49 protein-coding genes and 4 pseudogenes (1 of these 53 running past the window's edge) are annotated in these 57,671 nt (G+C 37.2%); 6 read left to right on the forward strand and 47 right to left on the reverse strand.

The features are described 5' to 3' along the window. Positions 1 to 118: 118 nt before the first annotated feature. From ACFXN8_RS05530 to ccpN, 10 genes and pseudogenes are all read right to left on the reverse strand, one after another. Positions 119 to 347 (reverse strand): annotated as a pseudogene (locus ACFXN8_RS05530) (zinc ribbon domain-containing protein); the annotation flags it as partial. 1 nt (position 348) lies between these two features. After that, positions 349 to 414: pseudogene (locus tag ACFXN8_RS05535) on the reverse strand (IS607 family transposase); the annotation flags it as partial. A 687-nt stretch (positions 415 to 1,101) separates the two neighbouring features. Continuing rightward, the gene (locus ACFXN8_RS05540) at positions 1,102 to 2,223 is read right to left on the reverse strand and encodes a Nif3-like dinuclear metal center hexameric protein (RefSeq protein WP_386843469.1); all 1,122 of its coding nucleotides are present in this window, start codon (positions 2,221 to 2,223) and stop codon (positions 1,102 to 1,104) included. 1 nt (position 2,224) lies between these two features. Next, positions 2,225 to 2,917 (reverse strand): tRNA (adenine(22)-N(1))-methyltransferase, encoded by a 693-nt coding sequence (locus ACFXN8_RS05545; protein ID WP_376077708.1) that lies wholly within the window; start codon positions 2,915 to 2,917, stop codon positions 2,225 to 2,227. 182 nt (positions 2,918 to 3,099) lie between these two features. After that, positions 3,100 to 3,450, reverse strand: coding sequence for a c-type cytochrome (locus tag ACFXN8_RS05550; protein WP_376077710.1), 351 nt, complete (start codon positions 3,448 to 3,450; stop codon positions 3,100 to 3,102). Between the two features lie 1,025 nt (positions 3,451 to 4,475). Next, positions 4,476 to 5,039, reverse strand: coding sequence for a hypothetical protein (locus ACFXN8_RS05555; protein WP_376077717.1), 564 nt, complete (start codon positions 5,037 to 5,039; stop codon positions 4,476 to 4,478). 251 nt (positions 5,040 to 5,290) lie between these two features. Further along, positions 5,291 to 6,418, reverse strand: a complete 1,128-nt coding sequence (gene rpoD, locus ACFXN8_RS05560) for an RNA polymerase sigma factor RpoD (protein ID WP_370042139.1) — start codon at positions 6,416 to 6,418, stop codon at positions 5,291 to 5,293. 32 nt (positions 6,419 to 6,450) lie between these two features. After that, complete coding sequence (gene dnaG, locus ACFXN8_RS05565) at positions 6,451 to 8,283, reverse strand: DNA primase (RefSeq protein WP_386843473.1); 1,833 nt, start codon at positions 8,281 to 8,283, stop codon at positions 6,451 to 6,453. Positions 8,284 to 8,490: 207 nt separating this feature from the next. After that, positions 8,491 to 9,303, reverse strand: coding sequence for a pyruvate, water dikinase regulatory protein (locus ACFXN8_RS05570; protein WP_376077723.1), 813 nt, complete (start codon positions 9,301 to 9,303; stop codon positions 8,491 to 8,493). Between the two features lie 19 nt (positions 9,304 to 9,322). Then, on the reverse strand, positions 9,323 to 9,955 hold the full coding sequence (ccpN, locus tag ACFXN8_RS05575; protein ID WP_323647243.1) for a transcriptional regulator CcpN: 633 nt from the start codon (positions 9,953 to 9,955) through the stop codon (positions 9,323 to 9,325). Positions 9,956 to 10,411: 456 nt separating this feature from the next. On the opposite strand from ccpN, the gene ACFXN8_RS05580 reads away from it, so the two are divergent. Beyond that, positions 10,412 to 11,797, forward strand: a complete 1,386-nt coding sequence (locus ACFXN8_RS05580) for a glycine--tRNA ligase (RefSeq protein ID WP_386843475.1) — start codon at positions 10,412 to 10,414, stop codon at positions 11,795 to 11,797. Between the two features lie 93 nt (positions 11,798 to 11,890). Here ACFXN8_RS05580 and ACFXN8_RS05585 read toward each other — a convergent pair whose 3' ends face one another. Both ACFXN8_RS05585 and recO read right to left on the reverse strand, forming a co-directional pair. After that, positions 11,891 to 13,636: an HD-GYP domain-containing protein gene (locus tag ACFXN8_RS05585; protein ID WP_386843477.1), complete on the reverse strand. Its 1,746-nt coding sequence runs from the start codon at positions 13,634 to 13,636 to the stop codon at positions 11,891 to 11,893. A gap of 832 nt (positions 13,637 to 14,468) precedes the next feature. Next, positions 14,469 to 15,263 (reverse strand): DNA repair protein RecO, encoded by a 795-nt coding sequence (recO, locus tag ACFXN8_RS05590; protein WP_386843479.1) that lies wholly within the window; start codon positions 15,261 to 15,263, stop codon positions 14,469 to 14,471. 39 nt (positions 15,264 to 15,302) lie between these two features. Here recO and ACFXN8_RS05595 point away from each other — a divergent pair, with 39 nt between their 5' ends. Further along, the gene (locus ACFXN8_RS05595) at positions 15,303 to 15,434 is read left to right on the forward strand and encodes a hypothetical protein (protein WP_386843481.1); all 132 of its coding nucleotides are present in this window, start codon (positions 15,303 to 15,305) and stop codon (positions 15,432 to 15,434) included. Positions 15,435 to 15,843: 409 nt separating this feature from the next. On the opposite strand, the gene era is transcribed toward ACFXN8_RS05595, so the two are convergent. The 12 genes from era to rpsU all read right to left on the reverse strand — a co-directional run bounded on the left by era (position 15,844) and on the right by rpsU (position 26,215). Then, positions 15,844 to 16,761 (reverse strand): GTPase Era, encoded by a 918-nt coding sequence (era, locus tag ACFXN8_RS05600; protein WP_376077735.1) that lies wholly within the window; start codon positions 16,759 to 16,761, stop codon positions 15,844 to 15,846. Next, entirely contained in the window at positions 16,748 to 17,161 is a 414-nt protein-coding gene (locus tag ACFXN8_RS05605) for a cytidine deaminase (RefSeq protein ID WP_249073509.1), read from the reverse strand. Before ACFXN8_RS05605 ends, era begins: the two co-directional genes overlap by 14 nt. A 108-nt stretch (positions 17,162 to 17,269) precedes the next feature. Beyond that, the gene (locus ACFXN8_RS05610) at positions 17,270 to 17,620 is read right to left on the reverse strand and encodes a diacylglycerol kinase family protein (protein ID WP_376077737.1); all 351 of its coding nucleotides are present in this window, start codon (positions 17,618 to 17,620) and stop codon (positions 17,270 to 17,272) included. Continuing rightward, positions 17,621 to 18,094 (reverse strand): rRNA maturation RNase YbeY, encoded by a 474-nt coding sequence (gene ybeY / locus ACFXN8_RS05615; RefSeq protein WP_376077740.1) that lies wholly within the window; start codon positions 18,092 to 18,094, stop codon positions 17,621 to 17,623. It abuts the gene before it with no gap. 8 nt (positions 18,095 to 18,102) lie between these two features. Then, a complete protein-coding gene (locus tag ACFXN8_RS05620; protein WP_386843485.1) occupies positions 18,103 to 20,223 on the reverse strand; it encodes an HD family phosphohydrolase in 2,121 nt (706 codons plus the stop codon). Between the two features lie 252 nt (positions 20,224 to 20,475). Next, positions 20,476 to 21,432, reverse strand: coding sequence for a PhoH family protein (locus tag ACFXN8_RS05625; RefSeq protein WP_323647261.1), 957 nt, complete (start codon positions 21,430 to 21,432; stop codon positions 20,476 to 20,478). 2 nt (positions 21,433 to 21,434) lie between these two features. Beyond that, positions 21,435 to 22,553, reverse strand: a complete 1,119-nt coding sequence (locus ACFXN8_RS05630; RefSeq protein WP_386843487.1) for a sporulation protein YqfD — start codon at positions 22,551 to 22,553, stop codon at positions 21,435 to 21,437. Beyond that, on the reverse strand, positions 22,543 to 22,803 hold the full coding sequence (locus ACFXN8_RS05635) for a hypothetical protein (protein WP_376077749.1): 261 nt from the start codon (positions 22,801 to 22,803) through the stop codon (positions 22,543 to 22,545). Before ACFXN8_RS05635 ends, ACFXN8_RS05630 begins: the two co-directional genes overlap by 11 nt. Before the next feature lie 55 nt (positions 22,804 to 22,858). After that, positions 22,859 to 23,347, reverse strand: coding sequence for a hypothetical protein (locus ACFXN8_RS05640; RefSeq protein WP_376077750.1), 489 nt, complete (start codon positions 23,345 to 23,347; stop codon positions 22,859 to 22,861). A gap of 29 nt (positions 23,348 to 23,376) precedes the next feature. After that, positions 23,377 to 24,378, reverse strand: a complete 1,002-nt coding sequence (floA, locus tag ACFXN8_RS05645) for a flotillin-like protein FloA (protein WP_386843490.1) — start codon at positions 24,376 to 24,378, stop codon at positions 23,377 to 23,379. A gap of 3 nt (positions 24,379 to 24,381) precedes the next feature. Then, positions 24,382 to 25,710, reverse strand: a complete 1,329-nt coding sequence (locus ACFXN8_RS05650) for an NfeD family protein (RefSeq protein ID WP_376077754.1) — start codon at positions 25,708 to 25,710, stop codon at positions 24,382 to 24,384. A 331-nt stretch (positions 25,711 to 26,041) separates the two neighbouring features. After that, positions 26,042 to 26,215, reverse strand: a complete 174-nt coding sequence (gene rpsU, locus ACFXN8_RS05655; protein WP_004227078.1) for a 30S ribosomal protein S21 — start codon at positions 26,213 to 26,215, stop codon at positions 26,042 to 26,044. Between the two features lie 221 nt (positions 26,216 to 26,436). Here rpsU and ACFXN8_RS05660 point away from each other — a divergent pair. Beyond that, positions 26,437 to 27,757 (forward strand): annotated as a pseudogene (locus tag ACFXN8_RS05660) (TrkH family potassium uptake protein). A 25-nt stretch (positions 27,758 to 27,782) separates the two neighbouring features. After that, a pseudogene (locus ACFXN8_RS05665) lies at positions 27,783 to 28,465 on the forward strand (potassium channel family protein). 47 nt (positions 28,466 to 28,512) lie between these two features. Here ACFXN8_RS05665 and ACFXN8_RS05670 read toward each other — a convergent pair. From ACFXN8_RS05670 to mtaB, 8 genes are all read right to left on the reverse strand, one after another. Continuing rightward, positions 28,513 to 29,082, reverse strand: coding sequence for a manganese catalase family protein (locus ACFXN8_RS05670; RefSeq protein ID WP_376077757.1), 570 nt, complete (start codon positions 29,080 to 29,082; stop codon positions 28,513 to 28,515). A gap of 142 nt (positions 29,083 to 29,224) precedes the next feature. Beyond that, on the reverse strand, positions 29,225 to 29,488 hold the full coding sequence (locus tag ACFXN8_RS05675) for a spore coat protein CotJB (RefSeq protein WP_376077759.1): 264 nt from the start codon (positions 29,486 to 29,488) through the stop codon (positions 29,225 to 29,227). After that, positions 29,481 to 29,708 carry a spore coat associated protein CotJA gene (locus tag ACFXN8_RS05680; protein WP_376077762.1) on the reverse strand — a complete coding sequence of 76 codons (228 nt, stop codon included), beginning with the start codon at positions 29,706 to 29,708 and terminating at the stop codon, positions 29,481 to 29,483. Before ACFXN8_RS05680 ends, ACFXN8_RS05675 begins: the two co-directional genes overlap by 8 nt. Positions 29,709 to 29,927: 219 nt before the next feature. Beyond that, positions 29,928 to 30,413 carry a DedA family protein gene (locus ACFXN8_RS05685; RefSeq protein ID WP_376077765.1) on the reverse strand — a complete coding sequence of 162 codons (486 nt, stop codon included), beginning with the start codon at positions 30,411 to 30,413 and terminating at the stop codon, positions 29,928 to 29,930. 647 nt (positions 30,414 to 31,060) lie between these two features. Further along, positions 31,061 to 31,732 carry a deoxyribose-phosphate aldolase gene (gene deoC, locus ACFXN8_RS05690; protein WP_386843493.1) on the reverse strand — a complete coding sequence of 224 codons (672 nt, stop codon included), beginning with the start codon at positions 31,730 to 31,732 and terminating at the stop codon, positions 31,061 to 31,063. Between the two features lie 397 nt (positions 31,733 to 32,129). Next, positions 32,130 to 32,327, reverse strand: coding sequence for a helix-turn-helix transcriptional regulator (locus tag ACFXN8_RS05695; RefSeq protein WP_386843495.1), 198 nt, complete (start codon positions 32,325 to 32,327; stop codon positions 32,130 to 32,132). After that, positions 32,327 to 32,626 carry a hypothetical protein gene (locus tag ACFXN8_RS05700; RefSeq protein ID WP_483869452.1) on the reverse strand — a complete coding sequence of 100 codons (300 nt, stop codon included), beginning with the start codon at positions 32,624 to 32,626 and terminating at the stop codon, positions 32,327 to 32,329. The genes ACFXN8_RS05695 and ACFXN8_RS05700 overlap by 1 nt, the downstream gene beginning before the upstream one ends. Before the next feature lie 553 nt (positions 32,627 to 33,179). Next, on the reverse strand, positions 33,180 to 34,529 hold the full coding sequence (mtaB, locus tag ACFXN8_RS05705; RefSeq protein ID WP_386843499.1) for a tRNA (N(6)-L-threonylcarbamoyladenosine(37)-C(2))-methylthiotransferase MtaB: 1,350 nt from the start codon (positions 34,527 to 34,529) through the stop codon (positions 33,180 to 33,182). 528 nt (positions 34,530 to 35,057) lie between these two features. On the opposite strand from mtaB, the gene ACFXN8_RS05710 reads away from it, so the two are divergent. Beyond that, positions 35,058 to 35,789, forward strand: a complete 732-nt coding sequence (locus tag ACFXN8_RS05710; protein WP_386843501.1) for a hypothetical protein — start codon at positions 35,058 to 35,060, stop codon at positions 35,787 to 35,789. Positions 35,790 to 36,992: 1,203 nt separating this feature from the next. Here ACFXN8_RS05710 and ACFXN8_RS05715 read toward each other — a convergent pair. The 10 genes from ACFXN8_RS05715 to hemW all read right to left on the reverse strand — a co-directional run bounded on the left by ACFXN8_RS05715 (position 36,993) and on the right by hemW (position 50,049). Further along, positions 36,993 to 37,781 (reverse strand): CsxC family protein, encoded by a 789-nt coding sequence (locus tag ACFXN8_RS05715; RefSeq protein WP_376076516.1) that lies wholly within the window; start codon positions 37,779 to 37,781, stop codon positions 36,993 to 36,995. A 136-nt stretch (positions 37,782 to 37,917) separates the two neighbouring features. Further along, the gene (locus ACFXN8_RS05720) at positions 37,918 to 39,510 is read right to left on the reverse strand and encodes a BC_2427 family protein (RefSeq protein ID WP_386843503.1); all 1,593 of its coding nucleotides are present in this window, start codon (positions 39,508 to 39,510) and stop codon (positions 37,918 to 37,920) included. A gap of 647 nt (positions 39,511 to 40,157) precedes the next feature. Beyond that, positions 40,158 to 40,973, reverse strand: coding sequence for a CsxC family protein (locus ACFXN8_RS05725; protein ID WP_376076511.1), 816 nt, complete (start codon positions 40,971 to 40,973; stop codon positions 40,158 to 40,160). Positions 40,974 to 42,136: 1,163 nt separating this feature from the next. Further along, positions 42,137 to 42,874, reverse strand: a complete 738-nt coding sequence (locus ACFXN8_RS05730; RefSeq protein WP_386843505.1) for a 16S rRNA (uracil(1498)-N(3))-methyltransferase — start codon at positions 42,872 to 42,874, stop codon at positions 42,137 to 42,139. Positions 42,875 to 42,956: 82 nt separating this feature from the next. After that, positions 42,957 to 43,898 (reverse strand): 50S ribosomal protein L11 methyltransferase, encoded by a 942-nt coding sequence (gene prmA / locus ACFXN8_RS05735; protein ID WP_386843507.1) that lies wholly within the window; start codon positions 43,896 to 43,898, stop codon positions 42,957 to 42,959. A gap of 21 nt (positions 43,899 to 43,919) precedes the next feature. Beyond that, complete coding sequence (gene dnaJ, locus ACFXN8_RS05740; RefSeq protein ID WP_376076503.1) at positions 43,920 to 45,038, reverse strand: molecular chaperone DnaJ; 1,119 nt, start codon at positions 45,036 to 45,038, stop codon at positions 43,920 to 43,922. Between the two features lie 236 nt (positions 45,039 to 45,274). Continuing rightward, entirely contained in the window at positions 45,275 to 47,113 is a 1,839-nt protein-coding gene (gene dnaK / locus ACFXN8_RS05745) for a molecular chaperone DnaK (protein WP_386843510.1), read from the reverse strand. Positions 47,114 to 47,188: 75 nt separating this feature from the next. Beyond that, complete coding sequence (gene grpE, locus ACFXN8_RS05750) at positions 47,189 to 47,767, reverse strand: nucleotide exchange factor GrpE (protein ID WP_376076498.1); 579 nt, start codon at positions 47,765 to 47,767, stop codon at positions 47,189 to 47,191. Positions 47,768 to 47,785: 18 nt separating this feature from the next. Continuing rightward, a complete protein-coding gene (gene hrcA, locus ACFXN8_RS05755) occupies positions 47,786 to 48,814 on the reverse strand; it encodes a heat-inducible transcriptional repressor HrcA (RefSeq protein WP_376076496.1) in 1,029 nt (342 codons plus the stop codon). Between the two features lie 89 nt (positions 48,815 to 48,903). Next, positions 48,904 to 50,049, reverse strand: coding sequence for a radical SAM family heme chaperone HemW (hemW, locus tag ACFXN8_RS05760; protein ID WP_386843632.1), 1,146 nt, complete (start codon positions 50,047 to 50,049; stop codon positions 48,904 to 48,906). Positions 50,050 to 50,239: 190 nt separating this feature from the next. Here hemW and rpoN point away from each other — a divergent pair, with 190 nt between their 5' ends. Further along, a complete protein-coding gene (gene rpoN / locus ACFXN8_RS05765) occupies positions 50,240 to 51,508 on the forward strand; it encodes an RNA polymerase factor sigma-54 (RefSeq protein ID WP_386843513.1) in 1,269 nt (422 codons plus the stop codon). 186 nt (positions 51,509 to 51,694) lie between these two features. Here the strand turns inward: rpoN and hutH are convergent, their stop codons facing one another. The 5 genes in view from hutH to ACFXN8_RS05790 are tightly spaced (at most 40 nt apart) and all read right to left on the reverse strand, a layout consistent with a single transcriptional unit that may run on beyond the window. Next, entirely contained in the window at positions 51,695 to 53,200 is a 1,506-nt protein-coding gene (hutH, locus tag ACFXN8_RS05770) for a histidine ammonia-lyase (RefSeq protein WP_386843515.1), read from the reverse strand. 40 nt (positions 53,201 to 53,240) lie between these two features. Continuing rightward, positions 53,241 to 54,557 carry a Na+/H+ antiporter family protein gene (locus tag ACFXN8_RS05775; protein ID WP_386843517.1) on the reverse strand — a complete coding sequence of 439 codons (1,317 nt, stop codon included), beginning with the start codon at positions 54,555 to 54,557 and terminating at the stop codon, positions 53,241 to 53,243. 19 nt (positions 54,558 to 54,576) lie between these two features. Then, on the reverse strand, positions 54,577 to 55,743 hold the full coding sequence (locus tag ACFXN8_RS05780; protein WP_386843519.1) for a hypothetical protein: 1,167 nt from the start codon (positions 55,741 to 55,743) through the stop codon (positions 54,577 to 54,579). A gap of 12 nt (positions 55,744 to 55,755) precedes the next feature. Further along, positions 55,756 to 56,934: an amidohydrolase gene (locus ACFXN8_RS05785; protein ID WP_386843521.1), complete on the reverse strand. Its 1,179-nt coding sequence runs from the start codon at positions 56,932 to 56,934 to the stop codon at positions 55,756 to 55,758. Between the two features lie 18 nt (positions 56,935 to 56,952). Continuing rightward, positions 56,953 to 57,671: the 3' portion of a M20/M25/M40 family metallo-hydrolase gene (locus ACFXN8_RS05790; RefSeq protein WP_386843523.1), read on the reverse strand. Its footprint extends 448 nt past the window's final position; only the last 719 of its 1,167 coding nucleotides appear in the window; its start codon lies off the right edge, out of view — the gene reads right to left on this strand; the stop codon is at positions 56,953 to 56,955.

The raw sequence follows: 57,671 nt of genomic DNA on the forward strand, positions 1-57,671 counted from the left end.
CACCATCTATAGAGGTGGGAGACTTCTGTACCTGCCGCTGCACTTTCGGTACAAAAGACATTTGTAGCTGACGCTTCGCTTTCGCTACCAAAACATTTGCTGAAAGAAGTTAAATTCCTTAGATTGAATAATTTGCTAAGTTAATGATTGCGTTCAAATCTCTATCCAGCTTTAAACCGCAAGAGCATCTATATAATCTGTCTCTCAGTCTCAAATCTGATTTGATTTGTCCACAACTAGAACAAGCTTTTGATGATGGAAATCCTCTGTCAATGTTCCATCACAATACGAGATGGCTTGATTTTCACAATCTCATTAGAACACTGATGTAAATGATTTGTTCGAACCGCCCTTTGCTTCCATTCTTCTTAGAGTTACCGCATTTACACGTTTAGCAAATTTCCCAATGGACATTCATTCCATGCGTACCACCTCTCTTTCACTATGATAAAATCACATTACCCTATTTAGAGAGGTTGTTAACATTTTTATATTTGTATATATTTTTCTTGTTCACACGAAGGCGCAACCCTTCATGCAGTCTTTCTCTCACGAGTAGACCTCTTATGCTTTCACATAAGCGCAGACTATATCTTCATCTTATCTTCTAATAAGAGCCACATTTTTCTTCCGCCATTCGCTTGCGGTTTTACTCTCCCTCAAGGAGATAGTCGTTGAACGTCTTCCTTGTCTCACTAGAGATTTAGGAGTTCGCTGCTAAACATCCATTGTCAAAGCACTTAGCGCCACCGTTTTCCGTTGTCACGATGATCCTTTACGGACACTGAGTGATTTTTTTCAGCTTATGTTATCCTTGTTGTTTTTTCTGCTTTCGCACCGTTACGCCTGCCGTTTCCAGCTCCGCTTTGGTCACAAGGCTTTAGGAGTTAAAAGCAATTAACGTGGAGTTCGCACCAATCGCTTGATACGAAGGGTATTCTGTTATAAATCTATGCTTCTATACAGATTTGTATAGTTTTATTTAAATTTGTCGTAACAGTTTAGTTACCCAAACACAGCAATTAGTAAACCAATCATAATCCATAACTTGCCGGCTTTATTGCCGGCAGGTCTTTCATTCGCCACAGATATTCCCCTCTCTTACACGAATAAAAACGGTTCTGTATGAATAGTAGATTGTACAAATTCAACAGAATATTTTTTATCCTCACACATTCTTGCCATCTTTTTAGCTACTCCGGCAATCATCACCTTCTCCACATGATGACCTGGATCTACGATTTGCAGACCGATTGCTTGAGCGTCCTGGGCAGTATGGAAATACATATCTCCTGTTAAAAATACATCTGCTCCAGCACGTTTCGCAGAATAGATATATTTATTGCCGTCGCCACCGACAAGCGCAACTTTTTTCACCTTCGACTTTAAATCGCCAACAACTCGTACAGCAGGTACGTCTAGCTGCTTTTTGACAAATTGCGTGAAATCCTGAAGAGTCATTTCTTGTGGTAAATAACCAACTCGTCCTAAGCCCATGACATTTGTTTGCTGGTCTAGACGAATAAGATCATAGGCAGGTTCTTCATATGGATGTGCGTTTAACATTGCCTTTAGCACACGATTTTTTACGGATTCCGGAAATACTACTTCTATCTTTACTTCTTCTTCAACATGTAATTCACCAATAGAACCTACATGTGGATTTGCACCTTCTAATGCACGGAAACGCCCTTCTCCCATTGTAGTATAGCTACACGCTTCATAATCTCCAATGCGACCCGCTCCCGCCTTTGCTAATGCCTCACGTAAATCAGTGGCATTTATAGTCGGTATAAAAACTGCCAGCTTCAACATATTTTCCGCATAAGTTTCTTCTAAAATAACACGGTTTTCAAGCTGTAGAGCATCTGCTAGTAAATCGTTGACACCACCTTCAGCCACATCTAAATTCGTATGTGCTGCATAAACAGCAACATCATTTTTAATAAGCTTTTCATATAAACGCCCGGCTGGATTGTCAGTACGAATATTCGAAAGTCGTCTGAAAATCGGTGGATGATGTGCAATTATTAGTTCGCATCCTTGAGCAATAGCCTCGTCTGCTACTGCTTCATTCACATCCAATGTGACTAATACTTTACTTACAGGTTTATTTAATGTGCCAATCGCAAGACCAATTGGGTCATTTTCCATACAGGCTAGCTTTTTAGGCGACCATGATTCGAACAATTGGATAATTTCCTGACCGTTTACTGTTTTCATCTCACAGAACCCCTTCCACTAAATTGAGTAGAGCCACTAACTCTGCACGTTTTTCTTCAATTTCAGGTGTTTGATCTGCCCCTTCAATAGACTGTAGTACACGCTGCCAATTTTCTTTTTCACGCGACCATTTTTTTATAAATGCTGGTGATTTTCGTTGCATTAATTTCGGACCAAATAAAATTTCCGATTCCGTTAACGACATTGAACTTCTTTGCAAGACAAGAATTTCATAAATTTTTTCGTCTTCCTCTAAAATCGCTTCATCCTGTATTGCCCAATTATGTGCTAATGCCCATTCGCGAATCACTTTAGCATGAATATTTGGTTGCAAAATAAGCCTTGTTACCCCATTTAATTTTTCAGGATGCTTTTCTAAAATGGAGACAATCAGAGGCCCGCCCATTCCAGCAATAGCAATGGTATCAACATGGTCCGCTTCTTCCACTGCCGCTAAACCACTCGCAAGTCGTACTGTAATTTTTTCTGTTAAGCCTTCCTTTTGCACTTGTCCAACTGCTGATTCAAATGGCCCTTTCACAACTTCCCCTGCTACTGCATAAGAAGCAATACCTTTATGAATTAAGTAGCATGGTAAATATGCATGGTCGCTGCCAATATCAGCTACAACCGCGCCTGAGGGAACAAAGTTTGCTACTGTTTCTAATCGTTTTGATAATTTTTGTGCATTCATTTTTTTACCGCCTGTCTTCAATAGTGTCCATTCTTAGTATGTATGATGTCGAGAAAAAAAACAAATGGAGTTGCCCCAAATTTTGAGCAACCCCATTTTTCATTTAATGAAATGAAGATAAAATAAATTGTAGCTGTACTAATTACGATTAAACGCTTTTTAGTACAGCTACTTTTTTTTAACTATTTTAGAGTTGAAATGTACTTAGCGATTTCTTTTGCTTCCGCTTCAGTTTTCATTCCAGGTGTCATTGGTGTGCCTTCGATACCGTTAGTTAAAACGTCTACGATACGAGCCTCATCTAAACCATGTAAGTTTGGACCTACAGAACCCGTTAAGTCAGCAGCGTGACAGCCAATACAAGATTGTACTAAAGCTGAGCCGTCATCAGTAGCTTCAGTCTTTTCGCCACCGCCTTCTTTTTCAGCAGCAATTTCTTTTTTGTTATCTGCACCTGTTAAAGACATGAAGAAAATAAGACCAATACCAAATGCAAGAATTAAGATGTAAGGAACGACTGGATTGTTTTTCATATGTTTCCCCTCCTCATTGTAAATCTACTTCTATTATAATATAGAATCAGTCAACATCTAATATTGTACTTCATTAACCATGAAACGAAAAGACCATTCGCTAAGTTTTCCTTTGTTTGTAACAAATTCGACATTTCTGTATCTATTGGATAAAATATGTCTTGAAAACGCCAATATTTGGACTATCTATTATCTTTTAGCATTTTGAACTTAGCTTCCTTACATGTTGTTATCTTTCCTCTCTTTACGCATCATATACCAAGAAAATCAAAATAACTTATTGATATTTGCTAATAGAATAAGCCATAGCAATAAGTCCTATTATCAGGCTCATCACCATAACGTATGGTTGATTTCCGTTCCGGCTGGGCGCTTTGTTGTTGCTGTCGCTACACTTTCGCACAGATAAAACATTTGTTGCTGTCGCTACGCTCTCACACAGATAAAACAATTGTTGCTGTCGCTACGCTCTCGCACAGATAAAACATTGTTGCTGACGCTTCACTTTCGCACAGAGCAAAGCTTCCTGGGGGCGTCGGGCCAACACGAGGTTGGTCACGAAGGTGTTATCACAGGACGTGATGGTTTTAGCCTTCTTTCCCCTACCCGCTTCACTCGCACTGCTCGCTGCAGGGTCTCGGGCCAACAGATGTTTTTTGCGCGAAAGCGAAGCGGCAGCGGCACCGATGTTGGTCACAAAGGCGTTATCACAGGATGTGATGGTTTTAGCCTTCGTTCCTCTATTGCTGATCCCCGAGGAGTCGCCCAGCCTTCACTCCAATCAGCTTATATATATTGCATACATTAAAATAAAAGTCATCCACAACTTTCGGTAATGAACCATTAATATTCTATATTTTCCAATATCAGCAACACAATACTCAGATTATGTTTTTAGTCGTCAGCAATTTACATGGGATAAATTTCGAGATCACATTTTGATAAAAAAAAAGAATCTGTAAGCTATATAAAAGCAAACAGATTCTTGTCATTTGTCAGCGAAACTAATTTTACAAAATGAGTTCTTATAATAAGTTTATGATATAATAGCTAATCAGTGCTAGTAACCCTAGGACACCTGAGACCGTGAAATAAAGTAGCTTCATTTTTAAACCTGACCAAAGCCAAACCCCACAGTTCGCTGCAATCAAGCAAAACAATGCAATATTATTTCCGTTAAAATATGTAGTGTAAATTCGAATAGACATACTAAACAATAAAACAGCGGCCAACAAATGGAAAACAGGCGCTAATAAATCATTTTTTCGTGCCATTCGAAATGCTGTCAGAAATAATACTAAAGCAGCTATTCCAACGACAACCGTTAAAATGATCATGAAGGATGCTATTGTAAAATAAATAAATAGCAGCGCAATCATCGCAATACATATACCTGCAATTATAAGTAGTAGCCTTTTCTTTTCTGAAGGCAATATAGCTTGTTTATGATGTACTGGTTCTAACTCCTCTACATCTTCCCCCTCTGCATAAAGAGCCGCTAAAAAGTCACAGTAATGCTCTGGTAATAGCTTATTTTGCTTCCAAAACAAAATCTCATTCAAGATTATTTTTTTTCGAGGATTTGTCATAGTTTTTGCTCCAAACATTTGCTTTATATGGTTGTTATTCCAATTTTATCTCAAAACATTGCAGAACACATCTATATAAAGTAGCAAAAATATTAAGTTTATCAGATTCTAGTACATGATATAAACATTTTCGAAACAATATTTTCTTTTGATAGACTTCGCTTATACGAGTATTCTCCTGATTCAATAGTAACGCAAAAAGGGCTATCTAATTAGTCCTCACTAATTAGATAGCCCTAACCTGTGTAGCTTTATTCTAAGAAGTCTTTTAAACGTTTGCTACGAGAAGGGTGGCGTAGCTTTCTAAGCGCCTTCGCCTCAATTTGGCGAATACGTTCACGTGTTACACCAAATACTTTCCCTACCTCTTCTAATGTACGTGTACGGCCATCATCTAGACCGAAACGTAAGCGAAGGACATTCTCTTCACGGTCAGTTAATGTATCTAACACGTCCTCTAATTGCTCTTTTAACAATTCATAAGCTGCATGGTCAGATGGAGATTGAGCTTCAGAATCCTCAATAAAGTCTCCTAAATGTGAATCATCTTCTTCTCCAATTGGTGTTTCAAGAGATACTGGTTCTTGTGCAATTTTTAAAATTTCACGTACTTTTTCAGGTGTTAAATCCATTTCTTCTCCAATTTCTTCAGGAGATGGCTCGCGACCTAAGTCTTGTAGTAATTGGCGTTGTACACGAATTAATTTATTAATCGTTTCTACCATATGCACTGGAATACGAATTGTACGTGCTTGGTCTGCAATTGCACGTGTAATCGCTTGGCGAATCCACCATGTTGCATAAGTGGAGAATTTAAAGCCTTTACGGTAGTCAAATTTCTCAACAGCCTTGATAAGCCCCATATTCCCCTCTTGAATTAAATCAAGGAATAGCATTCCACGGCCAACATATCGCTTTGCAATCGATACAACTAGACGTAAGTTCGCTTCTGCTAGGCGTTTACGCGCTTCTTCGTCACCTTGCTCAATACGTTCCGCTAATGCGATTTCTTGCTCGGCAGAAAGTAAATCAACTCGACCAATTTCTTTTAAATACATACGTACAGGGTCATTTATTTTAACACCCGGTGGTACACTCAAATCATTTAAATCAAAAGTCTCTTCGCTTGCTTCTTCTTTCATTAAGCTTTCTTCTTCAAACTCTTCTTTTCCAATGATTTGAATGTCTTTAGCCTTTTCAAGATCCTCAGCAAAGTGGAAAATCTCTTCGTTCTCCAATTCAAAAGGCGCTAGTTTCTCTGAAATTTCTTTCATTGAAATTTCACCTTCTGATTTTGCTTTTTCTTGTAGTATTTTTTTTGCTTCATCTAATGTAATTTCTACTTCTACCTCTTTTGAACGTTCTGACTTGTCCGCCATAAACCTTCCTCCTTCTAAACAACCGAATCGGATTAAATCGCCGATAACGATTTTCTTAAATGAATAATCTGTTGGGCGATTTCAAGTGCACGCGCATACTCATGCATCTTCTCCGCTTCCTTTGACTCATGCATCTTTTGTTGAATTTCTTGCTCAATTCTATATTTTTGCAGCTGACGTATTGAGTCTGTGACCTCTGCCTCTGCTTGGTCGGGATCCCGTTCCGTTAAAGCCGCTTCCATTACGATCTTGCGTAATTCAGAGTCATCTAATATCTCAACAAAACGCTGATAATCAGGATGACCATATTCCTCATAAAATCCTACTAAGCGAACAAAAACTGCCAAATAGGCATCTCGTACAAACGGATCTTTTTGCTCACTACGTAATACCCTGTCCACTACATCTATATTATGAAGCATATGAGCCAGTAATAAACGTTCGGCACGTTCAGCTGCGTCCATAGGCTTATGTTGCTGAGTGACCGGCATCGAAGGCGTCTGAACAGGCATTTCTACGTTTGTAGAACGTACCTGATTTGCCTCTAGCTTTCGGAATTGAGCATAAATCGCTTCTTCCGAGATATTTGTCTCATTCGATAGCTGTCTTATATACAAATCTCGTTCAACTGGTGACGATCTACCTACCAGTTGTTCAAGAACTTCTTGAATATATTGAAGCGTATCATTTTCAAACTGAAAGTTCTTATTTCGTCTAGCATGCATCATCATAAAAGCAATATACGCATGAGGGTTTTCCAAAATTTGTTCTTTAAATGCTTGTCCACCTAAACTACGAATGTATTCATCGGGATCTAGCTTATCTGGTAACACCGCAATATTGACTTTCATACGTTCTGTTTGAAGTAACTGTGCTGCTCTTTTGGCCGCATCAAAACCTGCATTATCACCGTCATAGCAAACCGTAACCTGCTCTACTAAGCGTTTTAGCTTTGTGATATGCTGATTCGTAAGCGAAGTGCCCATTGTTGCTACAGCATTCGTTACACCAACAGAAGTTGCTGCTAAAACATCCATAAACCCTTCCATCAATACTACTTGACGATTTTTTCTAATGGAGGTTCGTGCTTTATCTAGGTTATATAGCACTTCACTCTTTTGAAAAATCGGTGATTCTGGACTATTTAAATATTTTGCCTCTTCACCAGTCGACGCAAGGATTCGTCCAGAGAATGCTATAATCTTACCGTTCTCATCACGGATGGGAAACATAATCCGCCCTCTAAAACGATCAAAATAGCGTTCTTCCCCTTCACGCTTGATCACTAAACCACTTTCCGCGATTTCTTGTAAGTTATAACCTTTTCTTTCAAGCAATATCGTTAATGCATCAAAGCTTGGAAGAGACCATCCAATGCTATTAGATTCTATAAGTTCCCTTGTAAATCCTCTTTCTAGCAAATAATTTAAAGGTTCTTCACCATCTTCTGTATTTAACAGTAAATGTTGAAAAAAATCTGCTGCAAAAGCGTGTGCTTCTTTCATCCTTTCTTCTGCTTTAGATACCTTTTTCGTTACATCTGGTAAACTTGGCCCAACATCTAAATGTATGCCAACACGTTCACCAAGTTTCACAACAGCGTCAGGAAAAGAAATACCTTCTATATCCATGACAAAAGTAATAGCATTACCACCCGCACCACAACCAAAGCAATGGAAAATTTGTTTGTCTGATGACACAGAAAAAGATGGCGTTTGTTCTCCATGAAAAGGACAGAGGCCAAACCAATTGCGCCCACGCTTTGTAAGCTGCATGTATTCGCTTATGACATCAATAATATTCGATTGTGTGCGAATCTGTTCAATCACTTCTTCAGGAATCTTCCCTGCCAAATTCATCACCATCTTTAAATTACGTTCTAAAACACAATTCGCTATCCAATTTAAAAATCCTTTATTTCTCGACAAAAAAATAGGATTTTTCTCTTAATAAATATTTTTACCACAATTTTATTATTATAAAACAAAAATTAGTTTTTATCTATACTATTTTCATACCCGACTCAAAAAAACCGCCTCTTATAACCGAGGTGGTTTATCATCATTCGTTTCTTATTTACAGTTTAAGATATGCTCAATAATGACATTTGCTGTTTCCTCAACAGCTTTGTTTGTCACATCAATAACCTTACAACCAATTTTAGCGACAATTTTTTCAAAATGCTGGATTTCTTCTAATATTCGATTATGCTGCGCATAGATAGCATCATCATTCAATCCTAGAGACATCAATCTCTCTTTTCTAATTGAGTTTAATTTATCAGGAGAAATAATTAAACCAAAACATTTTTTCGGATCAATTTTTAAAAGTTCTTCAGGTGGCTCTACTTCTGGTACTAAAGGTACGTTCGCCACCTTATAGCGTTTATGTGCTAAATATTGTGATAGCGGTGTTTTAGAGGTACGGGAAACACCGACTAGCACAATATCAGCCTGTAATAGACCTCGTGGATCTCTACCATCATCATATTTTACTGCAAATTCAATAGCCTCTATTTTTTTAAAATAATCATCATCTAGTTGATGAACAATTCCTGGTGCCTCTAACGGGAATTCTTCCACAAAGGTTGCCATTGTTTTTAAAGCAGGCCCTAAAATATCAACAGCATATATCTTTTCTTGCTCACACAGTTCCTGTAAGATCGATCGCATTTCCTGGCGAACAAGCGTATACACAATAAATGCCTTTTGCTTCGCTGCAAGGCTTACAATTTTCCGAATGAGCTCCTCTGATTGTATATGAGGAAAACGACGAATTACCGTGTTTTCCAAACCAGGCCGAAACTGGCTAATAACTGCTTTCGCTACTTGGTCACCAGTTTCACCGACTGAATCAGATACAACAAAAACCCGTAGTCTTTTCATGCTGCTCTCCTTCAACTATTTAGTCATTCTGTGCAAGTGATAAGAAAGCTCGTGTTATCGTCGTTTTTGTAAGACGACCAACGATTGTCAATCCACCTTCTTGTGGCTCAACTACTGGTAGCGAATCCACTTCTCGTTCAATCAGTTTATTCGCTGCGACAACTAAAGAATCTGATCTCTCGCAGTACGAAATATTTGGCATACGTGTCATAATGATATGTACAGGAATTTTGTTTAAATCCTGCGTGCCAATACTTGTACGTAATAAATCCTTACGAGAAAGTACCCCTGTCAAAAATTCATTCTTATCTACGACAAAGAGTGTTCCAACATCCTCTGAAAACATGAAGCAAATCGCATCATAAACAGTCATTGTTTCTGGTACAACAACAGGTCCTGAATGAAAATCTTTCACCTTTAAATTGTTAATACTATCCGTCAATGTAACGGATGTTTTTTTACCTGAATAGAAATAGCCAACACGAGGTCTAGCATCTAAAAAGCCAGCCATTGTGAGTATTGCTAAATCTGGTCTTAAAGTTGCTCTTGTCAGATTGAGACGTTCTGCAATATGTTCGCCTGTGATTGGGCCGTTTTCTTTCACAATTTGTAAAATGTCTTCCTGACGTTTATTGAGTTCGATTGGACTCACCGCCTCAAATCTAATAGTGTTATACTTATGCTCGATTATTATATACTATTTTAATAATTATTGCGAAGAAAAGAACTACATGCTACAATATTGACAAATACGCTTGCTCTAGATGTATTTTCGAGTAATTTGCGTTATATAGGCGATGACGGGAAAAAAGTATCTGTTCCATTTTAAAGCGAGTAGAAGATAGTGAAAGTCTACATAGCAACAGAGAAAAGGCACTCCTTGAGCTAACTTTTAGAAAAGAGGTTTTAAACAATTCGTTTAAAACAATCAGGGTGGAACCGCGGGTTTTAGCACTCGTCCCTGGGCATTTATTGTGCCCGGAGACGGGTGCTATTTTTAATTTAGTTCTACCTAAATTAAAAATATCTAGCGAATTTATCAATTGTATAAATACGCTAAAACAACATCAAAGTTCACTCTTTGAAAACTATAAAGGAGGCTATTTTTATGGCTAACAAATCAATGGAAACAATTGTATCATTAGCGAAGCATCGCGGCTTTGTCTTCCCGGGTTCTGAAATCTACGGAGGCTTAGCAAACACTTGGGATTACGGTCCACTAGGTGTTGAATTAAAAAACAATGTAAAAAAAGCATGGTGGCAAAAATTTGTCCAAGAATCAGAGCACAATGTTGGGATAGATGCTGCAATTTTAATGAACCCAAAAGCTTGGGTTGCTTCTGGTCACGTTGGTAACTTTAATGATCCAATGATCGATTGTAAGGGATGTAAAGCGCGCCATCGTGCTGATAAAATCATCGAAGATGCTGCGCTAGCTAAAGGTGACGAAATCATTGTCGATGGTATGACATTTGATCAAATGAAAGAAACGATGGTTAAGTATGACGTAGTGTGCCCGGATTGCGGTAAAGCTGATTTTACAGATATTCGTCAATTTAATTTAATGTTTAAAACATTCCAAGGTGTAACAGAATCTTCTACTAACGAAATTTATTTACGCCCAGAAACAGCACAAGGTATTTTCGTGAATTTTAAAAATGTACAACGTTCTATGCGTAAACGTACACCATTCGGTATTGCACAAATCGGTAAATCATTCCGTAACGAAATTACCCCAGGTAACTTCACTTTCCGTACACGTGAATTTGAACAAATGGAACTTGAATTTTTCTGTAAGCCAGGAGAGGACCTTGAATGGCACGCATATTGGAAAGAGTTTTGTAAAAATTGGTTATTAAATTTAGGCATGAACGAAGAATCTATGCGCCTTCGCGATCATGAAGAAGACGAATTGTCTCACTACTCTAACGCTACAACTGATATCGAATTTAAATTCCCATTCGGTTGGGGCGAGCTTTGGGGCGTAGCAGATCGTACAGATTACGATTTAAAACAGCATATGGAGCATTCTGGTGAAGATTTCACTTACATCGATCCAGTATCAAACGAACGTTATGTTCCATATTGTATCGAGCCTTCTTTAGGTGCAGACCGTGTAACATTAGCATTCCTTTGCGATGCTTATGACGAGGAAGAGCTTGAAGGCGATGATAAGCGTACAGTTTTACGCTTCCACCCTGCTCTAGCGCCATTTAAAGCTGCGGTCCTACCACTTTCTAAAAAGCTTTCGGATGAGGCTACTACTGTTTGGGCAGAGCTTCGCAAAGCATTCCCAGTTGACTTTGACGAGTCACAATCAATCGGTAAACGTTACCGTCGTCAAGATGAAATTGGTACACCATTCTGTATCACTTACGACTTTGACTCAAAAGAGGATGGTCAAGTTACAGTACGTCACCGCGATTCGATGTCTCAAGTTCGTATGCCAATTACAGATGTTAAAGCATACATTGAAAAACATCTTCAATTCTAAATTCATAAGTATATAAAGAGGGAGTCGCATTAAGCGACTCCCTTTAAACTATAGACAAACGATACTCCTGATAGCTGTATCGTGATTCTTTTGTTAGGTCTTTAATGATGAAAACAAGCGCTCTTGCATCTTCTCCTCAAATGAAAACCTTTTCATACTCATACCTACTAAGCTTATTAGTATTTCCTCGATATCTACAAGTGTATAATAAAGGAATGTTCCTTCTCGCATTGGGCGAACCCTCTTATCAATTGTTAGTTTATCCTCAATAAAGTAAGCTACATTTACGTTACAATGTTCCATCAATTGTGAAATGCGTTGGTCATCATCCGGATTAATAAAAAACGGCACAATTTTATCAATATACAAAATACTTTGCACAAGTTTTATGAAGAAATTTTCACGAAGTGAAGTTTCTACAACTAATACAGTTGTTTTCTCATGCTGATAGTCCATATACAATATATTTATTTGCTCTTCTAATAACTTTTGTAGAATATTAATAGAATTTCTATACTTTGTCATATCCGTTTGGATTTCTCTTGTTAATAAACGTAGAATTCGAAAGGCAGGTAAAAATATTTTTAAAACAATTTCTTTAGGATGTAAATGATCTATTAATTTTTTAAAGTAGACCCTTAAGCTATTTTCGTCACAACGAATTAATTGTTCTATAAATAAGTTAAAAATTTCTTCAAAGCTGTTAGTACGATAATCTATCATTTTCGAAATTTTCACACTATAATTTAAAGGTAAAATCATAGACTTTTGCTCATCTAATAACTTAACTTTAGGTAATGTTGGGAATAAATCATAGACAAGCTCTACTTGCGCACTACGATTATCAGATAATTGAACGACTGAGTTGACAGGATAAATCCCTAAGCACTCTACAAAATTATGCATAAATTTCTCGTTGTATAAATGTCGATCACGATATAAAACAGCTAATGCATCTGTTGCAGCATATCCCGAATGATATACACGTTTTGATGTCATAGCTGAATAAACATCAATAATCTGCAGTATTTGAACTCCCTCACACATATCATCTTCACAAAGCTGATTCGGATAACCTTGACCAGCAAAGCGCTCATGATGATCACGTGCTAAATAGGAGATATCCTCTTCCCCATTTTCGATGAGTAGCTCATAACCTTTAGTTGTATGAGTTTTGACAATATCAAATTCATCTTCCGATAATTTTCGTTTTAAATTTAATATTTCTTGCGGAATAAATACCTTCCCAATATCGTGGAACAAATAGCCTCTTGCTAGCGTTTCGATATCCATTAAACCTAAATAACGGGCAAAAATTGTCCCTAAAACAAAAACATCAAATGAATGGACAAAAGAATACTCATCCCATTCTTTTAACCGCATGAGTAATTCATAGCGATGTTTTTTTTCTAAAACTTTTTCAAAAATACCTCGTACATAAGCAGTATCTTGTATGCTTTTTAAAATTTGACCATAGCGCAATTCATGCACAACATTCTCTAATGTAGTCATAAAAAGGTGGCTTACTTTTTCTTTATACTCATCTGTCTCATCCCTTTTATCCATTAGCGGTGCAAATAAATCCTCGTAATCCTTTGAACGCTGAACACTTAAATCATGAACAATTCGGACTGAATCAGTTGGTAAATAAACCGATAATTCGTCAACTTTTCTAAGTTTAAGTAAAGCAATAATTCTTTCCGTTAAAACTAGATCTTTTTTAGCTAATAAACGATACTCCGAAAAAATATCTTCAGCTAAAATATCATTTGCTTCAACTTCATCAATACTTAATGTCACTTTTCTTAGCATATTTTCTGCCACATACGTAATGCTCAAGCATTATGTGACTCCCTCCTTCTTCAGTAAGACTGCGTTGTTCGTTGTTCGTTGTTCGTTGTTCGTCAATTATGCCTCGACTTAATTGCCGCTGTCGCTTCGCTTTCGGGCAGATAAACAATGCGTCCTGATTCGGCTTTGTGCTTAGGCCTGCAGATATTTTTAGAGCGAAAGCGTAGCGGCAGCGGCAGATGTTTTTTGCGCGAAAGTGTAGCGGCAGCGGCAACAACATGAAGGCCGACACGATGTCGGTCATTTTGGTAATGCCACGTTCGTGGTGTTTTTACCAATGCAGGTCAGTTAGCCTAGGTGGGAGACTTTTGTATCTGTCGCTACGAAAACATTTGTAGCTGACGCTTTGCTTTCGCTACGAATACATTTGCTGAAAGAAGGTAAATATCATCATCTATATTAATTACAATATCATAGAGTAAAATGTCTTTTCAACTAGTATATGGTATTGGAATGAACAGTTTATACTATGTTTATATTGAAAACCGTAACAAAATTAATATTTTAGACCTAGAAAATTTATTTCGTAGCAGCTATTAATTTTAAATAAAAAGTATACAAAGACCTATTTATTAGAAAACAGAAGTTTATATTTATAAGTTATAGTTAAATTTCTCTCAAAAATAAAATTTCTGCGAATGATACAGGATTAATCAATTTGTCCTAATGTCATTAGCAAAAAAAGTAATGCCACTATAAAAAAATAACATTTTGATAAAATAACGCATAGCATTCGGATGGATAACATTAGGAGTCCGCCTTTTCCCTGTATTTTCAAGACGACTTTTTTAAAAACAGAAAAAATGCCAGAAGATCAATATTAATGATCTTCTGGCGTTTTTTCTTGTTCTGTATTTGTTCTTAACTGAAATTCAGGCGTTCGCTCTAGCTGTTCAATAAATTTTTTAGTCTTAAAACGAATTCCTGTTTGTTCCTCGTAAATGGTTGTAATTATTTTTTTTATAAAATATTTTGTTTCCTTTTTTAGGTCTAGTTTTCCAATCTGGTCAATTGGTACAGTATAGAACATCCGAATAAGCTTAAGCTGGGTCGGTGTTAATCGAATGATATAAGGATCCTGCTGATAACAACGATGACATAAAAAACCTCCCTGCGCAAAAGAAAATGCAAATTCACCGTCTATGGCACCACATGCAGCACAAGCATGTAATATAGGCTGTACACCTGTATAGGGTAGCATTTTCCATTCTACAAACAATGTAATGGCCTCCGGGTCATAACCTTCCTCAATTGCTTGTAATGCTTGAAGGAGCACATCAAATGCAAGTGGCTCAGGTTTCCCCTCTTCTACTACTCGCTCGACAAGTTCCATTATATAACTTGCATATGCTGTTGCCATTATATCCTCACGAATATGGCGCATTGAATTAAGATGTTCACCTTGTTGCAATGTTCCCATACCAGTATGATGCTGTACCATAAACATGCCATATGTAAATGGCTGTGTCACTGATGCTAATCTACTGGAAGGTTTCTTCGCTCCTCGAGCCATCGTTGCAACCTTTCCCGCTTCTCTTGTTAGTAATGTTACAATTTTATTTGATTCTCCATAGGCACGCACCTTTAGGACAATCCCTTCCCATTTATGAAGCATCGATCCCCCTCCTTTCTACAAGCTTCGCGCAGATAAACAATGCGTCCGGAATCGGCTTTGTGCTTAGGCCTACGTGAGGGCCTACACGATGTCGGTCATTTCGGTAATGCCACAGGACGTGGCGTTTTTACCGATGCAGGTCAGTTAGCCGTTATCGCATGGATGCGATGATTTTAGGCTAACATCCCTTAAGAACTCCTTTCCGATTCCGTGACATCCGCCGGAGGCTTAGGCCAACACGATGTTGGTCACTCAGTCGTGTGTTGTTGCTGTCGCTTCGCTTTCGCACAGATAAAACCGTGTTGCTGTCGCTTCGCTTTCGCACAGATAAATTGCCACAGGACGTGGCGTTCTTAGACTGAGTTCCTCTATTTCAGCGGGCGTCCAAACACCTGTAGCTGACGCTTTGCTTTCGCTACAAAAAACATCTGTACCTGCCGCTACGCTTTCGGTACAAAAAACACCTACTGAAAGAAGTGAAAATAGAGCTCTCCAATAAATTATTGGACAGCTCCATTTAAAACTACAGCGACAAATAGGAATGTTGTAAAGATGTTTAGTAGCTTAACAGCAGACCCTATTAATATTCATCATCACGGAAACCGAAGTCACGTAAATGTGTTGATTTATTTCGCCAATCCTTTTGCACCTTTACCCAAAGCTCTAAATACACTTTTGAACCAAGAAGCATCTCAATATCTTTTCTTGCACGTATCCCTACTTCTTTTAATAGCGCGCCACGTTTACCAATGACAATCCCTTTTTGCGAATCTCTTTCCACGATAATCGTTGCTGCTACACGAATTTTATCTTCATTTTCTTCATCACGGCGAATTTTATCAATAACAACAGCAATGGAATGAGGTATTTCTTCACGTGTTAAATGTAACACTTTTTCACGAATTAACTCTGAAATAATAAAACGCTCAGGATGATCCGTTACTTGATCTGCTGGATAATATTGTGGACCCTCTGGTAAATATTTCGCTAATGTCGTTAATAAATCTTCTACATTATTCCCTTGTAATGCTGAAATCGGTACTATTTCCGCAAAGTCATAACGGTCTTTGTAGCTTTCAATTATCCCTATTAATTCATCGGGATGAATTTGATCGATTTTATTGATTACCAGGAAGACAGGGGTTGGATTACCCGCCAGCATTTCAAGGATGAATTCGTCACCCTTTCCAAGTTTCTGCTCTGCGTTGACCATGAACATAATAACATCCACTTCACGCAATGTATTTTTAGAAACCTTTAGCATAAAATCCCCTAGCTTATGTTTCGGCTTGTGGATTCCTGGTGTATCGATAAAAATCATTTGGCTATCATTTGATGTTAGTACACCTTGTACTTTATTTCGTGTTGTTTGTGGTTTATCACTCATAATCGCAATTTTTTGACCAATAACACGGTTTAAAAACGTTGATTTCCCAACATTTGGTCGACCGATTATGGAGATAAAGCCTGACTTATAGCCTTTATTATTTTCCAGCATTCTCTAAATCCTCCGTTGTAAATGCAAACGGTAGTAATTCGCCTACAGACGTTACCGTGACATCACCTTTTAAATTTGTTAAATATACAGGCATAGATGGCTCGCAAAATTCCATCATCACTTGACGACAAGCTCCGCATGGCGCACATGGTCCATCCGTATCAGCTACAATAGCAATCGCCTCAAAATCATAAATACCTTCTGACACAGCTTTGAAAAATGCTGTACGCTCAGCACAATTGGTCATACTATAACCTGCATTTTCAATATTGCAGCCATGAATGACCTCTCCATTTTTCGTTAAAATCGCCGCGCCAACTTTAAATTTTGAATAAGGTACATAAGCCTTTTCACGCGCTTTTTTTGATTCCTCTAGTAATGCATGCATATCAATTGTCATTAATGTTCTCCTCTACATAATCAATTACGCCTTGGCGTAATTGATTAAATCATTATTCTTCAGCACAACTGCTACTACTTCATGACCGATTATTAATTTTTTGTAATATCAAAACCATTTCGGTATAAATATGAGTAATCCGATTATAGCACTGAATATCGCAAATACAAGTACTGCACCTGCTGCAAGATCTTTAGCCTGCTTAGCAAGCGGATGGATAGTAGGTGAAGCTAAATCCACTACTCGTTCAATTGCTGTATTAATCATTTCAAGTGCAAACATAAGAGCAATTAATAACAATACAATATACCATTCTATACGTGATAATTCCGTAAAATAGCCAGCAATCAAAACTATTCCTGCACTTAGTAAGTGGAATCTAAAATTTTGCTCCGTAAAGGCTGTAATAATACCTTTAAAGGCATACCCAAAAGAGCGTACAAATTTGCGAACATTCATTTATTCTCGTCCTAAGCCGAAAGATTGTAAAATCTCATCCTGCTTACTGAACATCACCTTTTCATCTTCTGGCACCATATGATCATAGCCAAGTAAATGTAAGAAACCGTGGACCGCTAAAAAGCCTAATTCTCGCTCAAATGTATGCCCATATTCCTCTGCTTGCTCTTTTGTACGATCCGTAGAAATAATAATATCTCCTAAGATACGAGGCATCCCTTCAAATGTTACTTCCATTTCCCCCTCACCTAATTCCTCCAGGGCAAACGAGATCACATCTGTCGGTTGATCCTTGTCACGATATTCTCGGTTTATTTCTTGAATCGCTTCATTTGTAACGAATGTCACTGACACTTCCGTTTCCGGCTCAATCTTCTCTAGTTTCGCAGCTTGCTGCAAAAGCTTTTCAACAAGCTCCATATGTTCAGTAGCCACTTCATTTGTTTCATCTGTAAAATCAATTGTTAAAATCATAGATCCTCCTACTTATCTGCCTTTGGATATTCAATTCGTGAGTGGAAAATTCCATTCAACGTTTCACAAAGTACTCTCTCTATACATTTTAACTCTTTTATTGAAATATCGCATTCATCAAACTGACTGTCTTGTACTCGATCATCAATAATTGCTCGTACCAACTTTTGAATTTTCTCTGCATTCGGTTCCTTCATCGATCGAACCGCTGCCTCAACACTATCTGCAACACTAATAACTGCCGCTTCTTTCGTTTGTGGTTTCGGACCTGGATATCTGTACGTTGTATCATCTAAACATTTTCCTTCTTCCTTCGCTTTAAAGTAGAAGTATTTTAACAGACTAGATCCGTGATGCTGCAAAGCAATATCAATAATTTCCTGTGGCATCTTATATTGTTTTAGCATTTCAGCCCCATCAGTTGTATGCGAGATTATAATTTCTGCACTTTTTTCCGGGGACAATGAATCGTGTGGGTTAATGCCCGACATTTGATTTTCGATGAAAAAGGCAGGACGCTTCGTTTTGCCAATATCATGATAATAGCATCCTACACGCGCCAATAAGCCATCTGCTCCAATTTCCTCACATGCAGCCTCTGCTAAGTTTGCCACCATTACACTATGATGATATGTTCCCGGCGCCTCCATTAGTAATTTTTTCAGCAATGGATGGTTTGGGTTCGATAATTCAATTAATCGTAACGACGACAATAAGCTAAATGCTGATTCAAAGAATGGCAAGAGACCCATTGTAAGAGCCCCCGATAATAGAGCCGACATCATTGCCGCGATAAAGTAAAACACTAACTCTGATAAGCCGTAGGAAGATTGTGTCATCAGTAAATAAAATGCAATAAATAACATATTTACGAGCCCTATGACGCCTACAGTATGTAGAATATGCGAACGTTTTTCCATACTTTGTAAAAAGAATAAGCTCGCAAATCCTCCAAAAATTATATACAGTGTAATTTCCATCTGCATGACAGATGAATAACCTTCTTGGAAAATAACACCTGCAGATGCCGCTGTCATAACCGTAATAAGAACGGCCGCACGGTCATCCGCTAATAGCCGTACTAGCATTGTGGCCAAAGCTGTTGGGAAAAGGAAGGCAACTGTAACATCGAAGCCGCCTGAGACAAGGCTAATAAATTTCATCAGCAGGATCGATAAACTATAAACAATTACTGTTACCAACAGGGCATTACGTTTCTTGTGCTCATTTATATCCCAGCGTTCAAATAAAACAAACATGAACATCATTTCAAGAAGTATTAAAATAATCAGCCCTGCAATCGGTTTCATCGATGCCTTATTACTTACCATACCTAGAAGCTCTAATTGACGAAACGCCTCATTATCAATAATTTGCCCTTCCTGTACGATGATTTGACCTTGAAGAATTCGAGTTGGTTCAACTGATTCCTTCGCTTGTTCCTTTCGAATTTTCGTTTGTTCCTCGTTTATCGTCTCGTTTTCGATAATACTCGTACGTCCAATTAAAACTACCGTATTAAATATTTTATCAGGATAGCCTCGTTGTCCACGAATTTTTGTCTCAAAATCATTTTGAAACGCAAACACATTTTCTGATCGAATGGATTTTTGCAAATATTCCTGCACAGATTTTGATAGTTGCGTACTAGTCCTTTTTAAATCCGCTTCACTTTGTACTAACAAACCCTCTAGCTGTGAATCTGTAAAGATAATTGGCATTTGCTCCGAATCTATGGATTCAAACTTTTTGCGGAGCTTCGTCACTTGGTCGACAATCGGAATAGGTTCTTTACTACTCTCAACATCCGCCTTTACTTCAAGAACATAGTCAAATAAAGACGTTACAATCGCAGCTCGCTGTTTTGCAACATCCGCAGAAAATTGATAGACTGGTTCAACTGCATTCGCTGCTTTTTCTCGTTCCTGTTGCGTTTTATAAGTATCTTCTATCGTTTTAGTAGATCGTACTGTTTCAGGCGCTAGCTGTAATGGTTTAAAATCATATGTAACACCTTTAACATTGCCATACATAAAAGTAAATTGTAGGGCTCCTGTTAAGATGAGAACGACAATTAAAAAGTAGCGAAAGCCAATAAGTTCTGTAATTTTTTTTAATTGTTTCTCCATCTTGCACCTCCTCTATCTACCTACTATCATACCAATTCAAAAAACATTTTTCCCGAAAAATGTATAAGAAAGTAAAAAAACAGCTATACACATCGTATAGCTGTCACAATTTTTTCCATTTTTCAACCATTTTCTATTTGTTAAATCTTTTATTTCCGTCATTACGCTTTCGGTGCAGACTTTTTTTAAACCCCATTGCACCTGACGCTACGCTTTCGGTGCAGACTTTAATATGACCGCTAAGCGGTCATATTAAAGTTGCTGTTCTTCGTAGGCTTGGATGATTTTTGCTACGATTGGGTGACGTACTACATCGCCTTGTTCTAAAATCTGGAAATGTATAGATTTTACATATTTTAATGTTCGTTCTGCTACGATTAATCCAGATTCCGTGTTTTTTGGTAGGTCAATTTGTGTTTTGTCGCCGGTAATGACCATTTTTGAGCCAAAGCCTAGTCGCGTTAAAAACATTTTCATTTGCTGATGTGTCGTATTTTGAGCCTCATCTAAAATAACAAAGGCATCGTCTAATGTACGGCCGCGCATATACGCTAACGGTGCAATTTCGATTGTACCCCGCTCAATTAGCCTTTGCGTTTGTTCTGTCCCGTATATATCGTTTAAAGCGTCATAAAGAGGGCGTAAATAAGGATCTACCTTTTCCTTCAAATCCCCCGGAAGAAAGCCTAGCGACTCGCCTGCCTCTACTGCAGGGCGTGTTAAAATAATACGCTTTACGTGTCCGTTTTTTAGCGCCTGCGTTGCCATGACTACCGCTAAATACGTTTTCCCAGTACCGGCTGGTCCGATACCAAAAACAACGTCCTTATGACGGATTGCTTGTATGTATTCTCGTTGACCGATTGTTTTTGCACGGATAGGTTTTCCTTTCGTCGTGCGAGCTATTTCTTCATCATAAAGTTCTGCAAAATATTCAATCGTTCCTTTTTGTGTCATTTCAATAGCTGTTGCTACATCACGCTGATCAATATTAATTCCTTTACGAATGACCTTTAAAAGAGCATGTAAAAGGAATGTTGCTTGTTCCTTTGCATCCTCTTCACCTGCAAGCTGAATTTGTTCACCACGTGTAATAATGTGGACTTTTAGAGCCTCTTCGATTAATTTCATATTTGCATCGGAAATTCCGAGTAGCATAACCGCTTCGTTTGGATTATCCACTTGTAATACAGTTAAATGTTCTGACATAATCATTCTCCTTGTAGGCCTTGTATTGGACTGGCAATGTTTTCATTGACTAAAAATAGAACTTTCCCTTCAACTGTACCATTCCCCCACTTTACCTGTAAAAGGTTTTCTTTTTTAATAACCGTTTTTGCAGGTAATGAACGTAGTACCTTTTCATGAAGCAATGGTATGAGCAATGAATCTATTTTGGATTCATCAAGCTCTACTTGCATTTTTTTTGTGTACTGCTCCTCAACAATTGAAACATATGGATTGAGCCAATTAGGTAAATCTTTCTTTTGCACATAGTCAACTTTTTCTTTTTCTTGATGGATGCCTTTCACTAATACACGCCACTGCTTTTGTTGTAGCGTTTCCATCGTTAGTTTTGTTGGAATTTTAAATGAACATTCAAGCCAATAATCAGCGTAAACCTCTCCCTTTGCCCCAACAAACACTTGATCTTCACCACTTTCAATTACGCCACTTACGAGAACATCACCTTCGTAAGCAGTATCGTTAACTGAAATTTTTCGTTCACCATTTTGAATATTAAAGTGAGTAATAACACCACTTTTTGTTGCTACTAAATGCGTCGCTAGCTTTTCATTCGTTTGTTTAGTTTGTTTCGGGGACTCCTGAGGGCGTAAAATTACACGTCCACCATGCTTTTCAATATGCACCCACGAAAGATCTCGATGGCCTTCTAATAGCTTCTGACGAATGACAGCATCTGAGGGTAAGTCTTTTTTAGAAATGGGTGTTTCTAAGTGAAAGGTATCTTGAAAGGTCTCTCCTAGACGTTCCTCTAACTCCGGTGTTGCCGCTTTAATATCGATACGCCAAATAACCTGCGCACATAGTAATGGTATTAATATCATCAACGCTAGGCCAAGCAACGTCCAAAGCTGTGCTCGAAAAACTTGAAGTTCATCTGCATAATAGATAGCCACTTTAAGTCGGTAACGACTACGCACACGGCGAATCTTTGGTAGATAATGCATAGTTGTTTCAAAGGCAACCTCTTGCTCACGAAAAACAACACGCTTTAATGGCACATGTTGTGCATGCAATGCTTGAATAAAAGGATGAACATTTTCATGGCGCTTTATACGTATGATAATTGGCCGATTATTCCACATTATCGCTCACACCCATATCCTTTGTCATTTTCAAATGAAGCTCCTGTAAATCCTCTACTGAAAGAAGCAGCATTTCTTCTTTAAGAGCATTAATTTCTACTGATTTTCCACGCACAGTAATATGATAGTCTGCATAGATAAAAGAGCACGATGAAGCATCAGCATGTAGAAAACGATATGGGCCAATGATTTTTAATGTTTCATATTGTAATAATTCAAGTAGTGGCGTTAATTGAAATAGTTTTCTCATAAAAAAATGCCTCCTTCTTCGGCAATATATGCATCGAAAAAGGAGGACATGCTAGTTATTTTCTTTTTGCTTTTGGAGGGCCTAAAACTTCTGCCATTACAATAGCCTGCATAAGTGATTTTTTTGACGTTGGTAATTGAAAAGCCGATTGTGATTGAGCTACTCGCTCGTCTTTTTTCCCCGCTGCCAAACGTCCAATACTTTCTCTATTCGTAGGACGACCCACTTTCTCAGTCGGGATTAAAGATGGTGCTACATAGCTTGGTACTTTCTCATTTACTGTTTCTTCGACAATTTTTTTCGGCTCTTCAAATTTAGGCTGTTCGTTTTCCCATTCACCTAAAAATCCACGTGCAAAATCCTCAAAGCTCTGTGGTTTAGAACGTTGCTGTGGAGTTACCTCTGCCTTTTTTATAACAGGAGGCTCAACATGTGAATCCTTATTATTAAAAGTCGGCATTGGTTTTTGTTCTTTCTTATTTTTTGATTTACCGAAAATAGAGCTGACTATGGCAATTATTACAAATATAATTAATTGTTCCATTTATTAGTACCGCTCCTTTCAGTTTTTTATTAGTTAGGTTCATTTGTTTCTGATTTATCTGAGCTTACTTTAGAAATGGAGTCTCGCATCGCTGTATCTGCTTGAATGTTGCGGTAGTTCATGTAATCCATGATACCAAGATTACCCGAACGTAGTGCTTCTGCCATCGCCTGTGGTACTTCAGCTTCTGCTTCTACTACTTTTGCTTTCATCTCTTGTACGCGTGCAATCATTTCTTGCTCGTTCGCTACAGCCATTGCGCGGCGTTCTTCAGCCTTCGCTTGGGCAATGTTTTTATCTGCCTGCGCTTGTTCAATTTGTAATTCAGCACCGATGTTTTTGCCGATATCAACATCAGCAATATCGATCGATAAGATTTCAAATGCTGTACCAGAATCTAAGCCTTTTGCTAATACAGTTTGAGAAATCATATCAGGATTTTCAAGAACTGTCGTATGACTAGAGGCGCTACCAATTGTAGAAACGATCCCCTCACCTACACGGGCAATAACCGTTTCTTCACCAGCACCACCGACTAAACGTTCAATGTTTGCGCGCACTGTAATACGTGCCTTCGCTTTTACTTCAATCCCGTTCATAGCAACACCTGCAATAAATGGTGTTTCAATGACTTTCGGGTTAACAGACATTTGTACAGCTTCTAATACATCACGACCCGCTAAATCAATTGCCGCACAACGTTCAAATGTTAACTCGATATTTGCACGATGAGCCGCGATTAACGCATTTACTACACGGTCAACATTACCACCTGCTAAATAGTGACTTTCAAGTTGATTGATTGTAACAGGTAAACCTGCTTTATGTGCTTTAATTAATGGGTTTACAATTCGTGATGGGATTACGCGACGTAATCGCATACCGATTAATGTGAAAATACTAACGCGGACACCTGCAGCAAGTGCAGAAATCCATAGCGCCACTGGTACAAAGGTAAAGAATACCGCGAGAACAATGAATAATAAGACTAGCCCTGCAATTGGACCTATTAAAGCTAAATCAAAACCCATTTACTATTCCTCCATCTCTTTTTCTGTTTGTCTCACAACAATACGTGAGCCCTCTACTTTAATAACTTCTACATGTTTCCCAACATCAACATAGCCACCTTCTGATACTACGTCAATGCGCTCACTTCCAAATAACATTGTACCTGCCGGACGAAGTGGTGTAATCGCTGTACCCACTTTTCCAAGCAGCTCTGTGCGATTCACGTTAGATACATAGCCCTCTTCCGTCGTTGTCGCATCCATCAAGACTAGCTTGTTTAAAACATGCAATTTTTTACCGAAAAATTTCATCAGGATCACCATTCCTATTATCGCTACAACAAGCGCAATGAAAATCGCTATAATCATTTGCATCATGTTTGCACCTGCCAGTATTAGACTTAGTAATATTAGCACACCACCTAAAATACCAACAATACCTCCGGGGACAAAAAACTCCGCTACAACAAGCGCTAAGCCTGCAATAAACACAAGTAATGTCTCATAACCTGCCAAACCTGCCACCATATGACCGAAGAAAAATAATCCAAGTGCTGACAATCCCATTATACCTGGAACACCAAAACCTGGCGAATAAAGCTCAACTACAAGTCCCAAGCTTGCAATCGACAATAAAATCGGAACGATAATCGGATTCGTAATAAAACGAGCAAGTTTTTCGGCAAAAGTAGGTTCAACCGGAACGATGTCACTGCCTTTTAATTGCGTTTCTTCTAAAAGATCTTGGAAATTTGAAACTGTCCCCTTAGAATAACCAACCTTTTTTGCCTCCGAAGCCGATAAAGTTAATAAATTCCCTTCTCCTGCTCGAAATTCTGGTAAATCAACAGATACATCAGCCATTGCTCGTGCATATTTTGGATTGCGGTTTTTCGATTCTGCAGCTGCCTCCATTTGAGCAACCCATGCACTATGCGCCTTTAAGTCTGCTGCATTTCCTGCTGAGTCAATAACTGCAGCCGCCCCGATTGTTCCATTTGGCACCATATAGATTTCATCCGCATGTAAGGCTAAAAAGGCACCTGCAGAATGAGCGTCTTTGTTAATATACGCAATCTTACGTATATCTGTTGAATCCATAAGCATAGCAATATCCCCTGCTGCATTCACGAAACCGCCAGGCGTATGAATGTCTAAAATAATCGCCTCTGCATAGTTTTCTTCCGCCTCTTTAAAAGCTCGTTCTAAAAATGCGTGAAGTCCTCGTTCTACTTCATTATGAATTGGTATGTGGTAGACCTTACTACTTGCAAAAGCAGACGTTAATGGAAACGCTAACAAAAACGTCGCCCAAATAACTAATAAATAACTGAGGATTCTTCGTCTTCGCATCTTTTTCCCTCCCTTCTAACATGCTTCTCTTCTGTATATACGATTGACTATGCAAAAAGTTTCATAAATCCTAATAATTTTATTATACAGTGAATTTTTAATCGTGGTGTTTTAATAATTATAGCTTTTACAATATTATCAGTTTATAACATAAAAGCCGAATGAATCTCAGGGATTACATTCGGCTTCTCCAATATGTACGTAAATTTGAGCTTAATGTAAAATACCTGAAATCAATCGAAATACGATTAATTTCAGGTATATTTTTGTCTGCTCAGTGAATCATACAATTGCGTGTTATGAACGTAGGGATTTTTAATGGGAAATTAAATTACCACTTACGTTTACGTGCAGCTTCTGATTTCTTTTTACGTTTTACGCTAGGTTTTTCGTAGAACTCGCGCTTTCTAACTTCTTGAATTGTACCACTTTTTGATACAGTACGTTTGAAGCGGCGAAGAGCATCTTCAAGCGATTCGTTTTTGCGAACGACAGTTTTTGACATCTCTCTTTCCCTCCCTCCGAACACACGTCAATACACAATTAGGCTAATAACCATCTGCTGTGTACTAAAGAATTATAACGTATTGTCTAAAAATGGTCAATAGAAAGTGTGTGAATTAATCTGGTGAATTTTTGGTTTTATTACCTTAAGAATTTTCAGCCTGCTTTGGACAACAATAAACATACATAATCTTTCATTAAAAGTTCATTGAGGAGAATAAAATGAAAACATTTATAAATAAATTAAATCCTCCAAAAATACTTGTAACTAGGCTTTGCCGTTATCAATTTAATCGGGACATTTTTCTTAACACTCCCCATTGCAACAGTCGATCGTAATGGCCTTTCATTTTTAGATGCTCTATTTACAGCTACCTCTGCTACGTGTGTTACAGGACTGGTTGTTGTAGATACCGGTAATACATTTTCGATATTTGGAGAATTAGTCATTCTTTTTCTTATCCAAATTGGCGGATTGGGCTTTATGACATTTGCGACATTATTATTTTTGTTATTAGGAAAAAAGATTTCTTTAAAAGAACGACTTTTGTTAAAAGAGGCATTTAATAACGTAACAATTGCTGGTCTAGTTAAATTAGTTAAAAGGATCCTGTTATTTACGGCATTAATTGAACTACTAGGCGGCTTCATTTTATCTATTCGTTTCGATATGCCTGTAGGAAAAGCCTTTTATTTTGGTTTTTTTCACGCCATATCGAATTTTAATAATGCTGGGTTTGATTTAATGGGTAACTTTAAGAGCTTAACAGCGTACGTAGACGACCCTTTCGTCGTATTAACTATTTGTGCACTTATTACGAACGGGGGCTTAGGATTTATTGTTATCAATGAATTATATGAATACCGCGGAACAAAACGACTTTCAGTGCATACCAAAATTGTTTTAACTACAACATTTATTTTAACAGTCGGCTCTACGCTCTTAATTTTCTTATTTGAATACGGAAATAGTAAAACACTTGGGCCACTATCTGAATGGGGAAAATTCTTGGTTCATTATACCAAGCAGTTACACCAAGAATTGCTGGCTCTAATACCCTTCCTATTGGTGATTTAACACATTCAACATTATTTTTAATAATTTGGCTAATGTTCATCGGAAGTGGTTCTGGATCAACTGCTGGAGGTATTAAAATTACGACTTTCGCTGTTTTAGTTGCTACGATGTGGTCTCAAATAAAAGGGAAAGAAGATGTAGTGCTTTTTAGACGTAGCATTGTTAATGAAACGATTTTAAAAGCTTTGACAGTCACAATGTGTGGGATGATGATCGTCGTCCTTGTTACCATTGTCTTAAGTCTTATTGAACAACGTCATAGTTTTATGATAGGCTACCTCTGCATTTGGAACAGCCGGACTTACAATGGGGTTAACTCCCGAGCTATCAACCGGCGGCCGTCTTCTTATCATATTGACAATGTTTGCAGGAAGATTGGGCCCCTTAACAATTGCTTTTGCCATCACAAAACGTCGAAAAACAGAGGCCTTCCGCCATCCAAAAGGAAAGATTATGATCGGATAACTATGATCAAGGAGCGATGTGTACAATGACGATCAAACAATATGCTGTGATAGGTCTTGGTAGGTTTGGCGTAAGTGTAGCCCGCAAATTATTTGAAGCTGAGCACGAAGTTTTAGGAATTGAATTGATATTAATGAGGAAAGAGTCGAAGATGCCGAACCTTATGTGACACATGCAGTAGTTGCTGATACGACAGAGGAAAAAGCACTTAACTCCATAGGGATCAGAAATTTCGATTGTGTCATTGTCGCTATAGGTATAGATATGCAATCAAGTATTTTAACGGTCTCATTATTAAAGGAGCTAGGCATCAAAAAAATAATTGCCAAGGCTCTTGGAAAAAGACACGGACAAGTTTTATACAAGGTTGGTGCAAATTGGATTATTTATCCTGAACGAGATATGGGAGAGCGAGTAGCCAATCAGCTGCTTTCACCAAATATGCTAAATTATATTGAATTGTCAAAAGAATACAGTATAGAGGAAATTATGATTCCTCCTAAATTGGCTGGCCAAAATCTAAGAGATTTAGACATTCGAGCGAAATATATTGTCAATGTGATTGCCATAGTTCGAGACGGCAATATTACCATTTTACCTTCTCCAGATCAGATTATAGAAGAAAAGGATATACTGGTTATGATTGGCCATAGAAAGGATCTTACTTATTTTCAAATGTTGAATAGAAAAAAGGCTAAATTAAAATAGGCTGTGTCCAAAGGTGATTTTCCCCTCGAAACAGCCTTCGACATTTTTTAAAAAATTTTCTTGTTATCCCTATCGTCTTTTAAAATCTCTACAGCCTCTCTGAAACGTAGAGAATGGACGATTTCTCGTTCACGTAAAAATTTCAAGCTATCATTCAAATCAGTGTCATCAGATAAATCAATAATCCACTGATAAGTCGCTCTTGCTTTTTCTTCGGCTGCGATATCCTCATACAAATCAGCGATAGGATCTCCTTTAGCCTGAATATAAGTTGCTGTGAACGGTGATCCAGCTGCATTTTGATAAAATAACGCCCTGTCATGATTGGCATAATGTTCTCCAAGGCCTGCCTCTTTTAACATCTCTGGAGTGGCATCCTTCGTCAGTTTATAAATCATCGTGGCAATCATTTCTAAGTGAGAAAATTCCTCTGTCGCTATATCAGTTAACAATCCGACCACTTTGTCGGGAATCGTATAGCGCTGATTCATATAACGAAGTGCTGCTGCTAATTCTCCGTCTGCACCACCATACTGCTCAATTAAATACTTCGCCAACATAGGGTTACATGTACTCACCCTTACTGGATACTGGAGCTTCTTTTCATAATACCACAAAAATAATTCCTCCTAATTACTCATAATCAATTATACCTCGGCATAATTGCGTCAGAATCGGCTTTGTGCTTGCACAAAGAACTCCTAAAACATTTTTAGCTAACGTTTCATTTTCGCTACCAAAAACAATTGCTGAAAGGAGTTAGACTTGCCATGGCCAAGGTGTATCAACCCAATTAAAAGGATAATTTGAATAACTTCTCCCAAAATTCATAAGCGGACCAAATTTCTGTTCAAATCCAACCTTTAGTCGCATACTGATTTCAGTGTTTTCGTTAAATTGCTGAATAGCATCATAATCGTGGGGATGAGTATCTAAATAAAGATTTAATTCCACTATTACAAAATCAATAGCTTGTATTTCTTCAAGTAGCTTATAAAATTCGGGTGGCATCTCTTTACTCATTCTTCATCCCTCCTTTTTCAGGATTTGGATAGGGGCTAAATAATTGAGGCCATAATGTGCCAGATCTGAGAGCTTCCCTAGGGGTTTGATATTGTGGTAGCCCAGGCGGTTGAAAACCCATATATAATTGGGGCGGTGTAGAAAAACTTTTAACTCTTATAGGTGGACATGGATCGTATTGGCTAATAAAAGGCTTCCAGTATTTATATTGCGAAAACATTGTATCCTCCCTTCTTAATCCATTACATCAGTGGAGTATATGAGGTAGATAAAATTTTTATTCTGACTAGTGTTGGTATCTGATGGAAATCACCTCCCCAGAGTGCTAAGCATCTAAAATACACATAAAACAGCCCGCATTTTGAAAAACGCGAGCTGTATGTTCTATTATGCATTTTAGTTCCATTCAAGCTTTAAATAAAAATTGCACTGCAATATCTTATATAGTTACACCAAGAAAATATCCTATAGAAATAAAAATAATTACCCATACCATAGCCCCAAAACAAGCAAAAGCCAGATAAGTACTAAACTTCATCTGTGTTATTCCTGACATGTAACTTGTAACATGTCTAATACCCGGAACAAAATATCCTATAATTATTGTCCACGGTCCAAAACGATGAAACCACCGTTCAACTTTAGTAAATCGTCTATTATTGAGTCCAAACCACTTTCCATATTTTAATATTAATGGTTTCCCTAATTTATTTCCAATCGCGTAGCTAAATACCATACCAGTGGATGCACCTAAAAAGCTTAAGAAAATACTCAACAGAAAGTTTAAATGTCCATCTTGACACAAAAATCCCACAAACGTCATCAAGATCTCATCGGGAATGGGTAAGCCAATTATTCCTAAAGATAAGATTAAAAATATAGCTAGATATCCATATTGACTTATAAAACTGCTTATGAATTCCACGGATAGTTTCTCCTTTTTTTAATACAATTCGTTACCTTTATCACCAAACATCATATATTCCCCCATTTTAAGGATTAAAACACGAAGGATTATTAAAAACGGAGAGGCACTTAAGATTAAATAATTGTAATTGATTGACCTGTTAATTCTCGCATTCAATCTTCAATACCCTATGTTATCGATGTTACTAAGTTATGTAAGAATCTGGTTCATATTTATACAAAGTTCATCATCAAGATATTTATATTTATAAAAATCTTGATGATGAACCATAAATTATAATATTACTCCTTATACATTTTTGCAATTACTCTTCATAATACATCATCTACTATGGGCTAAAAAGAGGCATATTGTGGATGAAACAATTGCAATCAATTAATAAGTAAATTTTGATATTAAATCATCAAAAAATAGTAAGGAAATTTATCAACTTGCTCAATTTTTTATGTATAGGAATTTTAATTTTCAATTGTAACGAGGTTTGATTATTATTGAGTTACCAATTTATTTTTGGTGAACATAAAGATTTAAGAAAATGAATATTTTCCATTATTAGACTACCAGAAAAGGCATTTATCAAATTTTCAATGAAAACGGGGCTAGTTCATAATGAACAGCCCCGTACCATTTACCAATTATTACTATTAATAATTTGAATCTGCAATTAATCCGTTCATAATAGCAACACCAGAGCTTGCTCCAATACGAGTGGCTCCAGCCTCAATCATCTTTTTCATATCCTCTAAGCTACGTACACCGCCAGAAGCTTTTACACCTAAATCTGGACCTACTGTTTTACGCATTAAGGCAATATCTTCTGCTGTCGCGCCTCCAGTAGAAAAACCTGTTGATGTTTTCACATAGTCAGTACCTGCTGCCACAGCTAGCTCACATGCTTTTACTTTTTCTTCCTCAGTTAGAAGACAAGATTCAATAATTACTTTTACAAGTGCGCTGCCTTTTGCCGCTTCAACAACCGCAGCAATATCTGCTTGCACAAGGTCATATTTTTTATCCTTTAATGCACCGATATTGATAACCATGTCTACCTCTTTTGCACCGTTAGCAATCGCATCTTTCGCTTCGAACGCTTTAACAGCTGGCGTGTTAGCACCTAAAGGGAAGCCAATTACTGTACAAACTAAAACATCTGAGCCTTGTAAAAGCTCGCTGCTATATTTCACCCAAGTTGGATTTACACAAACAGAAGCAAAGTTAAATTGTTTTGCCTCTGCACACAATTTTTCGATTTGCTCTTTTGTAGCTTCAGCCTTTAATAATGTGTGATCAATCATACGTGCGAAATTTTGTTCCATTTTTATTAGACTCTCCTTCTATCAACAAGTTGTACGTACCTCTCCGGAATCATACCATTTTTTAACGTTGCCGTCTAATTTCTTTCCAAAATTAGATGAATTCTAATTATTTCAGAAACCCATTAAATTTGGATATCGATAGCGGGAAGCCACTTGATGTGCAAGTTTTTGCAATCTAATTGGTGTATATTTCTCAGTTCTCGGAACTCTTTAAGAAAACTAGCATAAAACAGAGTCCCCATTAGATAAACAAATTCTATTTTTTGTCTACTTAAAGGGGAGCAATCATATCGATCAATGACAAAATTTTGTTATGGTTCGCTTAAATTGCATATAGTTATAAAAACGTGTATTTCTGAAAGTTAATTTCAAAATACGCTTTTTTAAATGCCACTTTTTAATTTTCTTCAAAAATAAATAGTTCGTTGACTGTAACCTGTAAAACAGATGCTAATTTAAAAGCTAAATGTAACGTAGGATCATACTTTGCATTTTCAATAGCATTAACAGTTTGTCTTGAAACACCACAATATTTTGCAAGCTCATCTTGGGAAAGTTTTAAATGTTTGCGGATTTCTCTAATATTATTCTTCATTAGGCATACTTTCTTGAAAAGAATAATAGAGATACAAGATACACAATACATATTGTAAATAAGAAAATATACGGACTCATTCCCAGATTGATTGCTTGCCCTGTCATACTGCGGTAAATATCTAAAATAATTTCAATGACTAAAAACCCAATAACAACACTGAAAGTATAAGTCATTGCTTTGGATTTAATATAATCCTGACGTTCATCTTGTCGTTTTGCGATTGAATACAGTGTAGAAATAATAATACTCATTGAGACTACAATTAAGCATAGAAAGATAATAATAAAAATATTCATCCCACTCACTCCTACTCATATAATGTAAAAAGTATTTGACACTTTTAGTGTAATTTATTTCCAATTTAATGTCAAATATCTTTTACATTCTATAGGTGATTTATACGATAAGATTTTAATTACATACAAGAAAAAAATATCCACGTTGAAGCAATATACTTCAGCGTAGATATTTTAGTTAGTCACTTTAATAATATAATTCTATAAAGTGTTTTAAAATCAAATATGGTGTATATCACAAAAAACATTACAACATAACTTACTAAATCAATATATATTGATTTAGTATCTAACATACCGATGCCCTTTAAAATTTATTTGTCAGTTCGTCCAAAATAAAAGAGAAATCAACAAGTTCATTTATTTGCCGGCATATTATCCTTCGGTACAACAATGTCATAAATTGCCATAAATACACTAAGATTAAGAGATTCTTGATTTAATATCAAAGAAATCAGTTGAAAGTTCGATTAAATCGAACTTTCAACTGTATATTGGACTTTTCAAGTGCCCTCAATGTTTGAACGGTGTTTTTAGTCATAGTTACCCTATTTTATTTTATAGTTTCTAATACACGAACAAATTGTCCTTTAGAATGAGGATATCCAGCTTGCGTAATTTTCACTTTCACAAGCTGACCGATTAGGCTTTCAGGACCTTCAAAGACTACCTTTAAGTAATTATCAGTATACCCTGTTAAAAGCCCTGCCTCATCGCTTCCATCATGCACAAATTCTTCAGGAATTACCTCTAGCACTTGATCTTCAAAGCGAGAAGCATATTCCTTTGCTAATTGATCATTTAAAGCGATTAATCGGTGAACACGTTCGTTTTTAATGTTCTCGTCAATTTGGTCCTCCATACGCGCGGCTGGTGTACCTGTACGTGGAGAGAATGGGAATACGTGTAATTCAGAAAACTTATGATCACGAATAAAGTTATATGTTTCCATGAACTCTTCCTCAGATTCTCCTGGGAAACCTACGATTACGTCAGAAGTGACAGCCAAGTCTGGTAAAGCTTCATGTAGTTTAGTTAAGCGTTCACCGAAGAACTCCATTGTATACTTACGACGCATACGTTTTAAAACTGTATCAGAGCCAGATTGGATTGGAATGTGTAAGTGGTTAACAACGATATTTGATTCACGTAAAACTTCAATCACTTCATCTGTTAATTGACTTGCCTCAATCGAAGAAATACGTAGACGTTTTAAGCCTTTCACATTTGCCTCTAAATCACGTAGTAGCTGGGCTAAATTGTAATCTTTTAAGTCTTGTCCATAGCCACCTGTATGAATACCAGTTAGAACAATCTCAAGGTACCCCGCATCCACTAATTGTTGGGCTTGATTCAATACTTCTTGAGGGTCTCGAGAGCGCATTAACCCACGTGCCCATGGAATAATACAAAACGTACAGAAGTTATTACAGCCTTCTTGTATTTTTAAAGATGCGCGTGTACGGTCTGTAAATGCAGGAACGTCTAATTCCTCATACACACGATTTTTCATAATGTTGCGTACAGCATTAATTGGTTGGCGTTCAGTAAGATATTGATCTATGTAGCCAAGTAATTTTGTACGATCCTGTGTTCCTACTACAATGTCAACACCAGGAATCGCCATAATTTCTGCTGGAGAGGTTTGAGCGTAACATCCTGTAACACAAATAACAGCGTCTGGGTTTTGACGAATAGCTCGACGGATAACCTGACGTGATTTTTTATCCCCTGTATTTGTTACTGTACATGTATTAATGACATAAACGTCTGCTTGACGATCAAACTCCGTACGTTCATAGCCATCTTCTTTAAATAACTGCCAAATTGCTTCTGTTTCATAATGATTTACTTTACAACCTAATGTATATAGAGCTAGGGTTTTAGGAAGCGTTTCACTCATAATATATTTCATCCTTTCAAGATTGCATTACATTTTGTTTCTTAACTTTTAATTATTATTTGATGTCCATAATTTAGATACGTGAACTATAATAACACAAACCTTTTGAAATCAGTACTTTTAAGATACTTTTTTGTGACTGACCAGGTTCTATTCATGGAAAAAGGCACTCATTGTTAAAAAATGAGTGCCTTTCTTTCATCTCTCCAAATCTCAAATATTACTTGCATAACCTATTTTTTATAAATAGATGGAAATTGTATATAAATAATGGTAATATTTTCCATGGATGGTAATTCCATTTTTTTTAAAAAAACCATTCGTAATATTTTGTAAAAGAATGGGGGTCTTTAATGAAAAAAACTATCTTAATTAGAATATTGGCATTTATAGCCGTATTACTAATACTTTTTTCAGATGGGATACAATCTCATGATTTTCTTTATCTTTTAATTGTCGTTTTTTTCATTGGTGTTCCGTGGTACAAGTTTTTCAAAAAATAAATTTAAGATTCAGGAGGAATTGTACATGAAGAAAAAGTTAATATTTTTGGTAATGGTTATGTTTTTAGCATTGCAACCCCTATCTGTAAATTTAGATCGAGCTATTGCTAAAGAAAAAGGTGAGAACAATGATTGTAATAGCTGTTCACAAAAATTACCTTTACAAATGGAACAAGCAGGTTTTTTAAAAAATAATTTAGTAATAAACGATGTAAAAGAAGATTTAGATATAGCGGAGAATTTTAATCATAGTGAGTACAATAAAGATGATTTCGATTGGAAAAATATTGAGTTCATGGATTTCGGCAAGGATAAAGATGGTTTAATGATTCCTTATAAGCAGAACAATGAAAACTTTGATATTCGTTTATTAACTGCTTATGATAAAACAACTGGTGAAATTAGTGATGATTTTATTATTATGAAATCAGTTCTTGATATCGAAAATAATGAAATTGAAGTTACCTACTCAACATTAAATGATGAAAAAGTGGTTGGCATGACTCTTGATGTAGGCACAAATGAAGTTATTGACAGAAAAATATATAACGAAGTATCTCCAACTGATAGTGGTCAAGCAGGGTATTGGAGCGATACTTGGGATTGTTTAAAAAATGCTTGGAAAAATGCTCCTGAACTTACGAAAGAATTATGTTCTGCTGCTTGTCTCTCTGTAATATTTGGCGGAAATATTGTAGGTATAGTTACTTGCGCTAGTTGCTTAGGCGCTCAAGCTATGGTATGCCTTATTCACTAACAATTAAATAAATATTAATTATCTTCCCCTCCATATATTTAGGAGGGGATTTTTATAAATAAACAAATAGAAACCAACAGTCGATTCTTTACTTTGCTTAACACCATGGCTGTGAATATCTGTATAAAATAGATTAGCAGATCCAAATTTTACTTGAATCGGCTTTCTCATTTGAAGAATGGTCAACCTAGAGTATGGAAACTCACGATTTTTGGTCGCTCGTTACTCATAATATATATCATCCTTTCAAGAGTACACTACAATAAATTAAATTATCAACGTGTCTTATAATAGCACAAATAAATATAATGAGCCTAGCTTTTTGGCTAGGCTTATTTTTTTGTATAAAAATACAGGTACCAAAATATTGGGTACCTGCTTAATAATTGTTTGTTCCAATAAACCAAAAACGGCTATTTTATCCTTTTGCTTGATTTATTCAAAATGAGGCACCTGCTATTCCCTTTCAAAACTCTAAATCAATTATGCCTCGGCATAATTGCGTCTGAAATCGGCTTTGTGCTTAGGCCTGCAGATGTTTTTGCGCGAAATCGTAGTGCTAACGTAGCGGCAGCAACGTGTTTTTGTCTGTCAACAACATGAGAGCCGACACGATGTCGATCATTTCGGTAATGCCACAGGACGTGGCGTTTTTACCGCTGACGCTTCACTTTCGCTACCAAAACACTTGTAACTGCCGTTTCACTTACGTTACATAAAACACTTGTAACTGCCGTTTCACTTACGTTACATAAAACACTTGTAACTGCCGTTTCACTTACGTTACATAAAACATTTGTAACTGCCGTTTCACTTACGTTACATAAAACATTTGTAACTGCCGTTTCACTTACGTTACATAAAACAATTGCTGAAAGAAGTTTAAATCCTCTGGGTAAATACTAAAATATTTAGAATCAATTGCTTTGAACATATTTTGATGAATAAACCGTTTTTTATTGTGTTTTCTGTAGATTTAATTTTGTTAATAAACACCGTTACACAACCCTCTAGCTTCCCCAATTACACTCGTGTAAGAGCGAAAAGGCAGTTAAAAATTAGATTCAACCTAACTTTCAACTGCCTACTCAAATATTGGATTTTTATTAGTGCTCATTAAATATTCCATGGTTGTTTTTCCAAATACATTCTTCTACAGGGAACTGCCTTTATTTGTTCTGCTCCTCTAAATACTAGCGTTTATCAAGGACTCATAGGAGGAGTAAGTCCTAAAAGATTAGGAGTTACTACACTAGTGCCAGTTCCAAGGCGTACTTGTTGAACTTGCAGTACTTTTACAGTAAGCTCCAGCACAATTTTTTCACGCAATGTGCTGAAAGTACCTTCTGGTGCTGCCATTTTTGGTGAGAAATCAAGTTCAAAGAAGTTTGCAGCTACTAATTCGCCAAATGGTTGTTCATTGTATTTAACGAGATTTTGGAAGAAAGCCTTATCCAATCGAGCATCCATTTGCGTTTTTTCATTAAGGAAGTTCGCTTCGGCAAACTCGGAAATCCCTAAAATTGGAGTAGTACCTCCAGGTGTTTGTGGGAAAGTAAGGTCTGTAAAACCAGAAAACTGAACATCAGCAATTCTATCTCTAAGTGCACCATTACATGCTGATGAAGCATATTCTATATTTTTGCGAATATGTCCCGCTACAAATAATTTAGCTCTTGTTACTCTAAAAAAGTCAGTGCCGTCAATACGTGCAAAAGCAACCGGTACTAATTTAACTTGATTTAAGAATACATTTTTTTTCACTCTTTTGATTTCAGTTGCTGCAGGAGTGAGCGTAATATCCGACTCCACAACAATTTGAAGTGTTGGTTCTGCTAGTACAACTGGAACTTTAATAGTTGGAGCCGTTACCGGTGTAGCGACTAGTGGAGTAATTTCGCTAGTTAATGGGATTTGTTCAGTTGATGCCACCGGACAAGGTTCAACATGACCAACTTGACTATCTAATTGATTATCTAATTTTTCGCTCAAAAAATTCCCTCTTTTCATTTTTTTTATGAGAGATCTCATAACGCTAGAATATGTAGCGATTTAATCTTTTTTTGGACGTATATACCGTTTCTTTAAAAAGGGACTTTTGAGCAAAGAGATAAGCTTCAATTATCTTCTATATCCTTGGCACTCGAATTTTCTGTACTTGTAGCATATGGATGATTAATTCTAATACTATGTTTTGACACAATTGATTTGAATGAACTAATGACTCATTTTGTGCAGGTACTACATTCCTTGTGTGAGATGAGGTATACTCTATATTCTGTTGAATGTAACCTTCAATAAATAAACTCCCCTTTAATGCTGTACATGTCCCATTACCTAATGATTGGGAAAACTGATTAGATACGAATCTACAATTTGTTAATACTACTTCATTTGAAATATCTATAACTCCCACAATTCCTTTTTCAAATACAATATTTTCTTCAAGGCATATTTCTATTTTATATTCCCCTACTACAATTGGAACTCTAATGTGCATAAAATCATCGGAACTGTAAGAGTGATTATTTATTTCTCCTTTTTTAGTTGATTGTGTATTATGTAAGGGAACTACAACTGATTTAGACGGATTACTCTTCTGATTATTTTTATCATAAGTATCAGTTCTCATTAAAAATATAATTTCATTCATTTTTGAGTGAACCAAACGACAATCAGGCTGTTCAGGATAATCCATTGTAGTATTAAATAGTTTGGTTTCAAATTGAGGAGTGAGATGATTGTTTAGATCAAGAAAATCAAATGTATTTTTAACAATCTCACCACAGATAGGAGCATGAAGAAAATCATCAATTTCCACGTGAGTAGAAATTGGGATTTTTTTAGTTATAGTATATATTTCTCCTTGAACTGATTCAGTGGATGCACTACCATGACCTGCAGGATTGTTTTTCTCCATCTCTTCTGTATTAATAGTACTCATAATTTTATCCTCCCCGTCGGATTCAGAAGGACTTAAAAATTCACGATTAGAGTCTAGTTGAGATGCAAAATCTTGTTCTTCCACAGGATTGGTTTTGTCTGCCTCTTCTATATCAAGCGAATCATTCATTTCATTCTTAACATCAATTTCAGAAGGAATAAGTAACTCACGATTGGAATCTAGATGTGCTGCAAGTTCCTGTTCCTCTACAGGATTGATTTTATCCGCCTCTTCTGTATCAAGGAAATCATTCACTTCATCCTCTACATCAATTTCAGGAGGAATAAGTAACTCACGATTGGAATCTAGATGTGCTGTAAGTTCCTGTTTCTCTACAGGATTGATTTCTTCCGCTTCTTCTATATCAAGGAGAACATTTATTTCACCCTCAACATCAATTTCAGGAGGAATGAGTAACTCACGATTGGAATCTAGATGCTCTATAAGTTCCCGTTCCTCTAAAGGATTGATTTCCTCCACTTCTTCTATATCAAGGAAATCATTCATTTCATTCTCAACATCAATTTCAGGAGGAATGAGTAACTCGTGATTAGAATCTAGATGCGCTGCAAGTTCGTGTTCCTCTGCAAGGCTGTTGGTTTCATCTTCTTTTTCTATATCAAGAGGATTATTCACAAAATTTTCAAATGTAGAATTTATTTGAGATGCATGATCTATTTTTTTTGTGGATTTAATTTGATAATTAAAATTGATGAAAACTTTTTGCTTGGAACTTATTTCCTTCATCTCTCTAAAGTTAATCCATGGAGTTTTCATTAGTTCACTCCTAAATAATGTTTTGACAAATAAAGTGCAACAGTTAATCCGTAAAAATTCCTACGCATTTTTTCAGCCAAGATGTCTTTTTGGTCGATTTATTTTTTATGATAAGATTTTGTGAGTTCTTCTAAAGAAACTTGTTCAAAATCCGTTTTCTTCTGGAAATACTTACGAAGTAAACCGTTTTTCATTTTTATATTTCCACTTACCTTGATGAATAGATTGGTTAAAAAAATAGCGATTTTCATTTTCCTTTTCTAATATCTGATAACAGCTAATTTAAACGACATCATTATAAGCTATTTTTTTGATCTAAGTGTTGCACTTATAATTACAATCCATTTTATGCATTACTTTTACTTTTGTCACCGAGCACATTCAAAAATCTTAGTAGCAATTGAGAAACTATTGCGTTTGAGAGACGATTACTTAGTAAACACTAAAATTTTATCTTTACATTATTTTCTTCAACTAGATTATTTTGAGAGCACCTATTAGTGCATTTATGATCGATATTATTATAGAAAAAAGGCAGTTGAAAATTCGATTTAATCAAACTTTCAACTGGCAACTCAAATATTGGATTTTTTTCTGCACCCTCGAATGTCTTTTTCTATCTAATTTGCTCCTCTAAAAATTAGAGATTAACAAGGATTAGTAGGATGGATAACAGGAGGATCTATAGCAGGACTAACTGGAGGAGTAAGTCCTGTAAGAACAGGAGTTATTACAGTGCTACCAGCTCCAAGGCGCACTTGTTGAACTTGCAGTACTTTTACAGTTAATTCAAGCACGATTTTTTCACGTAATGTGTCGAAAGTGCCTTCTGGATCTGCCATAACGGGTGAAAAATCAAGTTCAAAGAAGTTTGCAGCTACTAATTCGCCAAATGGTTGTTCATTGTATTTAACGAGATTTTGGAAGAAAGCCTTATCCAATCGAGCATCCATTTGCGTAGTTTCATTAAGGAAGTTCGCTTCGGCAAACTCAGAAATTCCTAAGATCGGAGTAGGACCTCCTGTTGTTTGTGGGAAAGTAAGGTCTGTAAAACCAGAAAAGTCAACATCGGCAATTCTATCTTGGAGTGCCCCGTTACATGCTGCTGAAGCATATTCAATATTTTTGCGAATATGTCCCGCTACAAATAATTTAGCTCTTGTTACTCTAAAAAAGTCAGTGCCAGCAATACGTGCAAAGGCAACCGGTACTAGTTTCACTTGATTTAGGAATACATTTTTTTTCACTCTTTTAATTTCAGTTGCTGCAGGACTAAGCGTAATATCCGCCTCCACAGCAATTTGAAGTGTTGGTTCAGCAAGTACAACTGGAATTTTAATAGTTGGAGCCGTAACCGGTGTAACGACTACTGGAGTAACTTCACTAGTTAATGGGATTTGTTCAGTTGACGTTACTGGACAAGGATCGACTTGACTAACTTGATTATTTGATTGATCACTCAAAAAATTCCCTCTTTTCATTTTATAGTATTAGAGCGCTCTCCATATAGAATATGTAATAATTAAATCTATGAATGGACGTGTATACTAGTTTTTTTACCGATATTAATAATTATTGAGCCGAGAGATAAGAATGAACACAAAATGCCAGGTACTTACCATTTTAGGCACCCGGTCTAATTGTTTATATCACTTAAAAATAATTAATTATTTATTTTTTCAAAGCTTTCCAATACTTAGTCCTTACCTGAACGCTGAGGACAGTTAGATAACTGAATTACTCGCTTATCTTTTCCTTTTTTACGCTTTTACTTATTTTCTCGTAAGTGTAAAATACCGAATCCAAAACGAATACACGAAACTAATATTGAAATTGCAATTGGTATTTTACCTATTTCCGGTAAACAAAAAGAGGTTGCTAGGTAAAACATGGAGTATAAAATATTTTCGCAATCTTTAAAACCTTCTTTTAGCGGTAGAATGCCAATTAATCTTAAATGATTTAGTTGTAAATACCACATGAACGCTAATTTTATTGGTGCTGCCTTATTTAAAATGGAAAGTTCACATCATTTTGATGCGATTTATCCCACTCTTATTGTGCAACTTCACGATGAGTCCTGTTAATTACAATGACATAGAGACGATTCAAAGTTTTTTGAATCGTCTCTTATTATTAGGATTACGAATATAAGCAGTTATTAAGGATTATGGATTTCCACCTGTTCAAACCTTGCCATGACTGCATTTATAATGACGTTTACTCTTGCACAGCTAAGTGTGTGAAAAGCCTCTTTTGCCAAGTATCAATTATGCCTCGGCATAATTGCCGCTGACGCTACGCTTTCGCGCAGATAAACAATGCGTCCGGAATCGGCTTTGTGCTTAGGCCTGCGTGATGCAGGTCAGTTAGCCGTTATCGCATGGATGCGATGATTTTAGGCTAACATCCTCTAAGGATTCCTTTCCGATTCCGTGACATCCGCCGGAGGCTTTGGGCCAACGTGATGTTGGTCACTCAGTCGTTGCCACAGGACGTGGCGTTCTTAGACTGAGTTCCTCTATTTCAGCGGATGTTTGGACACCCGCTGAAAAGTGACTTAGAACCGCATTCATCTCTCCACCTATAGAGGTGGGAGACTTCCTGAAAGAAGTTAAAAGCTATTTCATTCAAATTCATAAGATATTGCAGACAGCGCATAAAGTGGCGCTGTTTCTGCTCGTAAAATTCGGGGGCCTAAAGACATCGTTTGGGCACCTGCTTGAAGCAAGGCATCCGCTTCTTTTCGTGCAATGCCGCCTTCTGGTCCAAAGATAATAAGAATTGATTTCGACTTCTTGTCATACACGTTTTTTAGCTTTTCCGCAAACCTTGTGCGTTTTTCTGCTTTCGCATCCTCTTCATCTGCTATAAAAACGACGTCGAAATTGCTTACTCGGTCTACTAGCTGTTTAAAAGAGATTGGTTCATAAATTTCTGGAATATGTGTACGATGGGATTGCTCAGCTGCTTCTTTTGCAATTTTTTGTAGACGCTCTTGCTTTTTGGCACCCTTCTTTTTATCCCATTTAACGATAGAACGCTCCGCTTCAAAAGGCAACAGGGCAAACATTCCGAGCTCTGTTGCCTTTTGTGTAATAAGTTCTAGTTTATCGCCTTTCGGCAAACCACATGCTACTGTTACATGAACAGGTAACTCTGGAGATGGAACAATTTCACCCGTAGTTTGAACGTGTACCTCATCTCCTTCAAAGGCTGCAATTTCACAGATATGGGCGGTATTTTGTGCAACTACAACGATTTTGTCGCCCTCTTTCATACGCATCACTTTTTCAATATGTCGCGCATCCTCTCCGCTAATACGTGCTTCTTCTATGGTCGTCTCAATAAAATAACGTTGCATGTTACCATACTCCTTTATAGCAAGAAGAGAAAACGCCAAATCGCAAGCACTCGGCTCACGATTTGGCGCTTCCTCAGTCCACTTATTGTGGTCGACGGGCAATGATAGCTACCCAATCTTCCATTAGTAATACTTCTTCGATTACAAAGCCTGAAGCTTCTAGTGCTACTTTTACATCATCACGTTTTGCGGCAATGATGCCTGAAGTGACATATAATCCACCAGGTTTAACAATTGAAAATGCATCGTCAGTAAAGGACATAATAATTTCTGCTAAAATATTAGCTACAACGACATCAGCTGGTTCCTTTACAGTATCCAATAAGTTCCCATGGAAAACAGAGACTTTATCATCCACTTTATTTAACACAACATTTTCTTGTGCTGAACGTACAGCTACTTCGTCCAAATCAAGTGCATGTACGTTCTTAGCTCCTAGTAAGGCTGCACCAATGGATAGAACGCCTGAGCCCGTTCCGATATCGATAACCATATCTTCCTCTTTTATAACCTTCTCAAGCCCCTGCAAACACATAACAGTTGTAGGGTGTGTTCCTGTACCAAAAGCCATACCAGGGTCTAATTCAATAATTAGCTCATCTGTTGATACTGGTACATATTCTTCCCATGTTGGTACAATTGTAAAGCGTTCAGAAATTTTTACAGGATGATAGTATTGCTTCCATGCTGTTGCCCAGTCTTCCTCGTTAACTTCCACAATTGATACAACATTTTCACCAATATCGATGTTGAAGTTCGTTAGATTTGTTATAGCCGCCTTAATTTCTTCGACTGTTTCATTTAAAAAACTAGACTCCGATAAGTAAGCCTTAACAATAACACCATCTTTCGGAAAATCCGCTTCATTTAGCGCATAAATTTCACCATACTGATCTTCTCGTGGCTTCGCAAATTCTGCAGAATCCTCAATAACCACACCACTTGCCCCTGCTTCATGCAAAATATTCGAAATTGCCTCTACCGCTTCATTTTTTGTATGAATGGATAATTCTGACCACTTCACGTAGCTCTTCAGCTCCTCTAATTATTCACCTTGGAATTTTTTCTTAATTTTATCGAATAGTGTGCTTCCTTGCTCTTCAGGAATATCACCACTTATTTCCGCAAATTCACGTAGTAATTGCTTTTGTTTTTCTGTTAATTTTTCTGGTGTGATAACTTTTACTGTTACATATTGATTCCCTGTGCCATAGCCATGTACGTTTTTGACACCTTTGTCTTTTAAACGGAATTGTGCACCTGACTGTGTTCCCGCTGGAATACGTAGTTTTACTTTCCCATGAACAGTCGGAACTTCAATTTCATCACCAAGAGCTGCTTGTGGGAATGTCAGTTTTAGTTCGAAATAAATATCATCGCCATCACGCTCAAACTCTTTATGTCCTTGAACGCGGAACATAATATATAAATCTCCCGCAGGTCCTCCATTTATACCTGGCTCACCTTGACCAGACACACGAATTTGCTGACCATCGTCAACACCTGCTGGAATGTTAACTTTGATTTTCTTACGTTGTTGAACTTTTCCTTCACCACGACAAGTAGAACATTTTTCTTTAATGATTTTACCTGCACCTTGACACGTAGAACAAGTACGACGATTCATCATACGGCCAAATGGTGTATCTACTGCCTGATTTACTTGACCAGCACCGCTACATGTTGAACATGTCTCAGGATTAGTACCTGGTTTTGCACCTGAACCTTGGCAAGTATCACATACTTCATCTGTAGGAATTTCGATGTCTGTTTCTTTCCCGAAAATTGCTTCCTCAAATGTAATATTCATACGATATTGAAGGTCATCACCTTTGCGTGGTGCATTCGGGTCCTGACGACGACCGCCACCGCCAAAGAATGAGCTGAAAATATCCTCGAAGCCGCCAAAGCCGCCACCTCCGAAGCCACCACCAAAGCCTGCATTTGGATCCTCGTGGCCAAATTGATCATAGCGTGCTTTTTTCTGATCGTCACTTAATACTTCATAAGCTTCAGCGATTTCTTTGAATTTTTCATCTGCACCCGGCTCTTTATTAAGGTCAGGATGGTATTGCTTTGATAATTTACGGTATGCTTTTTTAATTTCATCTTTAGAAGCCGACTTCGTTAAACCAAGCACCTCGTAGTAATCGCGTTTCTCCATGATTCACACTCCGCTCTTTTTGCATAAAATCTATTGTATCACGCAGTTAAAAAAACTGCCTCTATTTTATTATTAATTATTCATTAAAATTGTTGCACCATATGTTTTTTCACTTTTCTCGAATATAACCTAAAGTCGATAAGTCGATTAAATGTCGTAGGATATAGCAGTAAATAAAGAGAAAAGCCAAAGCCGCAAGCGGTCTTTGGCTTCTTCACTTAACTGTGTTACTTCTATTATTTATCGTCTTTTACTTCTTCAAAGTCAGCGTCTACGATGTCGTCTTTTTTACCATCGCCAGCTTCTGCACCTGCTTCGCCACCTTGAGCTGCTTGAGCAGCTGCTGCAGCTTGTTCATATACTTTCATTACTAGTGGCTGTAATACGCCATCTAGTTTTTCTTTAGCAGATTTTATGCCTTCTAATTCGCCAGCTTCAAGCGCTTTTTTCAGTTCATCACGAGCATCTTCTACAGATTTTTTCTCGTCTTCTGTAATTTGTTCGCCTAAATCAGCAATTGTTTTGTCAACTTGGAACACTAATTGGTCAGCTTCGTTGCGAAGATCTGCTTCCTCTTTACGTTTAGTATCCGCCTCAGCATTTGCCTCAGCATCTTTCACCATACGTTCGATTTCTTCCTCAGATAAACCAGAGTCAGATTGGATAACTATTGTTTGTTCTTTGTTTGTACCAAGGTCTTTCGCTTTAACAGATACGATACCATTTTTATCAATATCGAATGTTACTTCGATTTGTGGTACACCACGTGGCGCTGGCGGAATATCCGATAATTGGAAGCGACCTAATGTTTTGTTGTCTGCTGCCATTGAGCGTTCACCTTGTAGTACGTGAATATCTACTGCCGGTTGGTTGTCAGCTGCAGTTGAGAATACTTGTGATTTAGATGTTGGGATCGTAGTGTTACGGTCGATTAATTTTGTGAATACGCCACCCATAGTTTCGATACCTAAAGAAAGTGGAGTTACGTCAAGTAAAACTACGTCTTTTACATCACCAGTTAATACGCCACCTTGAACAGCAGCACCCATTGCTACTACTTCATCAGGGTTTACTCCGCGGTGTGGCTCTTTAGCAGTTTCTTTACGTACAGCTTCTTGTACAGCTGGGATACGAGTAGAACCACCAACTAAGATTACTTGGTCAATTTCAGATGTTGAAAGACCTGCATCAGATAATGCTTGACGTACTGGACCTACTGTACGGTTTACTAATGGTAATGTAATTTCGTCAAATTTTGCACGAGTTAAAGAAATTTCTAAGTGTAATGGACCCGCTTCACCAGCAGTGATGAATGGTAAAGAAATTTGAGTAGATATTACACCTGATAAGTCTTTTTTCGCTTTTTCAGCTGCATCTTTTAGACGTTGCATAGCCATTTTATCTTTTGAAAGGTCAATGCCGTTTTCTTTTTTGAATTCTGCTACAAGATACTCGATGATAGCGTCGTCGAAATCGTCCCCACCTAGTTTGTTATCACCAGCTGTTGCTAATACTTCAAATACACCGTCACCTAATTCAAGAATAGATACGTCAAATGTACCGCCACCAAGGTCAAATACTAATACTTTTTGATCTGTATCTTGTTTGTCTAAACCATAAGCAAGTGCAGCAGCTGTTGGTTCGTTGATAATACGCTCTACTTCTAAACCAGCGATTTTACCAGCATCTTTTGTAGCTTGACGTTGAGCATCGTTGAAGTAAGCTGGTACAGTAATAACTGCTTTTGTTACTTTTTCACCTAAGTAGTCTTCAGCATAACCTTTTAAGTATTGAAGAATCATTGCAGAAACTTCTTGTGGCGTATATTCTTTATCTTCCACTTGAACTTTTTCAGATGTACCCATTTTAGATTTAATAGAAATAATTGTGTTAGGATTTGTTACTGATTGACGTTTCGCTACTTCACCAACTTGACGTTCGCCGCCTTTAAACGCAACAACAGATGGTGTTGTACGGTTACCTTCTGGGTTTGGAATTACTTTTGGTTCTCCGCCTTCAAGTACAGAGACACATGAGTTTGTTGTTCCTAAGTCAATACCGATAATTTTGCTCATAAAAATTTCCTCCTATTATTGAAACGCAAATGATGCGTTTTCTAACTAATTGTAATTAACTAAATAGTACTAAGTCTATTCGTTCACAGATACCATTGTTGGGCGTAATACGCGATCCTTTAACATATAACCTTTTTGAAGCTCGCGTAAAACAACACCCGTCTCTTTTTCACTATCTTGCTCTTGCATGACAGCTTGGTGAACATTTGGATCAAATTGCTCACCTTCAGCTTTAATAATTTGTAAGCCTTCCTTCTCAGTAGCTTCTAACAGAGAACGGTACACCATTTCAATACCTTTTATGATAGAAGCATTTTCTTCTGAAGTTGCTTCAACTTGTAGAGCACGCTCAAAATTATCGATTACTGGTAGTAAATCAGACAGTAAGCTTTGAGCACGATACTTTTCAGATGCCTCACGATCAAGTTGATTACGACGGCGAATATTATCGAAGTCAGCACGTAAGCGTAGATGACGATTTTCCTCGTCGGCTAGCTTTGCTTGTAACTCAGCTAGCTTTGCTTCGTACTTTTCTTCGATCGTTAATTCAGCTTCTTGTTCGTCTACTTTTATTTCTGTTTCTTCTACTACATTTTCAGCTTGTACATCTTTTTCTTCTTGTACAAGGTCTTTGTTTTCAGTTGTTTCCGTCACTTGAAATCCTCCTCATTATCAATCACTACGATTCTTCGTAAAGGCTTGTGTTAAATCCATGCGCATTACATCTAGTAAAGCAACAACACGCTTATAATCCATTCGTGTTGGACCAATAATTGCTATAGCCCCTTGTTGTTCTTCACCAATAGAATAAGTGGTCGTAATGACACTACAGTTTTCCATTTCTAGTTGTTTATTTTCCGAACCTATACGAATATGAATGCCCGATTCATTGGGTTGGAAGAGCGACTGCACTTGGCTAGTCGTTTCCATTAAGTCCAAAATCATACGGACTTTATTTAAATCGTGGAATTCCGGTTGGTTGAACATATTTGTTTTACCACCATAGAAAATTTTACTTTCCGAATTATGCATCGTCGCTGTAACGAGAGCGTGAATATAATCATCCGCTGATCGAACATGCTGCTGTAATACTGTGAGCACTTCAGCTTCGAGTTTTTTATGAATATCCTCTAATGACACACCAACTAGACGTTCATTCAAGATATTAACCATTTTCTCTAAATCAGAAGCGGTAAAATTAGGAGGTAAACTAAACATGCGATTTTCAACATGTCCGTTATTCGTTACGATAATCGCTACTGCTGTATCGCTAGAAAGTGGCACAATTGAAAATCGTTTAACACGATGTCTTTGAACGTCTGGTCCTAAAAGAATCGATGTATACGATGTCAGCTCTGATAAAATATTGGCTGACTTTCGGATAATATGCTCTACTTCTACTAAACGATCATTGAAAATTGATTGGATTTGCTGAATATCCCTTGAATTAATGCCTTGTGGGTTCAACAAATGGTCTACATAAAATCTATAACCCTTTTCCGAAGGCACTCGACCAGAGGAAGTGTGCGTTTTTTCTAAGAAGCCTAATTCCTCTAAATCCGCCATTTCATTTCGAATTGTGGCTGGACTAAATGTAATCTCTTGCTTTTTTGAGATTTGGCGAGAACCTACCGGCTGTGCAAACATAATAAAGTCGTCTACAATAGCTTGCAATATTTGTAATTGCCGATTTGTTAGCATGATCATCACCTCTGTTAGCACTCAACTAAGAGGAGTGCTAATACTATTATTAAGTTATCAAATCCTACATTTTATGTCAACGATATCGCTCAATCTTCTAGTAAAAATTGTTGAAATACTTCATTCCCTACAAAACGACCTTTTCGCGTAAGACGAATTCCTATAGGATCCTGTTCCAATAGACCTTCTGAAACTAACTTTTCAACGACATGTGAGTAATGCCTATGCATCGATTCATTAAATTTTTCTTCATATATAGTGTGTGTAATTCCTTCTGTTTTACGCAAACCTAAAAACATTTGCTCTTCTCGTTTCTCTTTCTCTGTTACAACATGTTCATATACAATTGGTAGTTCCCCTGCATTTACTGTATCCATATACTTTTTCAATGGTCCATGATTTGAATAACGCACACCAGCTAAATACCCATGAGCACCAGCACCAAAGCCTGCATATTCATCGTTTTCCCAGTATATTTTATTATGTTTAGAACTGAAACCAGATTGAGCAAAGTTGCTAATTTCGTATTGTTGAAGTCCATGTGCCTCCATTTGGTTCATTAACACATCGTACATATCGGCTTCAAGATCTTCAGTAGGTAAATGAAGCTTACCTTTTGTGTATTGATTATAAAAAATCGTTTTTGGCTCCACGATTAATGAATAAGCAGAATAATGTGGTAAATCAAGCGCGAATGCTTTTTCTAAAGTATCCTTCCATTGTGCCATCGTCTGACCCGGTAAACCATACATTAAATCCAAACTAATATTTCTGAAACCTACCTTTTTCGCCAAGGCAATTGTTTCATAGACGTGATTGTTGCTATGTGTACGGCCAATTTTCTTTAACAACTCTTGATCAAAGGATTGTACACCCATACTTAAGCGATTAACACCACCATCAAATAATGCCTGCATTTTTGCTTCTGATAGCTCGTCCGGATTGGCCTCTGATGTAAATTCTGTCACACTGTCCATTGGAATATACGTGCGAATAAGCTTAAGAAGTCTCTCTATTTGTTGAGGCGATAAGGCTGTTGGTGTACCACCACCAAGAAATATCGTTTCGATTTGTTTAAAACTCTCGGGATACTTTTTTGTCGCAAGCTCCATCTCCTTGCCAAGCATTTCTATATATTCATCTACTGGTTGATTTTTAAAATAAAATTTATTGAAATCGCAATAGTTACAAATTTGATGACAAAAAGGAATATGAATGTAAACACCCCGTGCCATAGCTATCCCTTCTTTCTCGTAAGTCTTTTTCATTTCCTCATTATAAACAATTGAGGCAGGGAACGCCATGAATCGAATTAGTAAAATAACTAAATCAAAACTATTTTGCATTAACATTATTTATCTATGTTATTATCTGAAAATTCGAATTTTTGTGTTATGCTAATTAAAAGTAAGAAATGGAGTGATCATGATAGACATAATTTTAAAGCAACAACAGCAACAGAAAATGATGATGACACCTCAATTACAGCAATCTATTGAATTATTACAATATACAACACTTGAACTAGAGCAATTTTTGTATGAGCAGCAATTAGAGAATCCGTTAATCGACTTTCAACCACCATCATTTCAAGAACGTATTTTCGGAAATTCTCATTCTCCCTTTCGAACAACTGACAATGATTTATATACAAAAATTGCAGAACCAAACTACCGGGAGGAATTGTTACAACTAGCTACACTCACTTTTGCAAGTAATGATTTACAAATTGTCCAGTTTCTTATTGAACAGTTAGATAACAAGGGCTATTCTCCAGCACACCTTTCTAATGTTGCAGATGAACAACATTATTATGGTATTCAGCTTTTACAACAAATCGGTCCAGCGGGAATTGGTGCGCGTAATTTGCAAGAATGTCTTTTGTTACAAATCGAAGAGAATGATTACGATTTACAGCAGCTCATTCAAAAAGGACTGTACCTACTGGCTGAACGTAAATTTCCTGAATTGATGAAATCTCTTAAACTTTCTAAGGAACAGTTATTAGCACTAATTAATCAGCTTCAGCAACTAACACCAATACCTTGCACTTTGAACTCAGTAGATAACATCGAGTATGTTACACCAGATATTGTCGTTGTTATCGAAGATGGGGCATTACAATTCAGCTTAAATGATCGCTCACTGCCATCTATTCAGCTTCATGATAGCTATAAAAATGTCACATCTTTACTACCTATAGTTGAACAAGCATACGTAAAACAGCAATATAAGCATTATGAGTGGCTCGTCCATAGCCTAGAGCGACGCCGTCAAACAATTATTCGTATCATGTCAGTGGTCCTACAGCACCAACAACAATTTTTCTACCAGGGGCTATCTTATTTAAAACCTTTATCTCTAAGAGATGTCGCAACACAAATCGACATGCACGAGTCAACAGTAAGCCGAGCAATTCGGAATAAAATAATACTGACACCTGTTGGAACGTATTTATGGAAGGATCTATTTTCTTCTAAAATTGAAAGCACTCAAACAGAGCATTCTCAAACTTCAATTTTAGAATTAATTAAAAATATAATTACCTTGGAAAATAAACAAAAGCCTTTATCTGATCAAAAGATTGCTGAAAGCCTAGCCAGCTCTTTTCAAATCAATTTGGCTAGGCGTACTATTAGCAAATATCGGGAAGAGTTAGGAATACCAGCAGCAAACAAAAGAAAGGAATTATAAATTTTGCATCCAATCAATATGATTATTCTTACATGAAAAACGATTTCTCTATACTAATGTGGTTTTGGCTATACTCCCATTCGCGAGAAAAAACAGGCTTATAAACTTCTTAAAAGCCAAAAATAGTATGCTAGAAGGAATCTTCAAGCATACTATTTTCTCTTTTGGGATAGCCCATATCTTGTCTTATCCAATAGTTAAAATATCGTTACTACTTAATAAATAATGAGCAAGTGCTTCGGTCTCTTCACCAATGGCCTTATCACCTTCTAACGGTGGACAGAATGAACGTACTATTTCTAAAAATTTTCGTGTTATTGGGGCTAATTGATGCTCTGCTTTTTCTAAAAAAATTGCTTGAGAGGCAGCAATTAACTCAATGGCAAGCACTCGCGCACTATTATGCACAATTTGTCGTGCTTGCCTTGCCGCAGTGGTTCCCATACTTACATGATCCTCTTGATTACCTGAAGTCGGGATAGAATCCACACTTGACGGATGGGCAAGGACTTTGTTTTCAGAAACGAGCGATGCTGCAACATATTGAACAACCATTAATCCACATTCAAGGCCTGGATCTGTTGCTAAAAACGGAGATAATCCACTTAATTGCGGATTCACTAAGCGCTCCGTTCTACGTTCTGAAATATTCGCCCATTCTGCTACACCTACCTTTAAAAAATCCATGGCAAGTGCAATCGGTTGTCCATGAAAATGCCCTCCAGATACTACCTCACCATTTTCTAATACAATCGGGTTATCCGTTGTGGCATTTATCTCTGTTTGCAAGCGTTGTTCTACATAATTGAAGCATTGCCACGAAGCTCCGTGAACTTGTGGTACACAGCGCAACGAATAAGCATCTTGCATACGTATTTCTCCTTGTGTTGTTATACGCTTGCTTCCCTCCAACCACTTTCGTATCCGACCTCCAACAGTTGCTATTTCAGCATGAGGGCGTACTGCTAATAAATCTTCATCAAAGGCTGAAATGATTCCTTTTAATGCCTCCATTGTCAGACATGCTGCCATATCTGCCGCGTACCCAAGACGTTCTGCCTCATTAATTGTAATAATCCCAATACCTGTCATCGCTTGTGTTCCATTAATTAATGCAAGTCCTTCTTTAGCTTGTAATCGAACCGCCGAGAGCCCTGCAAGAGCTAATGCTTGCTGTCCTGATATGACCTCTCCTTGATACTCTGCTTTTCCTTCCCCGACAAGTACTAACGCAATATGAGCCAATGGTGCTAAATCACCACTAGCACCAACCGAACCTTGCGATGGCACAATAGGATGTACATCTTTATTGATTAACTCAATTAATAATTGAAGCGTTTCTTCGCGAATGCCCGAATAGCCTTTTGCTAAAGCATTGGCACGCAAAGCCATCATCGTGCGTACAATTGAGATTTCTAATGGCGTGCCCACTCCAACTGCATCGGCACGTAGCAAATTAAGTTGCAATAGTTCATTATCTTGTTCAGCAATTTGAACATCACTCAGTTTACCGAAGCCTGTATTTACACCATAAATAGCTTGACCCTCCGCTAACCTTTTTTCAATACGAGCGCGGCTCTTTCTAACTCGATCTAACGCACTCGGTGCTAGCGAAACATGTGCATAGCCTTTAGCAATTTTTTCAATTTGTTCTCTTGTTAATGTGTAACCATCTAGCAGAATAACTTCCATTAAAAAATTCACTCCTATGCTTTTTACTAATGTTCGATTTCTATAAAACCATTGCTGCCACAATACCAAATATAAATAATGGAATATTATAATGTACAAATGTTGGTACACATGTATCCCAAATATGGCTATGCTGTCCATCAGCATTCAAACCAGATGTAGGGCCAAGTGTACTATCTGAAGCAGGAGAGCCTGCATCGCCTAGAGCACCAGCAGTTCCAATTAGCGCAGCTGTGGCGAGCGGACTAAACCCAACTGCCGCGCATAACGGTACAAACACAACAGCTAAAATCGGTACCGTTCCAAATGATGTACCAATCCCCATTGTGACAAGTAAACCGATAAACAATAATAAAGTGGCAGTAATCAGCTTGCTTTGTCCTGTCATCCCCGTCATAGCTTCTACTAGCTCTGTAATCGCATTCGTTTCTTTTAAAATCGTCGCATAGCCCGAAGCAATTAGCATAATAAATGCGATAGCCCCCATAAGCTTCACACCATTCTGTACAACTTCTTCGCTATCTTTAAGGAAGACAACTCGACCAACAAACATAATAATAATCCCTGATAATGCCCCTAACACAAGTGAACTTAAAGATAATTGGATAGCAAGTGCTGCAAATATTGAAATGAGCGCTATCCATCCTTTGCGATCCAATTTTGCCTCTGTATTTTCTGTCTTCGGATTCACGTAATCATGGATATCTTCTTTAAATTGTTGATATTCTCTTGGTTTTTTATAAGAAATGAATACAGCAATGGCTAAGCCCACGAACATGCCAATTGCCGGAATTGCCATAGCTTTTGGAATTTGACTCTGTACCATCGCCATACCATTTGCTGTCATCTCTTGTGCGATAATCCCTTGGAATATTAAACCATATCCAATTGGGATCCATAAGTAGGGCATTTTCAAGCCAAATGTTAAGGCAGATGCCAAGGCACGACGATCTATTTTCAATTTATTAAAGAAGAATAATAGTGGTGGTACTAATATTGGGATGAACGCAATATGTACCGGGATAAGTGTGCCTGATAAACACGCGATAATTGCCAGAGTGAAAATTAAAATATATTTATTTGGTTTTTCAAATGAAAGAAGCTTTTGAATAAGAATATTAGCCAAACCTGACTGGGCAATTAGAGCAGCAAATATTCCTAACAATACATAACTTAAAGCAGTTTCTGACTGCCCTCCCATGCCACCAATAAATATAGATACTGTTTCAGTTAACGATAAATCCGCGACAAGCCCCGCTACAATTGCTGCGATTATTAATGCAAATAAAACGTGAACCCCACTTAAACTTAAAATCGACAAAACAATCACTGAGATTAAAACAGGATTCTCTAACATTACATCCCCTCTATCTTTTTTAAATTGTTTTGATTAAAATACTAGCAATAATAACGCTTCCCAATGTTACAGTCGTAAATCCACCTACTAGCATTGGTGTTAAAATTTCATTGAAGATTTTTTTCTGTTCATCATCCGTTTTGCCAATACTTCTACTTACTTCCTCACATACAATGTAATCTCCCGGAAAACCAAATGTAGCTGTTAACGCTACTGGAATACCTAAAAAATAATCAAATTTAAATAGTTTTGCCCCGATAAAACCACCTAAAAGAATACCTAGTACCCCTACGATAAGGATAGTGGCAACTGCAGGCAGCTGTTCGATAAACATATCAAATGTAATATCGTTCATCATTCCTATAACAATAAAAATGATTCCCGCCATCCCAACAGTAAAACCATTTGCCTTTTCCATTACTCGTTCAGGATAGAAATTCACTAAGCGACCAATAATACCAATTGCTAATGCCCACAAGCTATAAGGAATACCTGTCACTTTGGCTAAAGCAACCGCAATCGCACCTCCAATAAACAGCATAAACAATAACACTAAAGGCGTTCGGTATTTTTTAGGAATGATTAATTTATCATCTCCCTCTTCAAAGCTGGCATTATTGGAAGCAACAAAAGAGCCACTGTGAATTTTTTCACGAATTTTCACAGCATGTTTTCGTAACAAAAGATTCGCAACAGGAATGCCTATTAATGATTGTAGCGCCATAATAAGAGCTGGAATTGTTAGTAAACTGGCGAACCCCAACTCTTTTAATCCTTCTGAAGTAATTAAAACAGCAATAATTCCGCCATTTAAAGGGCCAGTTCCAGCAACAGCTGTTTTATAGTCAAAAAGGAAAGTAACAATTGTTAAAATTAAGAGTGAAGCAAAAGACATGCCGATTATCGCAATAATGACAGCTCTCCATTGCGAACGGATCATTTTTAACGGTATTAATGTTCCCATGTGAACTAAGATTGGTGCTGTTCCTAATACTGCTCCTACTGTTAAAAATGTCGAATTAGCAAGTAAATCCTTCGGGAAAATCCCTAGCCATAACAAGACTAAGTAGCCCATCATTGCTACAAAAAGCATTGGTACTCTTGCATTACTAATAACCGAGATAATTTCTCCCAAAGCGATTAATCCTAGAATGATCATTGTTGCAATTACTGGTTCTTGAAGCATTTTATCTCCCCCTTAAGAGTTGAGTGTTAAAGCTGTATGAACTAATATTTTCAATCCAACTTCTAATGAGTCTTCTTGGATTCCAAATTTAGGGTGATGATGCGGATAATTTAATGATTCATCCTCAAAGGCTGCACCGATCCCTATGAATACGCCAGGAACTTTCGTCAAAAACGCCGAAAAATCTTCTCCACCCATAATTGGATCAATGTGTAAAATATATTCTGGACCTAGACTTTCTCTAATAATATTTTCAATTAATGAAGTCAGTTTCTCATCGTTTACGACAGAAGAATAACCATAGTGATACTCATATTTATAATCAGCGCCATGTACTGCAGTGAAATGCTTTACTTGAGTTTCAATTTCTTTCGCAATCAACTCACGCACTTCTTGTGAAAAGGTTCTTACACTGCCTCCTAAAAACGAACGATCTGGAATAATATTTTTAGCACTCCCCGCGCTAAACTCTGTTACAGCTATGACAGCACGCTCTTTCGCGTCAACCTTCTGTGGTACAATTTGATGCAATAGATTAGTAATTTGCGCACCTATTAAAATAGGATTAATAGAATCCTGCGGTTGAGAAGAATGCCCACCCTTTCCGATAATTTCAAGATCGAACGTATCAGAATTTGCTGTAATAGGACCTGAACAAATACCTATTTTCCCTGTAGGAAGCATAGAGAATAAATGTAATCCTACGATTTGATCGACACCTTCTATAACCCCAGCTGCCACCATTTCTTTGGCTCCACCTGGAAATACCTCCTCTGCATGCTGAAAAATAAAGCGAATTTCTCCTTTTATTGCAGGTTTCAAAGTAGATAAAATCTTTGCTGCCCCTAGTAACATAGCTGTATGCCCATCATGACCGCATGCATGCATCACACCTGGCACTTTAGAAGCGAAAGGCAAGTTTGTTTCTTCCTGAATAGGTAAAGCATCCATATCTGCTCTTAAAGCTAAGCACTTTCCTGGTAAATCTCCTTTTAAAATAGCTAAAACGCTCGTCTTTGTTGGTCTAGTGACCTCTAAATTTCCAAAAGACATTAACTGGCTATAGACATATTCGGACGTAGAGTATTCCTTATACGACAATTCAGGATTTTCATGTAAATATCTTCTCCACTGTTGTACTTGCGGAACCATTTTCTCTAATTCTTTTGTAACGTTTAATGTAGTTGACATTTTTTATTCCTCCTATACTTATTGAGATTTATGTCGCTCATACCACTGTTCAATTAGCGCAGCTGTTAATCTGCCTGTGTTCACTAAGTTTTCAATACTAATACTCTCTCTGAAAGAGTGAATATTCTGAAATCCATTCCCAAGTGTAATACAAGTCAATCCATTTTCATTTAGAACATTCGTATCTGCTCCACCTAATGTTTTTGTTAAATAGGAGGATACTTGAATGTTATCTGCCGCTTCAGATACTGTTTGAACAAGTTCATCTTCCTCAGAAATATTGAATCCTAGATATTTCTCGTCAATTTTCACTTCTACAGTACCTTGGTATTTCTTAGCGGCTACCTCCATCGTCTCCTGCATATGTTTCAATTGAGCTTCTAATTTCTCTTTAGAAAAACTTCTCACCTCTCCTCCAAGTGTAACTGAGCCTGGTATAATCGATGTCAGCTCTCCACCATGAATAATGCCTATATTCGCTAGTGTTTCACTATCAATCTCACCTAATTTCATATTTAACAGCCCTTTAGCAGCAATGAGAAAAGCATTTCTTCCCTTCTCAGCATTTAACGCAATATGTGCTGCGTTTCCATTAACCGTGAACCAAATTCTGCTACTGTAAGGACCTTGCAAAATAATTTGCCCTACATCGCCACTACTATCAAAGATATAACCCTTTTTACTTTGAATTTTTTGATAATCCATATATTTTGCACCAACTAGGCCTGCTTGCTCAT

Origin of the sequence: Lysinibacillus sp. NPDC059133, from assembly GCF_042755925.1 — a bacterium.
GTDB lineage: Bacteria > Bacillota > Bacilli > Bacillales_A > Planococcaceae > Lysinibacillus.

Bases quoted from the DNA above. Each gene is read 5' to 3' on its own strand.
- rpoD (WP_370042139.1), bottom strand. From the start codon at position 6,418: ATGGCGGACAAGTCAGAACGTTCAAAAGAGGTAGAAGTAGAAATTACA.
- ACFXN8_RS05545 (WP_376077708.1), bottom strand. From the start codon at position 2,917: ATGAATGCACAAAAATTATCAAAACGATTAGAAACAGTAGCAAACTTT.
- deoC (WP_386843493.1), bottom strand. From the start codon at position 31,732: ATGGAACAAAATTTCGCACGTATGATTGATCACACATTATTAAAGGCT.
- ACFXN8_RS05675 (WP_376077759.1), bottom strand. From the start codon at position 29,488: ATGAGTAAAGAGATGCCACCCGAATTTTATAAGCTACTTGAAGAAATA.
- recO (WP_386843479.1), bottom strand. From the start codon at position 15,263: ATGCTTCATAAATGGGAAGGGATTGTCCTAAAGGTGCGTGCCTATGGA.
- ACFXN8_RS05620 (WP_386843485.1), bottom strand. From the start codon at position 20,223: ATGGAGAAACAATTAAAAAAAATTACAGAACTTATTGGCTTTCGCTAC.
- mtaB (WP_386843499.1), bottom strand. From the start codon at position 34,529: ATGAGTGAAACGCTTCCTAAAACCCTAGCTCTATATACATTAGGTTGT.
- ACFXN8_RS05605 (WP_249073509.1), bottom strand. From the start codon at position 17,161: ATGACAATTGATATGCATGCATTACTAGAGGAATCAAAAAAAGCGCGT.
- ACFXN8_RS05700 (WP_483869452.1), bottom strand. From the start codon at position 32,626: ATGAATATTTTTATTATTATCTTTCTATGCTTAATTGTAGTCTCAATG.
- ACFXN8_RS05695 (WP_386843495.1), bottom strand. From the start codon at position 32,327: ATGAAGAATAATATTAGAGAAATCCGCAAACATTTAAAACTTTCCCAA.
- ACFXN8_RS05680 (WP_376077762.1), bottom strand. From the start codon at position 29,708: ATGTTTTCGCAATATAAATACTGGAAGCCTTTTATTAGCCAATACGAT.
- ACFXN8_RS05775 (WP_386843517.1), bottom strand. From the start codon at position 54,557: ATGTTAGAGAATCCTGTTTTAATCTCAGTGATTGTTTTGTCGATTTTA.
- dnaG (WP_386843473.1), bottom strand. From the start codon at position 8,283: ATGGTGATGAATTTGGCAGGGAAGATTCCTGAAGAAGTGATTGAACAG.
- ACFXN8_RS05635 (WP_376077749.1), bottom strand. From the start codon at position 22,803: ATGAGAAAACTATTTCAATTAACGCCACTACTTGAATTATTACAATAT.
- hrcA (WP_376076496.1), bottom strand. From the start codon at position 48,814: ATGCTAACAAATCGGCAATTACAAATATTGCAAGCTATTGTAGACGAC.
- ACFXN8_RS05540 (WP_386843469.1), bottom strand. From the start codon at position 2,223: ATGAAAACAGTAAACGGTCAGGAAATTATCCAATTGTTCGAATCATGG.
- rpoN (WP_386843513.1), top strand. From the start codon at position 50,240: ATGATAGACATAATTTTAAAGCAACAACAGCAACAGAAAATGATGATG.
- era (WP_376077735.1), bottom strand. From the start codon at position 16,761: ATGCTGGAAAATAATAAAGGCTATAAGTCAGGCTTTATCTCCATAATC.
- ACFXN8_RS05595 (WP_386843481.1), top strand. From the start codon at position 15,303: ATGCGTCCGGAATCGGCTTTGTGCTTAGGCCTACGTGAGGGCCTACAC.
- ACFXN8_RS05625 (WP_323647261.1), bottom strand. From the start codon at position 21,432: ATGTCAGAACATTTAACTGTATTACAAGTGGATAATCCAAACGAAGCG.
- hutH (WP_386843515.1), bottom strand. From the start codon at position 53,200: ATGGAAGTTATTCTGCTAGATGGTTACACATTAACAAGAGAACAAATT.
- ACFXN8_RS05650 (WP_376077754.1), bottom strand. From the start codon at position 25,710: ATGCGAAGACGAAGAATCCTCAGTTATTTATTAGTTATTTGGGCGACG.
- hemW (WP_386843632.1), bottom strand. From the start codon at position 50,049: ATGGCACGGGGTGTTTACATTCATATTCCTTTTTGTCATCAAATTTGT.
- ACFXN8_RS05580 (WP_386843475.1), top strand. From the start codon at position 10,412: ATGGCTAACAAATCAATGGAAACAATTGTATCATTAGCGAAGCATCGC.
- floA (WP_386843490.1), bottom strand. From the start codon at position 24,378: ATGGGTTTTGATTTAGCTTTAATAGGTCCAATTGCAGGGCTAGTCTTA.
- dnaJ (WP_376076503.1), bottom strand. From the start codon at position 45,038: ATGGAGAAACGCGATTACTACGAGGTGCTTGGTTTAACGAAGTCGGCT.
- ACFXN8_RS05720 (WP_386843503.1), bottom strand. From the start codon at position 39,510: ATGAAAACTCCATGGATTAACTTTAGAGAGATGAAGGAAATAAGTTCC.
- rpsU (WP_004227078.1), bottom strand. From the start codon at position 26,215: ATGTCAAAAACTGTCGTTCGCAAAAACGAATCGCTTGAAGATGCTCTT.
- ACFXN8_RS05570 (WP_376077723.1), bottom strand. From the start codon at position 9,303: ATGAAAAGACTACGGGTTTTTGTTGTATCTGATTCAGTCGGTGAAACT.
- dnaK (WP_386843510.1), bottom strand. From the start codon at position 47,113: ATGAGCAAAATTATCGGTATTGACTTAGGAACAACAAACTCATGTGTC.
- ybeY (WP_376077740.1), bottom strand. From the start codon at position 18,094: ATGATTTTAACAATTGATTTTACAGATGAAACAAATGAAGTGGCTACT.
- ACFXN8_RS05550 (WP_376077710.1), bottom strand. From the start codon at position 3,450: ATGAAAAACAATCCAGTCGTTCCTTACATCTTAATTCTTGCATTTGGT.
- ACFXN8_RS05785 (WP_386843521.1), bottom strand. From the start codon at position 56,934: ATGTCAACTACATTAAACGTTACAAAAGAATTAGAGAAAATGGTTCCG.
- ACFXN8_RS05630 (WP_386843487.1), bottom strand. From the start codon at position 22,553: ATGTGGAATAATCGGCCAATTATCATACGTATAAAGCGCCATGAAAAT.
- ACFXN8_RS05555 (WP_376077717.1), bottom strand. From the start codon at position 5,039: ATGACAAATCCTCGAAAAAAAATAATCTTGAATGAGATTTTGTTTTGG.
- ACFXN8_RS05780 (WP_386843519.1), bottom strand. From the start codon at position 55,743: ATGCTTCAAGAACCAGTAATTGCAACAATGATCATTCTAGGATTAATC.
- ACFXN8_RS05710 (WP_386843501.1), top strand. From the start codon at position 35,058: ATGAAGAAAAAGTTAATATTTTTGGTAATGGTTATGTTTTTAGCATTG.
- ACFXN8_RS05640 (WP_376077750.1), bottom strand. From the start codon at position 23,347: ATGGAACAATTAATTATATTTGTAATAATTGCCATAGTCAGCTCTATT.
- ACFXN8_RS05730 (WP_386843505.1), bottom strand. From the start codon at position 42,874: ATGCAACGTTATTTTATTGAGACGACCATAGAAGAAGCACGTATTAGC.
- ACFXN8_RS05610 (WP_376077737.1), bottom strand. From the start codon at position 17,620: ATGAATGTTCGCAAATTTGTACGCTCTTTTGGGTATGCCTTTAAAGGT.